The organism is Enterococcus sp. AZ109 (genome assembly GCF_051714625.1).
In the GTDB taxonomy this organism is placed as follows: Bacteria; Bacillota; Bacilli; order Lactobacillales; family Enterococcaceae; genus Enterococcus_A.
Genome location: NZ_JBIOSF010000001.1, coordinates 2,778,489 through 2,836,159, shown reverse-complemented (window position 1 = coordinate 2,836,159; position 57,671 = coordinate 2,778,489). Strand labels below are relative to the sequence as shown.

Below are 57,671 nucleotides of genomic sequence, written 5' to 3'. Positions count from 1 at the left end.
GTCTTACTCGTATTCCGATGTTCATGAGAAGCTACCTTCATAAAGTCTACATCGATTTGTAAAGGACTTTGACTAATTAACCGCAGTAATTGAATCTCAGTAGCAATTTTATTCGGCATCAAATTTAAGATTAATAATTTCAGCGGTCGAATATCCTGCTGGTTTGCCCGTTGATTATCAATCGCAAAGATATCTTCCCCTTCTAATACTTTTGTAGCTGGAAAATCTGGCTCTAAACGAATAGGCATAACTAACCCTCCAGTTGTTCAAACGCTTGTTTCAAGTCAGCAATAATGTCCGTTACGTTTTCGATTCCACAAGATAAACGAACTAATCCCGGTGAAATACCTGCTTGAGATAGCTCTTCATCACCCATTTGACGGTGAGTTGAAGATGCTGGATGTAAGGCACAGGTTCGGATATCTGCAACATGAACCTCTAATGATACCATTTGCAGTGCATCTAACCATTTAGCCGCAGCTTCTTTTCCTGCAGCAATCTCAAAAGAAATCACGCCACAAAGTCCATTTGGAACATATTTTTGTGCTAACTCATAGCTGTCATCTTGTTTCAGGCCTGGATAAGTTACTTTTTTTACTGCTGCTTGTTCCGTTAAAAACTCTGCAACGGTTAAAGCATTTCGAAAATGACGTTCCATCCGTACAGCTAATGTTTCAATTCCCAAATTTAATAGGAAGGAATTTTGTGGTGAAGGGGTCGCACCAAGATCGCGCATCAATTGTACACGAGCTTTAGTTATATAAGCTGCTGCTCCAAATGCTTCAGTATAAACAATTCCATGATAGGTTTCATCAGGTTCAGATAATTGCGGAAACTTCCCATTGTTCCAGTCAAAATTCCCACCATCAACGATCACGCCACCCGTCTGAACAGCATGTCCATCTAAATATTTTGTCGTACTATGAATGACAATGTTAGCACCAAAATCAATTGGATTGCAGTAATAAGGCGTCGCAAACGTATTGTCGATCAAAAATGGCACATCTAAAGCTTGAGCCAATTGTGCAAATTTTTCAATATCCAATACATGTAAGGCTGGATTTGCAATTGTTTCGGCAAAAATGGCTTTAGTATTTGGTTTTGCAGCCTTTTTCAATTCTTCCAATGATGCTTTTTGATCGACAAAGGTCACTTCAATTCCCATTTTACGTAAGGTATGAGCGAACAAGTTAAATGTACCGCCATAGATATAAGAAGAAGAGATAAAATGATCTCCAGACTCTAGAATGTTCAAAATTGCATAGAAAGTAGCTGCTTGTCCAGAGGCTGTGCATAGTGCACCGACCCCTTTTTCAAGCGCTGCTAATTTTTCTTCAACCGCTCCCGTAGTTGGGTTAGCTAAACGGGTGTAAAAATAGCCGCTTTTTTCTAAATCAAACAATTTACCAATTTCTTCAGTGGAATCATAAGTATAGGTGGTACTTTGTGTAATCGGCAAAACGCGTGGCTCACCATTTCCTGGGGTGTAACCTGCATGAAGACATTTTGTTTCAAATTCCATATTTATTTCCTCCTAAATTGTAGTTGGGTGACGCAAATCTATTTTGGTGATTTTTGTTTTCGAGCTTGATTAATCTAGAGATCTGGCAAAAGTGGTAAAACTGGCTGCTAGCTCCTTTTTAGGTAGTGAATTTTCGTGGAAAATTCATTTTATCTTCGTACGCTTACCATCCTACTAAACTGTTCTGAGCCGATATTAGTCCAAACTTGATTGTTCGAGCTACCTACTTTAATAAACTGCGAAGAGTAAGACTGACCAAAAAAACTTCCGTCCTTCGGTTGAGAAAGGACGAAAGTTTCGTGGTACCACCTTTTTTCATTGGTCTATAACCAATCTTAGTCAGTAATTCTTTTACTGAAAGGCTGTATCGGGCTCTCCCGCAATGATTACTCGCTTCATCATTTGATGCTCCAAGACCATTTTCCAAAAAATCAGGAATACTTCTTTTCAGCTGCCGAAGCTCTCTGGAAATCCTGATTCTTTTGTACTCTTCTTTTCACCGCATTGTATTTAGCTAATATACTTGTAACCCTTCTTGATCAATTGCTAAGATTTCTACCCGTGCATTACTGTCTAATTCTTTCAATCGTTCAGCTACCTGCTTTGATTTATCTGGTGACAGTAAGGTTAACACTGTTGGCCCAGCTCCACTCAAATAGCTGCCATAGCCGCCCATTTCTTGAGTGATGGATCGGATTTCAGTTAGGTGTGGGACCAAATGCTGGCGATGTTTTTCGTGAAATAGATCTTTTTCCATCATCTTACCAGCCAATGGTAAATTACCATTCAAAACAGCAGCAATCATTACATTAGCAATAGAGCTCGCCTTAACTGCTTCCTGATAAGAAAACTCACTTGGTAACACACCTCGGCTAGCGGATGTTAATAATTCCTCATTTGGAATAAAAGCTACCACATCGCATTCTGGGAAGTGGTGTTTGACATATTCCACTTGGTCATCCGCATAACTAGCTACCACAAAGCTACCACAAATTGCTGGGGCAACATTATCTGGATGCCCTTCAATTCCAGTAGCAATCTCTAATTTCTCACGTACAGACAAATTCAGATTGCCTAAGCGATTGGCTAATTCAATCCCTGCTACAATCACTGAAGAGCTGCTCCCGAGTCCTCGAGCTACTGGAATATCTGTTGACATTTTAATTCGATGAGGCATCAATTCTGGCGCAAGTTTTAGGGCGGTTTGAATCAGCAGATTCCTTTCATCTCGGGGGATAGCATCTGACAAATCATGCTCTACTACCCACTGAGTACTAGATGCCCCAATCTCAATCACTAAGTATTGTGAAAGCGCGATCCCGCAAGAGTCAAAGCCTGGACCTAGGTTGGCACTTGTGGCAGGAACGCGGATTTTCATAGCTTAGCCACTCCTTCTTTCAAGTGTTGACGCATATCTTCTAAATCACTCATTTTACTGATTTTCACATCTGTCGCATTGATAGCAGTATCCGGATCTTTCAATCCATTTCCAGTAAACACAGCTACTACTGTTTCGCCTTGTTTGATTTTTCCACTCTTTACGTGTTGGATAACACCGGCAAGTGAAGCGGCTGAACCTGGTTCAACAAAAACACCATCTTGTGCAGCAACTTTGCGGTAAGCGTTCAGAATTTCTTCATCAGTTACTGCATCGATATGTCCATCAGATTCATCTCTAGCAGCTTCGGCTAATTTCCAGCTAGCAGGATTACCAATTCGAATCGCTGTAGCAATTGTTTCAGGCTGTTCAATAACTTCACCGCGGACGATCGCCGCAGCTCCTTCAGCTTCAAAACCATGCATACGAGGTAAAGAAGTGCCTTTTACTTCATGCCATTCTTTGAATCCTTTCCAGTAAGCGGAGATATTCCCAGCATTGCCCACAGGAATTGCTAAAACATCGGGTGCTTTTTCCAATTGTTCACAAATTTCAAAAGCTGCTGTTTTTTGACCTTCTAAACGATAAGGATTTACTGAATTTACTAAGGCAACGGCTTCAGTTTCAGCAATATCTCTTACTGCCTTTAGTGCTTCGTCAAAGTTTCCAGGAATTGAGATAATATCTGCTCCATAGATGATTGCTTGAGCTAATTTACCCATAGCAATTTTTCCATCTGGAATAACTACATAAGCTTTAATACCTGCGCGCGTTGCATAAGCCGCCGCAGCTGCACTAGTATTCCCTGTGGACGCACAAATGATTGCTTTTGCTCCATCTTCAACGGCTTTAGCCACAGCCATTACCATGCCTCGATCTTTAAATGATCCAGTTGGGTTCAAGCCTTCATATTTACCATACAACGTAATACCTAATTCTTTAGATAAATTGTGTAACGGAATTAATGGCGTGTTTCCTTCAGCTAGCGATAACATCGGTGTTTTGTCTGTAATTGGTAAATACTCTTGGTATTGTTTTAATAATCCTTCATACATAGTGGCTATTCCCCCATCACTTTCATTGTTGATAACAACTCAAAGTTCGTTTTTTCTGCGATATCTTTTTGGATTTGATTCATGGTTGTTTCTGACATTTTATGAGTAATTACGACAACACGCGCATTTTCTACCTGAGCTTTTTCTTGAACGACCTGCTCAAGGCCAGCACCCGCATTTGCCATGATTTCAGCTAATTGTAAAAATTGACCTGTTTCATCTGGCATTTTTAATGATAAGAAGTATTTACTAACGATTTCTTCTGGTGGTGTCAACTGAGTCGGCTGTGTGTATTCACTGAAGCGATGACCAATTGTACCTAGTTGAATTTTATTCACGATTGTCATTAAATCGGCTACAATACTTGTTGCTGTAGGTCTTGAGCCTGCTCCTGGTCCGTAGTACATTGACTCACCGATACCAGAGCTTTTCACAAAAACAGCATTAAACTCGTTATGAATAGAAGCTAATGGATGATCGTTTGGTACTAAAACGGGGCCAACTTCGGCTGCAATGCTGCCATTTTTCTTCATGGTAGAACCAATTAACTTAACGGTATAGCCTAAGCGATCAGCTGCTGTTACATCTTTTCCGGATAAGCCACGGATTCCTTTAACTTTTACTTGGTCCATTGTAATGGTCATACCAAAAGCAAATTTACTTAAAATGACCATCTTGTACGCAGCATCGATCCCATCGACGTCATTAGTCGGATCACTTTCGGCAAAGCCTAATTCTTGTGCTTGCTTCAAGGCAGTGTCATAGTCCATCTGCTCAGTTACCATTTTAGTTAACATGTAATTAGTAGTTCCATTAACAATTCCAAGCACCTCTTGAATATCATCGGCGGCTAAACTATTGGCTATCGTACGTAAAATAGGAATACCACCAGCTACACTTGCTTCATAGTATAAATTGCGCTTTTGTTCATGAGCTAAAGATGCTAGTTCACTACCATGTTGTGCTAATAAGTCTTTATTCGCCGTGACTACGTGTTTGCCAGCTTTCAGAGATTCAGCAATAAACGTTTTTGCAGGTTCAATTCGTCCCATTACTTCCACTACAATGTCGATTTCAGGATCTTCAATAATATCTGTCAGTTCATGTACTAGTTGAAGATTATATTTTTTCGCTAAATCCTCTTTGTCTTCAGTAGGGCGAACCAACGCTTTTGCTACAGTTAACGGACACCCAATGCTTTTTTCAATTTTTTCCTGATGGTCTGCCAAAATTTCCAAAACGCCCGTACCTACGACACCTAAACCTAATAACCCTACTTTAACTGGTTTTTCCATAATTCGCCTCCAATGATTGCACAAAGATTAAACGTGTTTCATCATATTTTAATATAGTTTGTGTCTTAGTATAACTAAAATAGCTAAAAAAAACTAGTGATTTTCCAAGAAAAGTGGAAAATCACTAGTTGACTTAATGATGAGAGACGTGGCGGAAAGTTTGGTCCAAGATATCTAAGACATGATGGTCATCTAAACTATACAACATCGCTTTTCCATCTCGCCGTGCTTTGACTAAACGATTGTCCCGCAACAGCTTTAATTGATGCGAAACAGCAGATTGCTCCATCGCTAAATTTTCACTGATTGAAGAAACATTACGTTCTCCTTGTTTCAAATACAATAAAATTCGTAAACGAGTGGGCTCACTCAAAACTTTAAACAACTGACTCACTGCTTGAATTTCAGTTTCTTGTGTGGTCATTCTAAGGAAGTCTCCTACTCTGTAATTTGACGAATAGCTGCTTCAAAGGCTGCTAGTTTGTCTGCTGCTTCTTCTTGGGAGGCGGCTTTTACTCCAATGTAGAATTTGATTTTTGGTTCTGTACCAGAAGGACGGATAGCTAACCACGTCGCATCCTCTAATGTATATTTTAATACATTTGAAGAAGGCATATTAATTGGTCTACTTGTTCCATTATTATCAGTAGACTGTTGAGCTAAGAAGTCTTCAGTCAGTACAACGGGTACATCAGCAAATTCTGTTGGTGCTTGATTACGCAAGCCTTCTAAAATCTCTTTGATCTTAGCAGCACCTTCTGCTCCGCTTAAAGTGACAGAAATAGTCTTTTCAGCAAAGTAACCATATTCATCAAAGATTTCTTGTAAGCCATCATATAATGTTTTGTCCTGCTTCTTATAATAAGCAGCTACTTCAGCTAATAGAAGCAATGCTTGAATCGCATCTTTATCACGAACGAATGGTTTAATTAAGTAACCATAGCTTTCTTCAAAACCAAACATGAAGGTATGGGAACCATCTTCTTCGTACTGTTGAATTTTTTCAGCAATGAATTTGAAGCCAGTTAACACATCAACCATTTCGGTATTGTAAGCTTTAGCAATAGCTGTAGGCAGTTCACTAGAAACGATCGATTTCAACACTGCTGCGTTCTCTGGTAAACTACCCGCTTGTTTGTGGGCTTCTAAAATGTAACGAATCAAGATAGCACCAATTTGATTTCCAGTTAACACTTGGTATTCACCATTAGGCATCCGTACAGCAGCACCTAGACGGTCAGCGTCTGGATCAGTCGCAATCAATAAATCAGCGCCTTCTTCTTTACCTAGCTTGATCGCATACTCAAAGGCTGAGTGCTCTTCAGGGTTTGGTGATTTAACGGTAGAAAAATCAGGATCAGCGATTGCTTGCTCAGGCACTAGCATATATTGTTCAAAACCAGCTTGTTTCAATGCCTTTTCCCCTAGCATAGTTCCCGTACCATGCAATGGTGTATATACTAATTTAAGACTTTTACCCATTTCCGCTACTAACTCGTGGTCAATCGTTACTGCTTTGATTTCTTCTAAGTAAGCAGCATCTACCTCTTCACCAATAACAGTAATTAACTCACTGTTTTCATCCGCTAAAACTTCAACTTCTAGAGGATTTTCAACTGAACGCACAAATTCAGTCAATGCATCCGCATCTTCTGGCGGCATTTGTCCCCCATCTTCTCCATAAACTTTATAGCCATTATATTCAGCTGGGTTGTGAGAAGCCGTGATCATGATTCCAGTAAAGGCATTCAAATGACGAACGGCAAAAGAAAGCTCTGGTGTTGGTCGTAGACTTTCAAATACATAAGAAGGGATACCGTGAGCTGCCAATGTTCGAGCTGCTTCCATCGAAAATTCAGGAGACATGTGACGAGAATCGTAAGCAATCGCTACACCACGTTTTTTGGTTGCTTCGTCCTGAGTATCCATGAATCGAGCCAAGCCTTCAGTTGCCTGACGGATGGTGAAGATATTCATACGGTTGGTTCCTGGTCCTAATATACCACGCATACCAGCCGTACCAAACTCTAATGACGTATAAAAAGCATCTTGTTTTAATTCAGCGTTTTCATTAAGCGCTTTTAATTCCTGTTGCATTTTTTCATCCAGTTTATCGGAATTCTTCCATTGTTCATACACTTGTTCCCAAGACATGAAGGACACCTCTTTCATTTTTTCTTACCTTTTAAGTATACCATCCTTGTTATATTCAGCAAACAAAAAACGTGAAATTTGGGCAAAAAAAGAAGAGTGTCGTAAGCGACACTCATTATTTATTGCCTTCTATATACTTATAAACCTGTTGACCGGCAATACCACCCTCACCAACAGCTGTAGTGATCTGACGCAAATCCTTTTCACGGGCATCACCAATAGCGAAGACACCTGGAATAGACGTTTTCATTTCCTTATCAGTTTCAATCCAGCCAGCTTCATTAGTAATTCCACTATTTTTGAAAGGCTCAGTTAATGGTTCCAGTCCTACGTAAATGAACAAACCATTCGCCGGTTCTTCATGAACTTCGTCAGTTTTCATATTACGGATTTTAGCTCCGGTTACGACCATGTCATTACCAACAATTTCTTCTACTACACTATCCCAGATAAATGAAATTTTTTCGTTAGCAAACGCACGATCTTGGATGATCTTTTGCGCACGTAACTCATCACGACGATGGACAATGGCAACTTCTGAAGCAAAGCGAGTTAAGTAGATCGCTTCTTCTACCGCAGAGTCGCCTCCGCCAACAACTAATAACCGTTTATTTCGGAAAAAGGCACCATCACAAACTGCACAGTAAGAAACTCCGCGACCAGCAAATTGTTCTTCTCCAGCTACCCCTAATTTACGGTGCACACAACCTGTCGCAATAATAATTGTTTTTGCTTGATAACTTTTATCCTCAGTTATTACTTCTTTGTAATCACCATGGTCCTTAATCTCTTGTACAATGCCATACGCATTTTCTGTTCCGAATTTTTCTACATTCTCATACATTCTTTGAGCCAGTTCAGGTCCCATAATAGAATCAAAACCAGGATAATTCTCTACTTCAGCTGTATTGTTCATTTGTCCGCCTGGCGCACCGCGCTCAATCATTAAGACTGACAAATTCGAACGTGATGCATACAAGGCTGCTGTCATCCCAGCAGGACCAGCACCAATAATAATTACGTCGTACATTCAAATCCCCCCATTTTCTTCACTTTACTGCTACAACTAGATTCTGTCGAGTTATTTGCTTACAAAAGGTTTGTAAAAATCATTTATATAGCTGTTTTGATTTCAAAAAAGAAGGGCAACCATCAAAAGATAGTTGTCCTTAGCTTAATTAATTTTGATTTTTCATTTGCTGCATCATTTGACGAATTTTCTTCTCTGAAGGTTTTTGACCCATCGACATCATCATCTGACGCAACATATCCTCGTTAATTGGAGGGTTCTTTTTCAAGTAATCTTTCATCCAGTTTCTCGCTAAGAAGAAACCACCTACAGCGCCCAATATTGCGGCAATGACTGCAATCAACACAACAATTCCTGTTGATACCATTTTATCGCTCCTCTCTTTTGACATTCGCTACATATTTTACTAGAAGTTCTCCTAAAAGAAAAGGTATTTCCCGAAACTTGACAATCTCCTTAGAATATCGCTCTTTTTTATACACTGTTCCCATTGTTGGCAACAATCATTTGCTCAGCCAGTTTGCTGTTTTTATCGACTAACGCTTGATAAAGTTGATTATGTAATCGAGTATTATCTTGGTAATCGGCAACTTTAAGCATCTGTCCACTTAAATATAAGCGGATAGCTTCTTCTATTTCGTTATACCACTTCACCAGAAACGGATTACCCGCTAATTCGATAATTTTTTTATGGAATTTCATGTCTGCAAGGACATATTCAGAAAATTTGCCTGCTTCTACTAGTTGATTTCGTTGAAAAAGTATTTCTTTTAACTGCAACATCTCTTCAACCTTTGTATCTTGTCGAACGATTAAATGAACAGCTTGGATCTCAAGCATTTGACGAGCCGTCAATAACTCTTCAGTAGAATACTTGTTACTGAAGTTGGGATTTTTTATATAGGTTCCTGATCCTTGTCGCACATCTAATACGTCGGAAAAGGATAGTATTTTCACTGCCTCTCTCAAAGTTGATCGACCTACCCCTAATTGTTCAGCTAAATCGGCTTCTTTTGGCAATTTTTGTCCTATTTCATACTTTTCCCTTTGGATGTATGCCCGCAGTTCACTAATGGTCTGATTGACTAACCCTCTTTTATTTGACATCTTGCTTATCACCTTCTAATAAATTTCCCACCAATAACAGTAATCCTGCACCAATTAATAAGAACCAATAAAGACTTGTCATGCTATTGGTCAGGTCAATTATACTACCAATTAACATGGGACTAATTCCGCCGATAATATAGCCAAAAGCTTGCACTATACTAGCATACACACTAGCTTGCGATGCATTTTGACTTTCTTGAATCGGAAGCAGCATCGCAATTGGGAAAAATCCGCCTGTAGCAACAGCTGCCAATAAAATACTCACTATCAGCATAAAGAGTTTATCCGTGAAAAGCAACATCAAGGCAGAAATGAACAAACAAAAACAACAGCGAGTAATCCATTGTTTCGTTGAACCAGTCTTATCCATTAATGCTGGAATCAGAAAGCTACTGAGCATTTGTACGGCAGTAAAAGTTGTCAATAACGTAATACTTGTCACTTGAGAGATCCCTTTAGCTGCTAGTCCAGAAGTAATCCAAGTAGTAAATCCGTAAAAAACACCTGATTGGATACCGAAAAACATTGCCAACTTCCATAGCTTAAGATCCTTTAAATAGAAATGCTGCTGTTGGTTTACGGCTGGAACTCCTGATGGCTCGTTGATACTTAATTTCCAAATTACGCCACTAATTAATGCAATTCCTCCCCATATTGCTAAAGCATTCCACCATTGCCCATTAAAGAAACGTGTCAGCGGCAACATTAAACTAGATGCACTAACTGATCCTAAGCCCATACTTAATGAATACACACCAATTAATAAACCAGCTTTTGCTGGAAAAATTTCTTTAATAAACCCTGACAGCAATGGACCTATCAACGCAATCGAGCAGCCAATGAATAAAGTTGTAATGATTAATCCGACAAAATTATGAAGCAGCCCTCTACTCAAAGTGGCCAATCCTAAAAGAAGTAGAAAAACAAAGATCCCGTTGTTCCTACCAATCCTTCTTTGAACAAAGGAGACAAAAAAAGCCAATACTCCCATACAGATGACGGGAATACTTGTCAATAAACTAGCACTAAAGTTCGATAATCCCAACGTACCTTGGATAAAAGATAATATTGGCGGCACGCTAGAAATTCCTAGCCGCAAGTTAAAAGCGACTAAAAAGATTAAACATACCATTTTTTTCTGAGTCATAAAATCCCTCCTACTAATTCATCTGATGTATCCAAATTCATCATATCATTTACCGAAAGATTTGCCAATAGAAAAAGCAAATGCTGCATATGCAGCACTTGCTTTAATTTTTATTCTTCATTCAATTCAGGGAAAGCTTCACTATCAAATTTCTGGGCTTTAAACATAGCGATCTCTTTCCCATAAGGTGCATAAGCTGATTTCTTATCTTTACCAACATAAGGTGTTTCCAGTATTTTAGACACCGTTGCAAAGCGTTCATCGTGGACAATCTTATTTAACGCATCAAAACCGATCGTTCCATAGCCGATATTAGCATGGCGGTCTTTTCGTGCCCCCATAGGATTTTTGGAATCATTAATGTGTAGAACCTTCAATCGATCCAACCCGATGATTCGATCAAACTCTTCCATTACACCATCAAAATCATTCTTAACATCATAACCAGCATCATTGGTATGGCAAGTATCAAAGGTAACAGATAATTTATCATTTAAAGTTACACCGTCAATAATATAGGCTAGTTCCTCAAAAGTTTTTCCAACCTCAGTCCCTTTGCCTGCCATTGTTTCCAAAGCAATTTGGGCTTTTTGCTCTTTTGTTAGTACTTCATTTAACCCTTTAATGATTTGATTCATCGCAACTTCTTCACCGGCACCTACATGAGCGCCGGGATGAAGTGTAATTTGGGTGGCACCCAACGCCTCTGCGCGCATGATTTCTTCTCGTAAGAATTGTACCGCAAAACCAAACATTTCAGGTTTAGTCGTATTGCCTAAATTGATGATGTATGGAGCATGCATGACAATATTGGATAAACCATGTTCTCTCATAAACGCTTCCCCTGCCGGAATGTTCATTTCCTCGACTGGTTTACGTTTAGTATTTTGCGGTGCTCCGCTATAAATCATAAAAGTAGATGCGCCATAGCTAGCAGCTTCTTGCGCCGCCCCCAGCAACATCTCTTTGCCTTTCAAACTGACATGAGAGCCGATTAACATCATTTACTTCACTCCTAATTTCTAATGTTTAAACTACCAATAACAGAATTGCAGTCATTAACGGTAAGCTGATTAAAAAACTGATGGATGAGGTGAACCCCACCACTTCCGCACGAGCACCTGCTTTCACGCTGTTTACTACGCCAAACGTTGTCAACGGTCCTAACGAAACTAAGCACAATACAATCTTAATAGTAGAAGGTAAAGGTAACAAGGCGATGATCACTGCAATTATTCCGCCAAATATGTATTTGATCGCTAATGTTCGAACTACTATTACTAAATCACTTTTTGGCAGACGTAATTCTAAAAACAATCCAATCATAAACATGGATAAAAATGTGTTGGCATTTGCTATCGGCTGAATCATGTCTACCCAACGCATAGGAATTTCGATAGAAAAACTACGTATAACCAGCATAATTAAATAGCATAGAAACGGCACTGAACGTGACAGTCGTTTTCCAATTTTTAGAATACTGGGTCTTTCTTTACTCGCACCACTGATTGTTTCGATTACAACCGTCGAACCACCCGCTAGCATGATGCTATTGCCAATATCAAAAATAGACATTGCTGGAATCGCTTGCGGCAAAAAGCTTTGAAGAAATGGCAAGGCGAAATTACCAATGTTATACCCTGAAACACTATACATAGTAAGCTCACGTTCAACCGCTGGATGCTTTTTAGATAAAAAAGCGCCAATCCCAATCATCACAATATTCATGACAATTCCCGCTACTATTAACAATAGTAAGTTAGTGGCAATATCCAAGCGCGACAAATTAATAATAATCGCAGCTGGCAGCGTAATATTGATCACAATCATAGACAGCGTTGTTCCGTCTGCTTTGCTTAACAGGTTAACCCGTTTAGTTAAGAAGCCCAGAAACACAATCAAAAACAGTCCCAACGAATTCCATAAAATAGTTGTCATTTTTACTCCTTATAAAAGAGTTGGCTAAACCCGAAGATTTAGCCAACCATCTGCTTAAAACTGCAACATAAAATATTTTTTCTTCCCACGACGAATTACGACAAAGGCATCAGCCAATTTGTCCTCTTCAGTTAACACGTAAGCCAAATCTTGTACCCGATCACCATTTACGTAGATAGCGCCGTTAGTGATATCTTCTCTTGCTTGACGTTTAGAGTTTTCGATGCCGGCCGTAATCAAAATTTCCACCAAACTCAAATCATCTTCAGCTTTTACTTGGTAGCTTTTAACATCTTTAAAGCCTTGTTTGATTTCGTCAGCAGTTAATTTTTTTACATCTCCGCTAAACAATGCTTCGGAAATGCGAACCGCTTGTTCATACGCTTCTTCGCCATGAACTAACGTGGTTACTTCCTTAGCTAAGGTGCGTTGTGCTAAACGTTTTTCTGGTGCTTCGGCAAATTCTTTTTCAATCGCAGCAATTTCTTCCAATGATAAGAAGGTGAAGTATTTCAAGAATTTCACTGCATCACGGTCATCCGTATTAATCCAGAATTGATAAAACTCGTAAGGAGAAGTCTTTTCAGCATCAAGCCAAACCGCATTCCCTTCAGTTTTACCGAATTTTGTACCATCAGCTTTAGTGATCAACGGCATGGTTAAACCAAAAGCTTGTGCTTCTTTTTCTCGACGGATCAGTTCAATTCCTGAGGTAATATTGCCCCACTGATCACTGCCGCCTAGCTGCAGCTGGCAGCCGTAACGTTCAAATAATTGAAGGAAATCGTAGGCCTGCAGCAACTGATAAGCAAACTCAGTGTAAGAAATCCCCGTTTCAATTCGGCGTTTCACACTTTCTTTACTCATCATGTAGTTAATCGTGAAGTTTTTACCGACATCTCGTAAAAAATCGATCAAAGAAACTTCTCCCAACCATTCGTAGTTATTCGCTACAATTGCTGGGTTTTCTTTACTTTCAAAATCAATGATTCCTGAAAGCTGATCTTTAATACTTTGTGACCACGCTTTAACCGTATCTAATGTATTCAATTGACGCTCTGCATCTTTAAATGATGGGTCGCCAATCATACCAGTCCCACCGCCAACTAAAGCAATAGGCACATGACCATTTTGTTGGAATCTACGCAAAGTCAATACAGGCAACAAATGTCCAATATGCAGGCTGTCAGCAGTTGGATCAAATCCAATATATAATTTGACAGACTCTTCATTTAATTGTTTTTTTAAGGCTTCTTCGTCTGTGACCTGAAAGACCAAGCCACGGTCTTTTAGTTCCTGAAAAAAGTCTGAACTCATTTTTTTCTTCCTCCTCAAAGTTGTATACTTCCTCATATTAACTGAAAAAATGGTGAATTAAAAGATGTAAGATTCAAAATGACTACGATTATTTGAAGTTTTGATTACAATATCGTCAAGTGCTTGTTATGAGCGCTTAATCTTTGCTATAATTCAACAGAATTATATTGAGAATCGATGGGGTGAACTTCTTGGCTCACAAGAAAAAAATGAAAAAGAAAAAACCTGCAGCTGCAAAAAATTTGGCAGGCGCTTCTTTTTATATTAATGTCACATTAAGGGTAATAAAATCGTTATTCGTCGGCTTTATCCTTGTCCTATTTTTAGGAGGAATGCTGGCATTAGGTATCGGTGCAGGCTATTTTGCTTATTTAGTAGAAGGCACATCTACACCAACCAAAGAAGAAGTTAAACAGACAGTTGGGGATATCACTGAAGCTTCTAAACTGCTTTATGCTGACAATAAGGAAATTGCCACCATCAGTGCCGATCCTATTCGACAAAAAGTTGACACAGATGAAATTTCTCCTTGGGTCAAAAAAGCGATCGTTGCAACCGAAGATGAGTATTTTTACGAACATCATGGGGTCGTTCCTAAAGCCGTCTTGCGTGCATTGATTAGTGAAGTCAGCGGATTTGGCAGCGGATCTGGTGGGTCAACTTTGACACAGCAATTAATCAAGCAACAAGTACTAACTAGCGAAACATCGTTCAAACGAAAAGCCAATGAAATTGTATTGGCGTTAGACGTAGAAAAGTATTTAAGCAAAGATGAAATCTTAACTGCTTATCTGAACGTCTCACCATTTGGTCGTAATAACAAAGGTCAAAATATTGCTGGTGTAGAAGAGGCCGCAATGGGTATTTTTGGTGTTCATGCTCAGGAACTAAACTTGCCTCAAGCTGCATTTATTGCAGGGTTGCCACAAAGTCCTATCGTGTATAGTCCTTACACTAACACAGGTGATTTGAAAGAAGATTATTCAATTGGGTTAGATCGTAAAAACAACGTGCTTTTCAATATGTATCGTGAAAAAATAATTTCTCAACAAGAATATGAAGAAGCCTTAAATTATGATCTGGCACAAGACTTTCAACCTCGAGAAGAAATTGAAGATGAACAGCGTGGTTTTTTATACTACACTATTTACAATGAGGCTGTCAGTATTCTGGCTAAACAACAAGCAACTCAAGACGGAGTCAGCGAAAGCGATTATGAACAAGACGATGTTCGCAATCGTTATGTAGAACAAGCCAGAGTGAAAATTCAAAATCAAGGGTTAACTGTGCAATCAACGATTGATAAAAACATTTACGATGCTATGCAACTTTCAGCAGCTGAATATGGGCAATATCTTGACAATGGCTCTGGAACCCCAATTGAAACAGGAAATATTTTAATGGATAACCAAACAGGTCGAATTTACGGCTTTGTTGGTAGTCGCGATTACAGTACTAACCAAAACAACCATGCCTTTGACACATTAAGGCAACCGGGTTCTTCTATTAAACCTCTTTTGGTTTACGGACCAGCTATTGATCAAGGATTGATTGGAAGTGGTTCCCGAATTGCTGATTTCCCGATGAAGTACCAACGTGGTGAAAACGCTGGAAAAGAATTGAGAAATGCAACAGGCGAAGGTTCAAAGACTTTCCAAACGACACGAGAAGCTCTAGTTGAATCCACTAATATTCCAGCTTATCATGTATATCAAGAGTTGCTGACAGAAAAAGGCTCTGAGCAGTTTGTTTACGAGAACTATTTGAAGAAAATGAATTATCAAGCATCTAGTGATTGGGGAGTGGAATCTGCGCCGTTAGGTACAGTAATAACTAGTACCCTAACACAAGTCAATGGCTTCCAGGCACTAGCTAATGAAGGTGTGTATCAAGAAGGTTACTTAATCGAATCGATTACCGATAGTACTGGAAAAGAAATCTATAAGCATCAAGAAAATCCGGTACAAGTTTATTCCAAAGCTGCAGCAACAATCATGACTGACATGATGCGCAGTGTCGTCAATGAACAAGAAACTACACCATTTAAATCATTGCTCAGCGGCGTTAACTATACATTAAGTACCGCCGATTGGGTAGGTAAAACAGGGACAACAGATAATTATGCAGATAATTGGCTGATTGTTTCTACCCCTTCAGTTACATTAGGCAGTTGGACTGGACGAGATGACAATCAACCGATGGACAGCAATGCCGGAAACCGGACAGCCACTTATATGGCCTATCTAGCCGGGCGCATTTACAGTGTGAATCCAAGTGTATTTGGAGTCAATGAAGATTTCGAGTTATCTGATGACGTCAAGAAGGAAAAAGTATCAACCTTTACTGGACTAAAACCAGGTCGTGTCACACATGAAGGAACTACTTACCAAGTACCAAGTGGCGAATCTGACTCCTTGTGGGCGAAAGATGGACCAGCAGATAACACCTACAAATTTGGTATAGGTGGTACAGATAGTAACTACGAAGATTACTGGGATACACGTCGTTCTAGCCGTAACAATAATAATGCTACAACGAACAATAATACCACATACAACAATAATAATAATAACAACGATGATTGACCGAATAAACAAAGACCGAAAGCAAGCTTTCGGTCTTTTCTTTGCAAAAAAAAGAAAGCCCTCAAAAAGTGAGAGCTTTCCAGTTGCTTTATTTCGTTGAACCTTTTTCATCTACCCCATGTGGTAAAATGATCGTTTTTTGTTCAATTTCTTCTTTGTTCATCATTTTAGTTAACAAGCGCATTGCCACAGCACCGATGTCGTATAAAGGTTGAGTAACGGTCGTCAAGCGTGGACGAGCAACATCTGTTAACAATGAATCATTGCTAGTAATGATTTCAAAGTCTTCAGGAACCTTCATACCTTTATCAAGCAAACCATCCAATAGTCCAATAGCTAGTTCATCATCTGTCACATACGCTGCCGTTGCTCCACTGTTTAGTACACGATCTGTTAAAGCTAAACCTTCTTTAAAATTATAAGCTGCTTCGAAAACTAAGCCTTCGTTGTAAGAAAGTCCGTGATCAGCTAACGCTTCTTTATACCCCTTCATTCGTGCTTGACCATTAATCGGATCAATCAATGCCCCACTAATGAATGCAATTTTTTCATTGCCATGTTGTGCTAGAACTTCTACGGCATCTTTGGTTGCAGTACCGTAATCAATGTTCACACTACCAACTTGTTCATCCGGATCAATAGAACCAGCTAAAACGATTGGTGTCTTTGAACGAGAGAATTCAGCGCGGATTTCATCTGTGATATGATGCCCCATGAAGATTACGCCGTCTACTTGCTTAGCTAACAAGTTGTTTAACACGTTCACCTCTTTTAATGTTTCACCATCAGAGTTTGCTAAAATGATATTGTATTTGTACATTGTTGCAATATCATCAATTCCTCGTGCTAGTGATGCAAAGAACATGTTGCTCACGTCAGGAATGATCACTCCCACTGTTGTGGTTTTCTTACTTGCCAATCCACGTGCGACAGCATTCGGACGATAATCTAGACGATCGATAACCTCTAAGACTTTTTTTCGTGTGGTTGGTTTAACGTTAGGATTGCCATTAACTACTCGAGAAACGGTTGCCATTGAAACATTTGCTTCGCGAGCAACATCGTAAATTGTAATTGTTTGTTTTTCCATTTGATTTTTCTCCTATCTCTTTTCGTTTTCAGAAAATCTCATTTACATTTCCTAAAGATAATAGCACGTCTCTTGATCGATTGCAACCGTTTTACTCTAAATATTAAGACCTTAGTAAGCGTTTTCTAATTTTGTTTTGCAGAAATTCGGACAAGTGCTACAATAATTGTAAGCTTAAAACGAAAGAAGGATAACAATGAATCAAGAAAAAGTGTCAGAACTACGTAAATGGATGTCCGCAAATCAAGTCGACTTGGCTTATGTATCTGATCCTAGTCATATCGCCTATTTTTCTGGTTTTGACAGTAATCCAATGGAACGAATTTTAGCGCTTTTCATTCCTTTAGAAAAAGATCCCTTTTTATTTGCCCCTGGTTTAGAAGTTGAAGATGCCAAAGCTAGCGATTGGTCCTATGACGTTATCGGCTATTTAGATAGTGAAGATCCTTGGACAATCATTGTAGCAGAAATTAAGAAACGCTATGATATACCTAAAAAAATGGCGATTGAAAAAGGCCAATTAGTTTTAGATCGTTATCAACGTTTGGCAGAGACTTTCACCAGTACTGACTTCTCTGCTGACTTAACACCTTTAGTTCAGCAATTGCAATTGTATAAAACGCAAGAAGAGTGCCAACGCTTGGTTGAAGCTGGTGCTACGGCTGACTTAGCTTTTGAAATTGGCTTTAAACTAGTTAAAGCTGGCGCTACAGAAGAATCAATCGTAGCAGAAATTGAATACGAATTGAAAAAACAAGGTGTAAAAGAGATGTCTTTCCCAACTGAAGTCTTAGCTGGTCCTAATGCAGCTAGTCCACATGGATCACCAGGCAAAAACACAGTAAAAGAAAATGAGTTAGTTCTATTCGACCTCGGTACGATCGTTAATGGGTATTGCAGTGATGCTACTCGAACAGTTGCGTGCGGCAAACCAACTGATCACCAAAAGAAAATTTACGATATTGTTTTAGAGGCACAATTGAAAGCTCAAGAAGCTGTAAAACCAGGTATTACAGCAGCTGAATTAGATAAGATTGCTCGTGATGTCATCGATGGTTATGGATACGGCGAATACTTTAACCATCGACTAGGTCACGGAATTGGAACAACTATTCACGAATTCCCCTCAATTGTTGGCGGAAATGACATGGAGATTAAAGAAGGTATGTGTTTCTCAATCGAACCAGGAATCTATCTTCCAAATGACGTGGGTGTTCGAATTGAAGACTGTATCTTCGTCACAAAAGATGGTTGCATACCATTTACCAAAACGTCAAAAGAGTTAATCCTTCTATAATAAAAAAATGTCTTAACCCTATATAAAAAAGTTGCTCCTTTTAAAGGGGCAACTTTTTTTAAATCTATTGTTCAGGGTTGTTCTTTTCAACTTCTTCTTTAATTTCTTCTTTGATTTCTTCAAAAGTTTCAGGGTCTTTTAAATCCTCTGTTTGTATATTTATTTCCTGTGCACCTTCAGCTGCTGTATTTTGAGCATCCGCTTTAACCTCGTGAGCATCGATGACAATGTCTTCTGTTGTGTCTTCAACTACATCTTGAGCTTCATCAGCTGCTTTACGGAAGCGATCAGATAAATCTGAGCTTTGTTGCTTAAGATCATCAAACAGATCCGCATGAATATCGCCTAAATCTTCTACGGCATCTTCTGATTTCCCTTTGACTGAAGAAGCAAATTCAGTTGCCTGATTGGTTAAGTCAGCTGCTTTTTCTTTGACTACGGCACTCATTTCACTAGTTTTTTCGACGATATCTTCCGTATAATCAGAGGCTAGATCACGCCAATCGTCAGTTTTACTTGCTAATTCATTACGTAGTTCTTTTCCAGATTTAGGTGCTAATAGCAATGCAGTTGCTGCTGCAGCTGTTCCGCCAATTAAGACTCCTAATAAAAATCCGCCTTTTTTTCTTCCCATATTAATTCCTCCTATTATACGTTAGTTTGCTTACGATTCCTGAAAAACTTCATGGTTGATTCACCAACCTTGCCAGCAACTTTCACCTTAGCCGTATTTTTCCCAACAGTAGCTACTTTGCTGGTTAAATTACGACTGGCAAGATTCAAGTTTGAGACACTTTCACTTAAATCAGCTACGGCAGTAAACAATGGATCAATTGTTGCAACTTTCCCATTGACATCATTTAATAAATGATTGCTTTTGACTAACAATCCTTCCACTTGCTGCATTAGCAAGTCAACATCTTTTGTTAACACACTAATTGTTGTGTTAGCTTCTTTTACTGTGGTATCAACTTTTTCGACTGTTTTAGCCACTTGATTCAAGACTTTCACTAAAAAGATAACCAATACAACAAATGCTAAAGCTGCAATGAGGGCAGCAATACCTCCTAAGCTCATCCGAACACTCCCTTACTCATTTTCTGTCAAAAATCCTTTATTTTCTAACCTTTATTATACCATTCATCCTTCATTAAACAAAAGTTTATCCTTCAAAGATTATTGCTGATCCTTTACATTGATAAACAGTTATTTCAGTAAATTGAAAGGTATAGAAAAAACTTTGCAAACTTCCTCAACTTGAGGACACTAAATCTAAATTTCGACTAAACTGACTTTCAAGTTTTCCAAATCTTACTTATTGTCGACAAGGATGGGTTGATAAAGCAGATGCTGTTAACCTTATTGTAAAAGAAATATGTTTTTTACCAAAATAAAAACAGCAACTAAGATAAAGTGCCCCCTAAGTTAGATTTTTCGATCTAACGTAGAGAGCACTCAAAAGATTGCTGTTTTTACGAGTCTATTTCTTTGCTTCTTTTGGCTTGTTTCCTTCGATTTCTTTTCCAAGTTTGACAATGTAATCCGCTAGTTTGTCTTTGATCTCCGGATGAGTCAGCCCGTACTCAATACTAGTCGTCATGAAGCCAAATTTGTCTCCAACATCAGAACGCTTACCAGTAAATTCCTGAGCAAATACTCGCTGTGTCTTATTCAATGTATCAATCGCATCAGTCAATTGAATTTCGCCGCCAGCACCCGGTTTTTGCTTATCTAAGATAGAAAAAATTTCCGGTGTTAGCAAGTAGCGTCCAATAATCGCCAAGTCGCTAGGTGCTTCTTTGGGTGTTGGTTTCTCCACGAAGTTTTTGACATTGAACAAGCCTTTTTCAACTTCTTCACCTGGGTTGATAATACCATATTTGGATGTTTCCTCATGTGGAACACGCATCACAGCGATCGTAGAAGCATGCGTTTTTTCGTAGTCGTTCATCAATTGTTTCGTCAATGGAATCTTATCTTCCATTAAGTCGTCACCCAGCATAACCACAAAAGGCTCATTTCCGACAAAGGCCTTTGCTTGCAACACAGCATGACCTAACCCTTTCGGATGAGACTGACGAATAAAATGTAGGTTAACATCGGTTGTTTCTTCAACTAATGCTAATAAGTCCGTTTTCCCTTTTTCTTTTAAGTTCATTTCCAATTCAATATTCGCATCGAAATGATCTTCAATTGGTCGTTTGGCTTTTCCTGTAACAATTAAGATGTCTTCAATTCCAGATTTTAAAGCTTCTTCAACGATGAATTGTATCGTTGGCTTGTCCACGATTGGCAGCATTTCCTTTGCGATTGCTTTTGTAGCTGGTAAAAAACGAGTGCCTAAACCGGCTGCTGGTATCACAGCTTTTCTTACACGCATGTTACTTCCTCCAACTTCTTGATTATAATGTAAATTCATTTTCAAATGTCCCTGCCCGTAACATCAAATCAGTACAAGCTTGACGAACGTCCTTTCCTTCATAGAGTACCGAGTAAATCGTTTCAGTAATCGGCATCGGAACAGCCATTTTTACAGACAATTCTTTCGCCGCTTTGGTTGTTGCTACTCCTTCAACAATCATACCCATATTTTCTAATACTTCGTCTAAATTATGACCTTTGCCTAGTAAATTACCCGCCCGCCAATTTCGTGAATGAACCGAGGTACAAGTAACAATTAAATCACCAACGCCGCTCAAACCAATAAAGGTCAACGGATTGGCACCCATTGCCACACCTAAACGACTGATTTCAGCCAATCCTCGCGTCATAATGGCTGCTTTAGCATCATCTCCGTAAGAAAGTCCATGTAAAGCACCCGCACCGATCGCAATAATGTTTTTCAGGGCTGCCCCCATTTCTACACCTACTACGTCAGTGTTTGTATAAATACGCAGATATTCATTCATGAACAATTGCTGTACATATTTTGCTAAACCTTCATTGTCACTAGCTGCGGTGATCGTCGTAATATCATGTACCGCAACCTCTTCGGCATGGCTTGGTCCAGACAAGACAGCAATTCCTTGACGATTTTCTACCGAGATCTCTTCGGCTAAAATTTCTGAAATCCGTTTGTGACTTTCTTGCTCTAACCCTTTACTTGCGTGGATAATTACGGGTTTGCCTGTAACTAATTCATTGAATTCCTTAGCAACAATTCGTATTGCTTTAGTTGGTACTACGAAGAGAACCGCATCTACCCCATCAATCGCTTCTTTTAACTCTTTACATCCTTGAATACTATCAGGAATTTTTAAATCTGGCAGATAATGCCGATTGGTATGATAGGTATTGATCTCGTCAATTTGTGCTGGGTTATTTCCCCAGATTTTCACGTCATGACCATTTTCTGCCAATACTTTAGCTAAGGCGGTTCCCCAAGAACCCGGCCCTAGAACGGCAACTTTTTGTTTCACGGCTCGTTCCTCCTGTCTTTAATCCTAACATAAATTTAATTAATTGTCGTAAATTATACGATATATTGATTATTTCCTTGATTGCGTTTGTAGATTGGGACAGCTGGCTGCTTTTTCCGTCGTAAGAAAATAGCAATCAAAGCGCCCACAAACAACACCAAGGATAAGGCTTGTGAGACTCGCAAATTACCAAATAGATACAAGCTGTCGGTTCGCATTCCTTCAATAAAAAAACGAGCAAAGCTGTACCAGCCAACGTAGCTTAAGAAGATTTCACCTTGTTTAAAAATTGCCGTTTTCTTTCTCAAAAGCAGCAACAACACAAAACCTAACAAACACCACAGTGACTCATATAAAAAAGTGGGCTGGCGATAAGCACCCTCGATGTACATGTTATCAATGATAAACGCTGGAATATGCAATCCTTCCAAAAAACTGCGGGTCGTCTCCCCACCAAAAGCCTCATGGTTCATAAAATTCCCCCAGCGTCCCATTCCTTGAGCCAAGATTACACCTGGAGCACAGACATCCAGAAATAACCACGGATCAATAAAGTGGTAACGCGTGTAAAAGAATAAAACAATTACCGCAGCAATTAAGCCGCCGTAAATTGCCAAACCGCCGCTACGTGTGTTAAAAATTTGGATAGGATCAGCTAGGTAAGGCTCTAAATCAAATAAAACATAATACAAACGAGCACCGATAATTGCAATCGGTAATGCCCAAAGTAAATAATTAGTCATATCGTCTTCTTTTAACCCAACTCGAACCGCTTCTCGGGACGCTAACCATAAAGCAATTGCTATTCCTGAAACAATGATGATCGCGTACCAATAAATTTCCAACCCAAACACTTCAAAGGCAACCCGATTAACTTGGGCAATCATTCGTTTTGACCCGAGTTTTCATCAATTAACGCCGTTAAACGATTCTCAAACGTCTTAGTCGCATCGTAGCCCATGCTTTTCGCTCGGAAGTTCATCGCCGCTACTTCAATAATGATTGCGACGTTTCGTCCGGTTTTTACTGGGATTTTGATTTGAGGTACGTTTACTTCGGCAATTTCTACAGATGTATTGTCGCTACCCAAACGATCATACTTTTTATCTTTCGCCCAGTTTTCCAAATAGACAACTAATTGAACAGGCATTGAACCTCGAACTGCACTAGCTCCAAATAAGTCCATGACATCGATAATTCCGACACCGCGGATTTCGATTAAATGTTGTAAAATTTTCGGAGGTTCACCTACTAAAGTTAACTCATCTTGTTGGTAAACATCTACTCGATCATCCGCAATCAATCGATGGCCTCGCTTGACTAGTTCCAAAGCCGTTTCACTTTTCCCGATACCGCTATCACCTTGAATTAAGACACCTAACCCATATACATCAACCAAAACGCCGTGTACGCTGGTTCTTGGTGCCAAACTACCATTTAAGAAACTAGATATTTCACCTAATAATCGTGAAGTCGCAATTGGTGATCGCAAGACGGCAATCCCGTGTTCTTTCGCGGCTTGAATCATTTCTTCTGGTGGAGTTAGTCCTCGTGATACGATAAAGCCTGGTGTATCTTCGCTACACATTCTCCGCATAACCATTAAACGTTCTTCTGGTATCATGCGTTCTGCAAAGGTAATTTCTTTATTTCCAAATAGTTGCAAACGATCATGAGAATAGTAATTAAAATAGCCTGTCAATTCTAGACCTGGCCGTGAGATATCGCCAGTTACAATTAAACGTTCTAAGCTGGCTTCATCACCAGTTACTACTTCTAATGAAAGTGCTTCAACTAATTCTTTCACTTTAACTGTTTCAGACATTTGAGCCCCTCTTTCTTTCAGTTTCCGTTCTATTTTATCATTTATTGAAGAGGGTTACTAGGTTATGCCCTCTTTCTGAGACAAAAATAAAAAACCAGAAGATTAAGAAATCTTCTGGTTAGCGATCTGTATATTTATCAAGATAATGTTCGGAAACAATCACATTGACTACTGCCATTACAACAGCAACCAAGATAGCTGTCCCAAAGCTTGCAAAGCCGAAGCGGTAACTTCCCACAATGCTGGAAGTCAATTGTAACATACCAGCGCTGATCACAAAGCTGAATAGTCCAAAGGTCAATAAATTTAACGGTAAAGACAATAGTGTTAAGATTGGTTTTACCAAAGTATTGAGAATAGACAAGATAAAGCTTGCGAGAATAGCTACCCAAATATTTGCTACAAAAACATGTGCAGGAAATATCACGGACAATGAAATGAAAATCAATGTGTTAGCTACTACGCGCTGTAAGTAAGTCATTAGAAATCGCTCCAGTCATCATCGTCAACAGGTTCTGCTTGCTTGCGTTCTTTTGTTGTCTTCTTTTGGCTAGTATTGCGGCCGTAATAAGGATTGTTGTGCCCGTAAGAATTGGTCTTTGATCCAGCTGGAATTAACAAAGCTAAAACAATGTATAAAAGAACCGGTGATCCAAACAAGACAAAACTCAAGAAGACATAAAGGACACGAACAATGGTAGGATCAATGCCGAAGAATTCTGCGATTCCGGCTAAGGTACCTGTTAGTACCACGTTGCTCCTTGATTTTGTTAGTCTCTTTTGCATAGATAATCTTCCTTCCTATTATTCCTTATTTGTCAAAATCTTTCAAGAAAATGCTTCCAGTTGTTGTAGAAACATCAATTTGCGCCATCTCGTCATTGGTTCTTCTGAATTGCAGCAAGCGGTTGGTTTTTTCTTTTTTCTCACGAACCACTTCGTAGTCTGACAAGCGATGGTTAATATTTCCCAAGCTTGTTTTGGCAATTCCTTCCAAACCTAATTCTTTAGGCAAGGACACTTTAACATTTCCATTAACTGAACTTGCTTTAATTTTTTTCAAGGTAGTATGTCCAACAGTTAATTTCACATCTCCGTTGATTAATGATACACCATAGTTTTGAACAGTTGCTCTTGAAGAAATCGTACCGTTCACAGTTTCAATAATTGAATCCAAGATTTTTCCATCGCGGATTTCAATGTTTCCGTTAACACCTTGAATTTCCAACATAGTCGCATTAATTTGTTTGAATACAATGTTACCATTAGTTGACTTAGCATAAACATCTTTTGCATCCATTTCTTCGATCACCAAATTACCATTTAGTAATTTAACTGCTACGTGATCGTAGGTGCGTTTTGGTAAGTAGAAAACTAATTCTGCATTCACTCGTTTGTTCGGTACTTGGAATGTGATATGTTCGTCATCCACTTCAATTTGGCTACGTTCCATAAAGGACTGTAACGGTGTAGCTTCACTCATCTTGCCATAAAGCTTGATTTTGGCATCTACTTTAATGTCTTCTTCGTCCCAAGACTTAAAGGTCACTTTCCCATTGGCTAATTTTACATCAATTAGCGTTGGTTGAACACCACTATATAAAAATTGATGCTCGAATTTAGTCGTCGCAACTCCAGGAACTTTAACATTAATGTCTTTCCAGTCAACATTTTCTTCTACAGTTTCAGAAACTGTTTTAATCGCTTTTTTCATAAACTTGCCAAACTGCATACCAGCTTCGCCTAACTTCTCACCAACTTGATTGAAGGTTTCAGAAGCTTGTTCTTTCAAATCGTCAGGAATTTCAAAATTCACGTAAGGCCGTTTAGTTCTGCTTTCTTGATCTTCACGAATCGAATCTAACGCATCTTTTTGTTCCATTTCTTGATTTTCTAAACGGATAAGCTGTTCTTCCCAAACTTTAATTTCAGCCTCTACTCGTTCACGAATTGCTTCGTCTTCTTCAGATAATGCGTCCAACTCTTCTTTGGTATTCAATTCCATCAATACTTCTTTTTTCTCACGAATATCTGCTTTGACTTCTTGCTTTTCACGATTAATTGCGTCGATTTTAGCAGAAATCTGGTTCGCTTCAGTTGCTAATTCATCAAAGTAAGCTTCCAAATCCTCTAAGTCTTCCAGCTCATCATCTGCATCTGACTTTTCGTGTGTATCATTTTCCCAGTCGTCTGTTGAGTTCGCTGCTTGATCCCGATGGTACGAATTAACCTTATCGGCATCTTGTTCAATTTGTGCTTCATCTTTGGCTTTTGCCATGCTTTCCAATAAATCTAAACCTTCTTCAGTTGAGATGATTCCTTTTTTCACTAATTCTAAAACTCTTTGTCTTTCATTCATAAAAAATTGCCTCCTTCAGCAATCAAACGTTTTTGGTTACTTATCTTATGTACCTATTATGCAATGTTTTTTGTGATTTGTCATAGGACTAAAGGCTTATCTTTTTCTCCAACTAAAGAGACCTTTTCAAAAAAATAGCCGCAAATCCGCTACAACTACTGAAAGTGTAACGAATTCGAGGCTATTTGTCATGATAGACGGTCATTTAAAAATAATTATTTAGCAAAAAGTCATAAAATATTCTTGCTTTTTTTAACTTACTTCACTGGTAGCAACCTCATCAGCATCCTTCATACTTAGCACACGATCACGTTTAGCTAAACGCTTAAAGAACGCAATAGATACTAAAGCAGCAATTGTTTCTGCAATAATGAAGGAGATCCAAATACCATTTAATCCCCAAATTTTACTTAAGACCCAAGCCAATGGCATCGTAATACAGAATTGGCGTAATAAAAAGACAACCAGCGATTCTTTCCCTTTGCCCATTGACTGGAACAAGGTTGGCAGAATAAAACCAAAAGTAGCAGGAATAAAACTGATTGAAATAATCCGCATTGCCGGAACACCAATTACCAGCATATCCTCGGAAGCATTAAACAACTGAAGCAGTTGAACTGGGAAAATTTGAAAAAGAAGTACACCCGCTATCAAAATACCCATTGCTGCAACAACGCACATCCTCAGGCAATGCAATAATCGTGCAGGATCTTTTCTTCCATAATTATACCCCATGATTGGCATAGCACCTTGGGTTAGCCCACTGACAGGCATGAAGACAAACGTCTGCAGCTTGTAGTAAACACCGTATAGCGAAACGGCAGTTGTTGAAAAAGAGATCAAAATTGCATTCAAGCCCATTACTAAAAATGAACCTAATGCATTCATACAAGTATTGGGAATGCCAATAAATAGAATCTGCTTAATAGTTTCGAAATTGTATTTAAATTCTCGCAGCTTTAGGGTCACTTCCTGGTTCTTCTTTAATAGGAAATAAAACGATAATAACATGCAGATAAATTGAGCAGTTACTGTCGCAATCGCTGCTCCAGCTACCCCTAATGCTGGAAAGCCGAACCAACCGAAAATCATAATTGGGTCTAACACAATGTTGGTAACCGCACCAACTACTTGAATCATCATCGGTATATTCATTTGTCCAGTAGACTGGAAAATCTTTTCTATTAATATATAGTAAAAACTCGTGAAACTGAAATAAACCACAATATACATATAGCTGGCTGCATCAGCCAATATCGCTGTATCATTAGTGAACATTTGCAAGAATCGTTGTGTCCCAACTAAACCAAATAGACAAAAAACAGCTGAAGCTAATGTTGCTAACAGCATTCCGTGAGCAACTGTGCTATTGGCTTCTTGATGGTTCTGTTCGCCAAGTTTTCGTGAAATGTAAGAATTCACTCCAACTCCTATCCCTACAGAAACGGATATAATTAGACTTTGGATAGGGAAGACAATGGATACTGCTGTTAATGCTCCCTCACTTATTTGCGCCACATACATACTATCAACAATATTATAAAGTGATTGAATCAGCATAGAGACCATTGGCGGCAGTGCCATCCCGAATAACAGCGACGGCATTGGCTTTTCAGCCATTTTGTTCATTTTCATTTTTTACCTCTTTCTGGCAGAAAAAGCCCGCTCTTACTATTTTAAGTCGTGAAAATAGCAAAAGACGGGCTTTAATAAGCATTATTCTATTATCGTTATTCTACAAAATCATTCTCTTTTTTTCAAGCAAAATCGGGATATTTTAATCACAAACCAATAAAAAAATTGATAAATAAGAAAATTTAATTTGAACTGTTTTGCCACATTGAGCATAAACTTGGGATGAACTGATCCTCGAATTTCACCAAATTTTCGTATGTCTGAGTTAGTTTTTGAAGTCCGACATCGGTAGTAACTGTAAACTTTTGGACGTTTCCTATAAAAAAACACGACCTGAGCCGTGTTTTCACATTAAAATTGTTCGTCGCGATTACTATTCAATTCAGTAATTTTGCCGGAAGCTAGATAAACAATCCATTCGCAAATATTAGTAACATAGTCGCCAATCCGTTCTAGATAGCTAGCCACATTTAAGTAGTCCGTTCCACTAATAATGGTTTCCGATTGTTTTTCCATTGTATCAGTCGTCATTTTGTAGATTTGCTTAAAATACTCATTTACTCGCTCATCCATTTTTGCGATCATCCGAGCATCTTTTTCATCAGTTTTTACGTAAGCAATTAATACGTTATCTACCATTTTTTTCACGTAATCAGACATTTCTGAGATTACTTCTTCTACTTCTAAAATGCGCGGCATTCCTTTTAAACGAATTGTTGATTTTGCTACAGAAACAGCATGGTCTCCCATCCGTTCCAAGTCAGAGCTAGCTTTCATGATCGTAATAATTGTACGTAGATCCGTCGTTACTGGCTGCTGTAAAGCAATCATTTCAAAGCTTTTCTTTTCTAGTCTTACTTCCATATCATTGATCAAGATGTCCTTGTCAATAACTTCTTGCGCTAGATTTTTATCGTGGTCAATATATGAACGGACGGATTTGTGGACAGCACTGGAAACAGCCATCCCCATTTCATAAAACTGGTTATGCAAATTCAACAAATCTTCTTCAAATTGTGTACGTAGCATTATTTCCCTCCTTAATTGTATTTTTAACCAAATTTACCAGAGATATAGTCCTCAGTCTCTTTTTTGGCAGGATCTAAAAAGATTTTCTTCGTCTTATCAAACTCGATCAGTTCTCCCTGCAAGAAGAAAGCCGTCTTGTCTGAAATTCGTGAAGCTTGCGACATATTATGCGTTACAATAATAATAGTATATCGTTCTTTTAACTCTAATAACATATTCTCAATTTTACCAGTTGAAACTGGATCAAGCGCACTCGTTGGTTCATCCATTAAAATAATTTCTGGATTAACTGCTAAAACCCGAGCAATACATACCCGCTGTTGCTGACCACCTGATAAAGACAAGGCACTTTGATGCAGTTTATCCTTCACATCATTCCAAACAGAGGCCGCTTTTAAACTTTCTTCTACAACCTGATCCAATTTTGCTTTATCTTTTTCACCTTTTAATTTTAACCCATAAACAATGTTTTCGTAAATGGAAAAAGGAAACGGATTTGGTTGCTGAAATACCATTCCGATTTGTTTACGCAATTCGACAGTATCTGTTTTTGGACTATAAATATCTCGATCTTTGTAAACGACACTGCCGGTAATAGTAACATCAGGAATCAAATCATTCATACGGTTCAAACAACGTAAGTAAGTTGATTTCCCACAACCAGAAGGTCCGATCATCGCTGTAATTTCATTTTCATTAAAAGATAAATCAATTCCCTTTAAGGCCTCTTTTTTCCCGTAATAAAGGTGAAGGTCTTTGGAAGTAATAATCTTCGACATTTGTTTTCCTCCGTCTCTTAACCAAAGTGCCCAGAAACATAATCTTCGGTGGCTTGGATTTTTGGTCGGGTGAAGATTTTGCGTGTTTCATCATACTCAATCACATGACCTAAATAGAAGAATGCAGTGTAATCACTAATACGCGCAGCTTGTTGCATATTATGAGTAACAATAATGATCGTATAGTCATCTTTTAGCTGCGTTAAAGTTTCTTCTACCGTACCAGTCGAAATAGGATCTAACGCACTAGCTGGTTCATCCAGCAGCAAGATATCAGGTTTCATTGCGATGGCGCGAGCAATGCACAAACGTTGCTGCTGACCTCCAGATAAAGCCAAAGCACTCTTATCCAAGTTATCTTTCACTTGGTCCCATAGAGCAGCTTGTTTTAAACTGGTCTCAACCATTTCTTCTAATTTATGCTTGTCTTTCTCCCCGTGCTGCTTTAGGGCAAAGGTAATATTCTCACGAATTGATTTACTAAAAGGGTTTGGCCGTTGAAACACCATACCAATTCGTTTGCGCATTTCATATACATCGATGTTAGCAGCATTAATATCTACGCCTTTGTACATAATTTTCCCGGTAACGCTAGCACTGCTGATGCCATCGTTCATACGGTTTAAAGAACGTAAGTAAGTCGACTTTCCACAGCCAGAAGGTCCAATTAAAGCTGTAATTTTATTCTTTTCAAATTCTAAGTTGACACCTTTGATTGCTTCGTTTTCACCATAGAAAACGTGCATGTCCTCTGTATGAAGAATAACATCTCCAGGCATATGGATAATGTTGCGTTCTTCCCAATTATATTCTTTCATCGAATTCTCCTTATGCTGAAGTCATCTTTTTGTGCAGACGCTTGCCAATCGCTCGTGCGCCAAAGTTAAACAATAATACTGCAATAATTAAGACCGCTGATGCTCCTGCAGAAACACTGGCGCCGTCTGGCATAGTACCTTCAGTGTTGATTTTCCAAATATGAACCGCCAATGTTTCTGCTTGGCGGAAAATACTGATGGGACTAGAAACACTTAGCGGATTCCAATTAGTAAAGTCTAAAGCTGGTGCACTTTGGCCAGCTGTGTATATCAAGGCAGCTGCTTCACCGAAAATACGCCCCGAACTCAAAATAATCCCTGTTAAAATTCCTGGTGAAGCATCAGGAACAACAATTTTTGTTACAGTTTCCCATCTGGATAAGCCTAAAGCTAGTCCAGCTTCACGCTGTGTATAATGAATTGCTCGCAGTGACTCTTCAATATTTCGCGTCAGCAATGGAAGATTGAACAATGTCAGTGCCAAAGCCCCGGACAAAATCGAAAAGCCATAGCCAAACTGAATAACAAAAACTAAGAAACCAAACAAACCAACTACCACAGATGGTAACGAACTCAAAATTTCAATAGATGTACGAATTACACCAGTTACCCAATTGTCTTTAGCATATTCAGATAAGTAAATACCTGCTCCTAAAGAAATTGGAAAGCTAATCAGCATCGTGATAAACAGCAGGAAAATTGAGTTAAACAGTTGGATTCCAATTCCGCCGCCTTCTTGATAAGCTTTAGAAGGTGAGGTTAAAAATTCCAATGAGATATGCGGTAAGCCACGAATCAAAATATATAATAATAGAAAAGCTAAAATACAAACAATTAAACCAGAGATTACATATAAGACAGCTGTAGCAATCTTATCCGCACGTTTTGCTTTATCCATTCTTCATCTCTCCTTTTTTACCAATGTAACGAATCAGGATATTAAAGACTAACGACATGAACAACAGAATCAAGGCTAGTGACCACAGAACATTATTCTCGACAGTTCCCATGATTGTGTTCCCAATTCCCATTGTTAAAATCGATGTTAAAGTTGAAGCTGGTGTGGTCAAGCTAGTTGGCATCAAAGCTGCGTTACCAATAACCATTTGAATCGCTAAAGCTTCACCAAATGCCCGTGCCATACCAAATACGACAGCAGTTAAGATTCCTGGAATCGCAGCCCGCAGTACCACTTTGTAAATTGTTTGCCAGCGTGTACCGCCTAATGCCAAGGATGCTTCACGATAATAACGTGGAACAGATTTTAATGTATCCACCGTCATAGTCGTTACAGTAGGTAAAATCATAACAAATAGTACAAATGTTCCAGATAAAATACCAAACCCAGTTCCGCCAAATACGGAACGGACCATCGGAACAATGACTGACAGACCAATGAATCCGTAGACGACTGACGGAATACCTACTAGTAATTCGATTACTGGCTGTAAAAATTTTTGTCCTTTATTCGGCGATATTTCAGTCATAAAGACTGCCGCCCCGATAGCAAATGGCGTCGCCACAATCGCTGATAGAAAAGTTACAATAAATGACCCAACGATCAGCGGTAACGCACCTACCATTGGCTGACCATCTGGCCCAACAGCACTAGGATTCCAAGTTGTTCCAAATAAAAAATCTAACACATTAATTTTATCTACAAAAAATGTAGCCAACCCTTTGCTGGCAACAAAATAGAAAATAGCACCTACTACAAATACAATCAACGCAATACAGATAAAACTGATTAAGCGTCCTCGTTGTTCAATGCGCGCTCTTTTTGATTTAGTGGTGAGCGCCTTTTTCACTTCTTCATTTTCCAAGGATATTCCTCCTATACGTTAATCTAACGAATTCATTTTACAAGTTGAACGTCAATTTCTGTTGAACCTTGTGTGAAGCTTAGATGACAATTGTAAAGATTGTGTAAATACGAATGAAAATTATGCTTTCACATAATTTTAGCCTACTTTTTTGGATACTTGAAGTAATTACGCTTGTGACTGTCAAACCCTAATTATCAACTATTTTTCAAAAATAGTGCCCTCGGATTTATTATTGTATAAATAATAGCAAGATTTTCAGCAAATAAAAAACTGAGGCAGAGTGCCTCAGTTTATGATATTGCCTTGCCAGTCTCGCTCGACTTTCATGGAAGAAATCGGAATATAGCCTAATTGAGGAACTACGCGTTCTTGAATTGCTGCTGACTGAATATATTCTAAAAATTCAGCACTTAATTCACTTGGTGTTCCTTTCGTATACATATGCTCATAAGCCCAGATCTGCCATTTATTTTCAGTAACATTCTCATCTGTTGGTTCAATCCCATCAATCTTCAATGTCTGCACATCATCACTCACATAAGAAAATGCTGTGTAACTAATTGCGCCGGGAGTATCCGCAACAATTTGCCGAACCATGCCGCTGGAATCTTGCTCCTGTGCTCGAATAGCTGTTTGTCCGTCTAAAACCCATTTTTCAAAAGTAGCACGCGTACCACTACCTGATGCTCGGTTCAAAATAACAATATCTTCATTCGTTCCACCAACTTCTTGCCAATTAGTAATCTCACCTAAAAATATTTTACGAAGATTTTCTAACGAAATATCAGTAACCCCAACATCTTTGTTTACAATAGGTGTAATTCCAACTACTGCAACCTTATGATCAGTTAGATTGGCAGCATCAATCCCACTTTTTTCTTCAGCAAAAACATCTGAATTACCAATTTCTACTGCACCAGATTGAACTTGACTCAAGCCAGTTCCACTACCGCCACCTTGAACATTAACAAACTTTCCAGGGTTTTCGCTTTGGTATTCTTCAGCAACCGTTTCGACTAATGGCTGTAGTGCTGAAGAGCCTACCGCTGTAATTGATTCTCCACGATCAATCCATTTTGAACAGCCAGATAATAAAAGTACAGTCCCTAAGAGGGGCAGTAACCATTTTTTCATGAGGATTCTCCTTTTAATAAAAATAAGCTTGTTTATTGTACCATTTTCTTTTTAAAGAGCAAGAGGTATTTTTTATAACAGTGGTGAAATTAATCGGGCGATTCCTTCCTTAAATTTAATTATCAAACCACGTTGAGCATAACGTTCTTGGGTTAATACTTCAGATAATTCAGAATCTCTAAAAAAAGCATCTCGGACTTTTTTTGCAATTTGACTATCATAAATAACTGTATTCACTTCAAAATCTAACTGGAATGATCGTACATCTATATTAGCAGAGCCAATAGAAACGATCCCTTCATCAATAATCATAGTTTTCGCATGGATAAAGCCATTCTCGTACGTTTCAATAATTGCACCATATTCCAGTAGTTCTGCCGCAAAGGAATAGGTTGCCCAATAAACTAAAATATGATCAGGCTTATTAGGTATCTGTATTCGCACCTTTACTCCTGAAAGCAATGCTGATTTTAACGCCTCGTGAATAGAATCATCAGGAATATAGTACGGTGTTTGAATCAAGATTTCTTTCTTGGCCAAGTTGATCATCTTCAAATAGGTCATTTTAATTTGCTCATGTTCACTATCAGGACCACTAGTAACAATTTGTAAAGCACAACGACCCTCAGACTCAATTTCTGGAAAGTAGATCGGTTCATACAGCACTTCATTTTTATGCTGGGAATTCCAATCCATCAAGAAACGGTTTTGCAAGGAATAAACAATATCTCCATAGACACGGATATGATTGTCTCGCCAGTAACCAAATTTTTCTACTAAACCTAAATATTCATCACCAACATTAAAACCACCCGTATAACCAATTTTACCATCAATTACAACAATTTTACGGTGATTGCGGTAGTTCATGCGTGGATTTAGATAAGGAACAAACAATGGGAAGAAAAATTCTACCTCACCACCTGCTTCTAGCAAGGGTGCAAAAAATTTGCGATTGACTTGAGTAGATCCCCAAGCGTCAAGCAGTAAACGAACTTTAACTCCCCGTTTAGCTGCCTCAGTCAGTGCATCACGAACTTCGATCCCTAACGCATCACTTCTATATATATAATACTCCATATGGACATGTAATGTCGCTTGCTGGATATCTTCTAATAAAGCATCAAATTTCTCCCTACCATCAGTATATAATGTAACCTCATTATTCGTCGTGTAAAGTGAACTTTCAAACATTGTCAGCATGTAAATTAATTGCTTCGGATCAACTTGATTGGTCGATGGTTTGGGAAAAAGACCCCGAGCTAGTGCTCGCTGTTGCTGCTCAATTTCAACATTCATACCAATTTTTGTTTGCATTTTTAAATCAAAAATTCGCTCTTTTGAGATTCCTTTGCCTAGAAAAATGTACATGACAAAACCAACCACAGGAAGGAAAGTTAGGATCAACAACCATGCCCAAGTAGTTACTGTATCTTTACGTTCCCGAAAAACAATGATCAGTGATAAAATTGTATTCACAATTAGAAAAATAAGTCCCATATTTCCTAGAAAAAAGCTCACTACTTCCAACTCCTTCCTTTAAAGGATAGCGAAGAAGGTACCGAATGTAAATAAAAAAAATTCAGTTTGTTTGTACATTCTTCGCTAAAAATGAATAAAAGAAAAGTGTTGGCGTAGAGAAACGCCAACACTTTTACTAGTTTAAATTTTTAAGAAACGACGCATTGAGATGATCGAACCTAATGAACCGATCAAATACCCGCCAACAGCCATCAAGATATCCAACTTCCAAACAATACTATTTGGTGTTAGTAAATTCAAATTAGACTGTAGCAAATATGGCGCAGCTAATTCATAAACTTGCTGGTAACCATAAGTCAAAATTAGAATTGGGATGATTGAACCAATAAGACCGATCCAGCCGCCTTCTAAAAAGAATGGCCAACGAATGTATCCATTTTTAGCTCCCACTAAGCGCATAATTTGAATTTCCCGCTTACGAGAAATGATGGTAATTCGAATCGTATTGGAGATTAAAAAGATTGCTACAAAGATAAGCAAAGCCGCCGCAGCCAATCCCCAAGTTCTAACTACACCTGCCATAGTAATAATCCGATCCGCCGAATTCCCACCATAATCTGCTCGGTTGACATTGGACAGTTCGCTAGCTTGATCGGCTACCTGTGAAATATACTGAGAATCTGTTGCACTCACAACGTAGACATCGTACAGTGGATTATTATCACCTTCAAATAGGTCCCAAGCATCTCCTAAAGCAGTTTGTATCTTTTTCAACTGCTCTTCTTTACTGGAAAATTGTACTTTCTCTACATGATTGATATCAGCCAATTCTGTTTTCAATTCTTTTAAATCATCTTCTGTAGTACCTATATCCACAAATACAGTCACATCAACGTTGCCTTCAACATCTTGTGCTAATTTCGTTGCATTCATAATAATTGCCAGAAAGATACCAGCTAGCGTTAAAGTGATGGTAACCGCACTTACAGAGGCTAAAGTCATCCAGCCATTACGCTTTAAGCTTTTCATACTTTCCAACAAATGTCGGAAGAAATTTCTAATCATCGAATTCGTATTCTCCTCCCGCTTCGTCTCGAACAATCAAACCATTTTCAATTGCAATTAAACGATGTCGCATTGTGTCTACAATAGTTTTGTTATGTGTAGCCATCACAATCGTAGTTCCTTGTGCATTTATACGTTCCAATAGCTTCATGATATCCCAAGAAGTCTCTGGATCAAGGTTTCCTGTTGGTTCATCAGCAATCAGAACTTTAGGCGTATTTACAATTGCTCGCGCAATCGATACTCGCTGTTGTTCCCCGCCTGATAATTCATTTGGAAAAACCCGTACCTTATGTTTCAAACCGACTAAGTCTAAAACTTCCATTACACGTTTTTTGATATCTCTTGGTTTGCGTCCAATAACTTGCATAGCATAAGCAACATTTTCATAAACAGTTTTACGTGGCAGCAATTTGAAATCCTGAAACACTACACCCACATCCCGACGTAAATAAGGAACATCTCGATTCTTAATTTTTAGTAAATTATGCCCAGCAACCTCTAACTTCTTACCGGATGTTGCTTTTTCTTCTCGATACATCAGTTTTATAAAGGTTGATTTTCCACTCCCAGAGGGGCCAACAACGTAAACAAACTCCCCTTGATCAATATTGACCGTAAGACCACGAACCGCCGTCGTCTTATTGGGATACTTTTTCACCACATCTTGCATTTCAATCATGGGTAATCTCTCCATATCCTCTTAAATTCTTAGCTATTATAGCACGGAAACATTGCAACAGGCTTTCAGTAGTTTACAATTAGATTTCATTTGACTTAGTTGCTTTGACCTAGATGCCACTTTAGATAAGCGTCGATAAACGGATCTAGATCTCCATCCATAACTGCTTGCACGTTACCAGTTTCATAATTTGTTCGATGATCCTTAACCATTGAGTAAGGATGGAAAACATATGAACGAATTTGCGAGCCCCAGCTAATATCCATCTGTTCCCCTCGCAATGCCAATGCTTCTTGTTCCTTTTTATCCATTTCCAGTTGATAAAGTTTAGCTTTTAACATTGTCATGGCTGTTTCACGGTTATGAAATTGGGAACGCTGCGCTTGACTGGCTACAACTGTTCCAGTAGGCAAGTGAGTGATCCGGACTGCTGAAGAAGTTTTATTAATATGCTGACCACCTGCACCACTAGCTCGATAAACATCTACCTTTAAATCATCCGGATTGATATCTACTTCTATCGTACCATCTAATTCAGGCATAACATCTACCGAACAAAAAGAAGTGTGTCGGCGATTAGCAGAATCAAAAGGCGAAATCCGCACTAAGCGGTGAACCCCTTTTTCCGATTTTAAGTAACCGTAAGCATTGAGCCCTTTGATCATTAACGAAACGCTTTTAATTCCAGCTTCATCTCCTGCTTGGTAATCTAGCGTTTCGACATTAAACCCATGTTGCTCAGCCCAACGAGTATACATCCTTAACAACATTGAGCCCCAATCCTGCGACTCAGTACCACCTGCACCAGGATGAAGTTCCAGAATTACATTATTTTTATCGTAAGGTGCATCCAGTAGCATGGATAGTTCGAAGCTTGCTACTTGGTCCTTTAATTGGAGCAATCGACTTTCTAACTCTGTCTGTAATTCTGGATCGTATTCTTCTTGTTGCATTTCTACCATTAAATTTAATTCTTCTGCTTCATCTTCCATGCTATTAAATTTAGTAAATGTCTCTTTTTCTAAATTATTCTTGTTAATTAGTTCTTGCGCTTTCTCAGAATCATCCCAAAAAGATGGATCTGCCATTTGATGCTCAGCTTCAGCAATATCTTCTTCTAACCGATCTAGGTCAAAGAGACCCCCTAAAGCTGTTTACTTGTTCATGGATTGTATCCAATAGATTTCTGATCTCTGCGTTTTCCAAAATTATTCCTTCTTTCTTTTTGGATCACTTAACATAGAAAGACGAGACATAGCTTTTTAGCTACTATGTCCCGTCCGATAGTTAGGATTTAAAATTATTCTCCCTTACCGTGGCAGTTTTTATATTTTTTCCCGCTACCGCATGGACATGGGTCATTTCTTCCGACTTTAGTAACTTTTGCCGGCATTTTCTTCACGCTGGTTAAATTTTTTGGATCGCCGTCTACTTCGACAGGATGGGTTTCCTGTGGTTCAGCAACTTGTTCTCGTTGAACATTTTGACGGATTTCGGCTTTCATGAACAAACGAGTAACTTCATATTCAATCGCTCCAACCATATCTTCAAACATGGTATATCCTTCAGTTTGGTATTCAACTAACGGATTGTTTTGACCATAAGCTCGTAGTCCAATGGATTGACGCAACTGATCCATTGCATCAATGTGATCTGTCCACTTAGTATCTACCACACGTAGAATAACAACTTTTTCAAACTCTAGTAACTGTTCAGGACTATGCAACTGCGACGCCTTCGCTTCAAAAACTTCTTTTGCACGTGCGAACAATAAGTCCTTCATTTCTTCTGGTGTTTTCTCTGTTAAGTCTGCCATAGAAATTGAGTCCTCATGAACTAAAGCATTTCCAGCAAAATCAACAATACTTTCTAGATTCCAATTGTCTTTTTCTAATTGAGTATGACCATCAACCACTCGTGAAATTGTTCGACGTACCATATTTAATAATTGTGGTGAAAGGTCTTTATCCTCCATAATTACGTCTTGGCGTTGTTTATAGATAACTTCCCTCTGCTCACGCATTACATCATCGTACTGTAAGACATTTTTACGTGTATCATAGTTGTTTCCTTCAACCCGTTTCTGGGCAGACTCTACTTGTTTAGTGAACATTTTACTTTGGATCACAGCATCTTCATCTTCAACTTTCATACGATCTAAGAAAGCTTTGATTCGTTCAGAGCCAAAACGTTTCATTAAATCATCTTCCAGAGACAAGTAAAATTGTGAAACCCCGGGATCTCCTTGACGCCCCGAACGTCCTCGGAGCTGATTATCAATACGACGTGATTCGTGACGTTCAGTACCAATAACAGCAAGTCCACCTAATTCAACAACACCTAGCCCTAACTTGATATCTGTCCCTCGACCGGCCATATTGGTTGCGATTGTCACTGCTCCCTTTTGCCCAGCGTTCATAATAATCTCAGCTTCTTTGAAGTGATTTTTGGCATTTAGCACTTCGTGAGGAATTTTTTCTTTATTTAGCATGTTTGACAATAATTCAGAAGTTTCTACCGCTACTGTACCAACAAGAATTGGCTGACCTTTCCGGTGGCGTTCTTTGATATCTTGGACAACTGCTTTAAACTTACTTTCTAAAGTCGGGTATAATAAATCAGCATGGTCTTCTCGAATAACTGGCTGATTCGTTGGGATTTGAATAACTTCAATATTGTAGATTTCACGAAATTCTTCTTCTTCAGTTTTAGCCGTACCTGTCATTCCAGAAAGTTTTTTATACATCCGGAAATAGTTCTGGAATGTAATAGTCGCCATTGTTTTAGTTTCGTCTTCAATTTCAACGCCTTCTTTGGCTTCAATCGCCTGATGCAAGCCATCAGAATAGCGACGCCCATCCATAATTCGTCCAGTAAATTGGTCAACAATTAATACTTTACCTTCTTGAACTACGTAGTCAATGTCACGAAGCATAATATAATTAGCGCGCAATGCTTGATCTAAATGGTGAGTCAAGGCTGTATTTTCTAAATCATATAAGTTCTCCAAGCCAAAGTTCGCTTCTGCTTTTTCGATTCCTTGTTCGGTTAAACCAATCGTTTTTGATTGGATATCGATCTTGTAATCCTCATCTTCTTGCAGGCGTTTAATAAAATTGTCTGTACGAGTGTATAGAGCAGTTGATTTCTCAGCAGCTCCAGAAATTATCAATGGTGTTCTAGCTTCATCGATTAAAATAGAGTCAACTTCATCAACAATCGCATAGTTTAATGGTCGTTGAACCATTTGGCTGCGATAAACAACCATGTTATCTCTTAAATAGTCAAATCCTAGCTCATTATTAGTACTATAAGTGATATCACAAGCGTATGCTTCCCGTTTTTCGTCAGCAGTTTTTGAATTGACATTTAAGCCAACGCTTAAACCTAAGAAATTATAAAGGTCTCCCATCTCAGTGGAGTCCCGAGTCGCTAGATATTCATTAACGGTAACTACGTGAACACCTTCGCCAGTTAGAGCATTCAAATAGACTGGCATCGTAGCTGTTAGTGTTTTTCCTTCACCTGTCTTCATTTCAGGTATGTTTCCATCATGAAGAACAACTCCACCCATTAATTGGACATGATACGGGTATAATCCTAGTACTCGCTTTGCAGCTTCACGAACTACTGCGAAAGCCTCTGGTAATAATTCATCTAGAGTTTCACCATTTTTATAGCGTACTTTAAACTCATCTGTTTTTGCTCGAAGCTCTTCATCAGAAAGTTTTGCCATAGCTTCGGCATGACTTTCGACTTGGTTTGCGATGCCAGCTAATCGCTTCAGTTCTTTTTTATCATTCTCGATCATCTTTCTTAGAAAGTTTGCCATTCGTTTTTCTTACTCCTTTGTGCTCTCATTGATTTGTCTATAAATCTGCTAGTCTATTTTATCATTAGTACCTTAGAAAAGAAACTTCTCCCAGAAATAAAAAGAATAACTTTACAAAAAATAATACTTACTTTCGGAATTTTAGCACAAAAACAGCATTCTAAACGGCTTCCCGTAGAATTTTTAGTCTAAAAAAACTGCTCATGATATTAAATTTTCTCAAAATAAAGGACCCTTAGCTTAAGCTAAGGGCCCATTTTTTTAATTAGTCAGTTTCAATTAAACCATATTTACCATCTTTCCGACGGTAAACAATGCTAGTACCATTCGTTTCAGCATCTTCAAAGATGAAGAAGTTGTGTCCTAACATATTCATTTGTAATACGGCTTCTTCGCTGCCCATTGGTTTTAAAGAAAGACGTTTTGTACGCACGATTTCTAATTCTGAAGTTTCTTCCGCTTCATCCTCATTCAACTCTACTACCACTTCACGGGTTGGTAAAGAAGTTTCACGTGCTTTACGGTTGATTTTTGTTTTAAATTTACGGATTTGACGTTCTAATTTATCCACAACCAAATCAATACTTGCATACAAATCTGGTGAAGTTTCTTCCGCACGTAGCACCAAGTAAGGAAGTGGAATCGTTACTTCAACTTTTGCAGTTTTTTCAGTGTAAACTTTTAGATTCACGTGTGCAGTTGCATCGGGCACATCTGTGAAGTAGCGTTCTAATTTCCCCACTTTCTTCTCTACATAATCACGAATTGCTTCAGTAACTTCGATGTTTTCTCCTCGAACGTTATATCTAAACATACAAATTGCCCCTTTCGTCTACCAACTGAAGATACGGGGAAGGACCACTCTTCGCCCCACTTCTTATCTCTATTATAACCAACTCTAATCCTTTTGCAAAGTAAATCGCTATCATTTTTTTGTCTAAAATAAGATTGTTTCATCTAGCAAAAGTCAAGCTTTTCACTGTTTCAGCGCCTTTTTCATATAAAATTTCTGCCGCGTGAAACAAAGTTCGACCAGTTGTATAAACATCATCAATAAGTAGGACTTTTCTACCTCTAATTTTACTATCATCAACTTTTAATTTATAAGGCTGTGGCATTTTCAATCGCTCTACTCGTGACTTCATTGATTGTGGTTGTCCATCTATCTTCCTTTGCAATAAACAATTATAACTTTTTCCCGTAACTTCGAGACAGCCAATAACTTGATTAAAACCTCGTTGAGCAAACCGTTCATTTGACAGCGGAATCGGACTTATTAAGTAATCAGGATATTTTCGTATCTCTTTTTTTAATTCTCTAGCAATCACTGACCGTAAACGATAATCTCCTTTAAACTTGTATGCTTCAATCCATTCCTGAAAACCCTCATTATAGGAAAATAATGCCGTATTTTTTAGTGTATATCCCTGACTTTCCTGCCATTGCTGACAGTCTTGACAAAGCTCTCCTGTATTTTCTCTTCCGCAACCGGGACAAGTCTTTGCTTTATTTAGCCGATGAAATTTTTTTTGACAACGAAAACATAAAACAGTGGGTGTAATGAACCACTCAATCAACGATAATGTTTCAATAATTTCACTGTGACAAATACTACATTTCATCCAGCAACCCCGCCTTCATTGCTAATTGGTTATTTTCTTTAATTTCCTTAACTGCTTGTTTGATTATTTTCGTCCATTCACTAGTTACAAAGCAAACCTCTGCTTTGCGAAATGGTCCCTTTCGGTCTGCTCTTCCTGCTATTTGAACCAAAGCTGCCTTGTTAAATACGCGATGTGAAGCATCTAAAATCATGACTGATACACCTTCAAAAGTAACGCCTCGTTCCAAAATAGTGGTAGTAATCAGCACTTGATATTTACTGTCACGCATATTTTCAACCTTTACTAAGCGTTCTTCATCGTTAGCAAACACAGTGGTTAGTTTGAGCTGCGGATATTTAGCCAGTAGTTGTTGAGCAATGACTTCTAAAAGGTGAATACTAGGACAAAATACTAACACATTATTTAGCTCTAAAAGACGAACTACTTCCTTGATAATTTTGCTGGGCAACTTATTCTGTCGTAACTTCTTTTTTAACGATAAGTTCAGCACAACTCTAGGCACTGGGAGCGGGCGGCGATGGTAGCGAGCTGGTAAACGATAGCTGCGATCCACTGACCGTTGAAGTTTTTTTGAAGGAGTTGCACTTAAATAAACGATTGTTCCATGTGGTTGCTTAGCACGCACAATCGCTTGTTCTAAAAAAGGATTGTTGGCATAAGGAAATGCATCTACTTCATCCAAAATAATTAAGTCAAATGTTTGATAGTATCTATATAACTGATGAATTGTACAAACAATCCATTGGTTTCCTATATCCAAACGTTTACTGCCATGGTACAAACTTATTTTTTCTTGCTGAAAGGATTGGGTAAAGCGCAGATGTAATTCATTACAAACATCTACTCGTGGTGATGTGACCGCAATTCGCTTTCCTTGAGATAAACAGTGCTGAATTAACGGATAAAGAATCTCCGTTTTTCCTGCACCAGTAACTGCCCAAATCAAAAATGTTTCAGCTTGTGGCTGTCCCAAAACTAGTTGATCTGCAATTTCTTTTTGAGCAGGTGACAAGTTTCCCTTCCACTGACAAGAGACACTGCGTTTGGATAATCGTGTCAAAGGAAACGTATATAAGTACTGGCTGCTAGTAATTCGACCTAAACTAATGCATTCTGGACAGTAATAGAAACCAGCCGGTACCTGTTCTTGGGACTTGCTACCACAACGCTCACAAATAACAATCGCATCTTCTTTGATCATTGCTGGAATTTTTTTAGCTTTAGTCAAATTAACCATTGGGTAAAAAGCTTCCCATTCACTTTTTAATAATCGTTGACCTTCGTATTCTTTCATTAGCCTCACCTCTGATAAAAGATACGTAAAAAAAAGCGAACGAATTTTATTTTCGCTCACTTTTAAATAGCCAATTTGATTTCACTAGCCGATTAAAGACCACATATTCTTTTGCGAGATTCACATGAACGGCTTCGTAACCCGCATTTAACCAGCCGTAGGCACCTTTTTCGGGATGACGATAATCATTTGCCCACCAATCTAAATCCTCTCTGGCAGTCTTAGGAAGTCCACTGCTGGGAAACAACAACTCATCATATTGAGTAAAGGTTAAAGTGACTTGGGAACCACCATTATTTTTCAAGTAATGAGTGATTCCATCGTATTTCTTGGTTCGAGCCATTATTTATCCCTCCTTATTGGTGATCCATTTCTTTTTTTCAGGGTTTCCCCTATACTATACGTTGAGGTGATAAAATGTTACAAAGTTATCGAACGATTCAACAAGACAGTATTCATGAAACCGAAATCAAAAAATCGCAGTTCATTTGTTCTTTAAAACGGGTAACTTCTGAAGACGAAGCAAAGACTTTCATCCAACTGGTTAAAAAAGAGCACTGGAAAGCTAATCATAATTGTAGCGCCTATGTGTTAGGTGACCGTCAAGAAATTCAGCGAACTAGTGACGATGGCGAGCCTAGTGGAACAGCCGGTGTGCCTATGCTGGAAGTATTGAAGAAAAATGAATTAATCAACGTTGCCGCAGTTGTTACCCGCTACTTTGGCGGTATTAAGCTAGGTGCTGGAGGGCTAATCCGCGCTTATTCTGGTGCCGTCGCCCACGGGATTCGAGAAACAGGAATCGTTGAAGGTCGACTGCAGCAAGAAATTATAGTCACCCTCAGTTATGGGAATTGGGGCAAAATGGAAAACTTCATTGAAAACCAACAGATAGCTGTCAAAGACACTCAATTTACTGATCAAGTGATCGTAACATGCATGATTGATGAGCCTAAAAAAGCAGAATTCGAAGCCCAGATCACTGATTTGCTAAACGGACAGGTCAACTTTGATAGTGGTAAAATCGCTTATTTTGAACAACCGGTAAAGAGATTATAACAGCAGTGTTCAGCTCCGAGAAATAAGCCGACTACTCCGAAGATAGCTGCTTTCAGTTAAACCGATTATGCGGTTTTCAGTGGCTGTGACAGTTTATGTCACAGCCACTTATTTTTCCAAATAAAATTCAAAACGATTGCCGACATATTGAGTTCGCACATACTCAAACGGACGACCATCAGCTAAGTAAGAAATTTGTCGTAAACGTAAAACAGCGTCTCCACGTTTGACTTCCAAGTACTCAGCAATCTGTTCAGATGCTAAAATGGCAGACACTGTTTGATTCGCTCGACCAATCTCCATGCCTTTTTGTTTCAATGTATGGTAAAAAGAATCAGTAATTTCTTCTTTACTAAACCCTTTGACGATCTTTGCTGGAATACTGGCTACTTCAAAACAGATTGGAATATTGTCCGCGTAACGAATCCGTTCCATTCGCAGAATTTGATCGCCCTTTGCTAATCCTAGATTTTCTGCTTCGCTGGAGCTCGCTGGCGAATAGAAAAAGGAAATCGTTTTACTAGAGGGTTTGCGGTTTTGTGATTCCATAATATCAGTAAAACTAGTCGTCCCACTCATTTTCTCTTGTACTTTTTCATTGGCTACATAAGTACCGGACCCGATTTTCCGTTCCAATATCCCTTCATCTGCCAAGGTTTGAATGGCTTGTCGCAAGGTCATTCGACTGACCCCAAATTTTACTGATAATTCTCGTTCAGACGGCAAACGATCGCCAATTTTCCAAACACCTTTTTCAATTTCATCTTTTAATTGATCATGTATTTGAATATAAACGGGTATTTGACTAGCCATTTTGATCGCTCCTCTTTTTTTCTCTATTATAACTGGTATATACCTCATTCACAATAAAAAAAGGTAGACCATTTTGCGAAAAAATGATCTACCTTCTTAAACGCTGCTATTTCTATAGTTTTACCTTTTCTTCGTTCAACATTTTATTGGCAGTTGCCATCATTAAACGAATCCGATTTAACTGGTTAACGATGGATACACCTGGGTCATAATCAATTGCTGCGATATTTGATTTTGGATATTGATGCCGCAACTCTTTAATTACTCCTTTACCAACTACGTGGTTAGGTAAACATCCAAAAGGCTGCATGCAGACAATATTATTCACACCATTTTTCAATAAATCAATCATCTCACCAGTTAAGAACCAGCCTTCACCTGTGTGGTTACCAATGGAAAGAATTTTGCTGGCATCTTCAGCCAACTGATAAATAGAGTGAATGCCGGTAAAACGCTTAGACCCACGCAATGCTTTGTCCATCGGCTTTTCAACCACTTCAATCAGTTTAATAACAAATTCAGCCATATTCTTGTTTTTCTTCGGCATACCCATATTATCGTACTTCCAAATTTGGTTATACAAGGAATAGTTCATGAAACCGACTAAATCTGGGACAACTGCTTCAGCTCCCTCTTCTTCTAACAAACGAACGATATCATTGTTAGCAGTCGGTGAATATTTCACTAAGATTTCGCCAACGACACCGACTTTAGGTTTCACTTCATCAGAAATAGGAATCGTATCGAAATCTTTGATGATCTTTTTCATATTCCGATTGAATTGAGTCAAAGAACCGTTGCGGACATTCCCTTCCACTTTCTTCAACCATTCTTCATGGAGTGCATCAATTTGACCTTTTTCCAATTCATAAGGACGCGTACGATAAACTACCCGCTCGAATAGATCACCATATAGAATCGCTACAACTGCTCGTTTAATCATTGGCAATGTGAATTTGAATCCTGGATTAGATTCAACGCCTTTATTTCCTAACGAAACAGAGACTACTGGTACGTGTCCAAATCCTGCATCTGCTAGTGCTTTACGCAACAGCGGAATGTAGTTAGTTGCTCGACAACCACCACCCGTTTGGCTCATCATTACACTCACGTTGTTTAAATCGTATTCGCCACTTTGTAATGCTTCTACTAATTGACCAATTGAAATAATGGCTGGATAACAGGCATCATTATTTACGTATTTCAACCCAACATTTACTGCTTCACGATCCATTGCTGGCAGACAGACAACGTTGTAGCCAGAAGCTTCTAAAGCAACATCGAACAATCCACTTTGATGAATAGGACTTAGCATTGGTAACAGTAACGTATGCTTTTTACGCATATCCTTGGTAAACATAATTTTAGCCGGTTCTTCAAAACGTTGGACAGGCTCATAGTTTGATTTAACTCGTTCATTCACTGCTGCCTTCAACGAACGTAGGCGAATGCGGATCGCTCCTAAGTTAGAACCTTCATCAATTTTTAATACCGTGTAAATTTTACCATACTGATCCATGATTTCTTCCACTTGATCTGTCGTCACTGCATCTAGACCGCAGCCAAAGGAGTTCAGTTGTACTAATTCTAGATTTTTACTCTTAGCAACAACCCGAGCAGCCGCATACAAGCGAGAGTGATACACCCACTGGTTTACTACCCGTAAGTTACCGACATCGCTTAAGTGAGACACACTGTCCTCTGTCAACACATGGAAACCTTCTTGCGTAATAACGTCAGCAATTCCATGATTGATTTCAGGATCCAAGTGATACGGGCGGCCTGACAGTACAACACCGCGTTGTCCTGTTTGATTCAGCATCATTAAGGTTTCTTCACCTTTTGTCCGAATATCTTGTTTGAACGCTTCTAATTCTTCATAGCCATGATGCAAAGCTTCCGTAATTTCTGATTCGCTGATTCCTAAATCTTTGAACGTACGACTCAATACTTTAGCAACTGAAGCTTCGTTAGCCAAGTTTAGATAAGGATTACGATAGTCTACTTTGCCTTCACGGATATCATCCACATTATTGCGAATAACATCTGGATAGCTCTGAACAATTGGGCAATTGAAATGATTGTCCGCATTCTTTGATTCTTCTCGTTCAAAAACGACACCAGGATAGAAGATCATTGGAGTTCCTTGATTAATCAAGGCTTGAATGTGTCCATGAGCGATTTTAGCCGGATAGCAGGCGGTGTCACTAGGAATAGTTTCCATCCCTTGTTCATACAATTCTTTGTTGGAACGAGGAGACAATTCGACCCGGAAACCTAAATCAGTAAAGAAAGTATGCCATAACGGATAATTTTCATACATGTTCAAGACTCTTGGAATTCCAACTGTCCCTCTTGTGACATCTTTTTTTCGTAGAGGGCGATACTTGAACAATCGTCGATATTTGTAATCAATTAGGTTCACTTTCCGGTCTTCGCGCTTAATTTTAATTCGCGCACCGCGTTCACAGCGATTCCCTGTAATAAACTCACGACCATCAGAGAAAATTGTCACCGTCATCATGCAGTTGTTTTCGCACAATCCGCAATGAGTAAATTCTTTTTCCGCAGTAAAGCTGTCTAATTCAGCTAAAGAGAGGGTTTTACTTATCTCACCGACTTCGTAGTTTTCTAATGCGATTAAAGCAGCTCCATAAGCGCCCATTAGACCAGCAATCGATGGACGGACTACTTCACGCCCTGTGACTACTTCGAAAGCCCGTAATACAGCTTCGTTGTAGAAAGTACCACCCTGACAAACAATTTTTGCTCCCAGCTCTTCTGGCCGACGAACTTTGATTACTTTATAAATAGCATTTTTAATAACTGAGTAAGAAAGTCCTGCAGAAATGTCGCCTACAGAAGCACCTTCTTTTTGAACTTGTTTTACTTTTGAGTTCATGAAGACGGTACAACGAGACCCTAAATCAACTGGTGCATGTGATTTTACAGCTGCTTGAGCAAAATCTTCTACTTTATAGTTCAATGACTTAGCAAAGGTTTCAATAAATGAACCACAACCGGAAGAGCACGCTTCATTTAATTGGATTGAAGACAAAGCGCCATCTTTTATAGTCATCGCTTTCATGTCTTGACCACCAATGTCTAAAATAAAATCAACGCCTGGTTGGAAATGGTTGGCCGCTTTGTAATGTGCCATCGTCTCTACTTCACCAATATCCACCTTCAAAGCATTTTGAATCAATTGTTCTCCATAACCGGTCACGGCTGCTTTTCCAATGAAAACACCCTCAGGTAGTTTTTGATACAAGTCTTTCAAAACAGTCATAGTTGTTTCTAATGGCTGTCCTTGATTATTTCCATAAAAAGAATACATTAAACGGCCACTATCATCAATTAACGTTACTTTTGTTGTAGTAGAGCCAGCATCAATTCCTAAAAAGGCTGCCCCTTTATGTTGCTGTAAATCCTTTTCCTCAGCTTGTGCTTGATTATGTCGCTTTCGAAAAGCTTTCAAATCCGCTTCCTCTTTAAATAAAGGTTCTAGTGTATCTGATGGTGCCAGATGCCCTTCCTCAGCCGTAGTTAAATAATCAATCAACACTTCCAGTGTCGTTGCTTCAGCATCTTCTGAATAAAATGCTGCTCCCATTGCAACAAATAACTGTGGATTTTCCGGAAAAACGACATTTTCTGGTGCGATGTCCAATGTTTCAATGAATCTCTTACGAAGCTCTGACATAAAATATAAAGGACCACCTAAAAAAGCAATATTTCCTTTAATTTTTCGTCCCGCAGCTAATCCAGCAATTGTCTGATTGACAACAGCTTGAAAAATACTAGCTGCTATATCTTCCTTAGCTGCACCTTCGTTAATTAGAGGCTGAACATCCGTCTTAGCAAATACACCACAACGAGAAGCAATTGGATAAAGCGTCTTGTAGTTTTTGGCTAATTCATTTACTCCGTTTGCATCAGTCTTCAATAAAGAAGCCATCTGATCAATAAAAGCTCCTGTTCCGCCAGCACAACTTCCATTCATCCGTTGTTCCAAGGCACCTTCAAAAAACGTGATTTTTGCGTCTTCTCCGCCTAGTTCAATTGCTACATCGGTTTGTGGGATCACTTCTTCAACTGTGCGTGTACAAGCTATTACTTCCTGTACAAAGGGTATCCTCAACACATCAGCCAAACCCATACCACCAGAACCAGTAATGTTCATTGTAAGTGGGCGCTGCTTCACAATTGATTGTGCTTCCCGTAGCACACGTTCTGTCGCAGTTTTCACATCGGAAAAATGACGCTCATATTTTGAAAACAAGCTCCGATTCTCTTCATCTAGGACGACCAGCTTAACTGTTGTTGAGCCAACATCGATCCCGGCGCGTAATGTCATTCTTATTTCCTACCTTCTTTATTTTACGACACATGTTGATTATCTTACATCGTGTTTGTTATACTACTCACGTATATTCTAAAAAGATTTTCATGAGAAAGCAACAACCAAAACTTACAGATTCGTGAGTTAAGCAACAATTAACTGTAACATGTCGTTAAAAATGAAAGGAAATTCCATGGCGAAAAAATTAGATTTACGAGTAAAGCGCACTCATAAGATGATTGTTGAAGCTTTTGTCCACTTAGTCGAACAAAAAGGGTATGAACACATCACAGTTCAGGAGATTGCTGATGAAGCAATGATTAATCGAGCAACCTTTTATGCACACTTCAAAGACAAACAAGATTTATACGATTTTATATTCCGCAATGCAGTTGAAGCATTTGCTTCTGTACTGGATCCAGATCAAATTGTTCAAGGAAATCGTCTGAAAGTTAAACAAATCGAAATCGTATTGACAAATATCTACAAACGAATTCAAGAAAATCGAAAATTCTTTTTAACCATTATGGACGGTTCAGCCAACGAAATGCTGCGCAAACAAATCGAGGAAATCCTAGACGAAAAGTATGCTCATATTTTCAACCGTTTGAAGATTACTGAAAATGATATTGAAGTTCCAATGGATTTTATTTTAGAATACATGACTTCTATTTTTGTCGGTACTTTGCATTGGTGGATCACCAGCGATACGCAAATGCCTGCCGATCATTTAGCAAAATTAGTTGTGAAATTAGTTGGCAACGGACATTTGACGATTTTAGGAATTGAAATCGAACATTAATAAAAAGTGTCGAACGCCGTAATCGGTATTCGACACTTTTTATTAATGATTTTTAGCTTTCCATTTGATTGTGTGCTGGGTTGGACGCATTTTACGTACCTTTACCCCTTTTTTATCTTTAGTATCGACAGAAACTTCCACTTGATTATCTTTAAGCAAGTCGTATACTCGTTCAGCAGTTTCGGTCACCATTTCTTTAACCCGTTTCGCTCTTTCCATATAATCGCCTCCTATAACATTTGAAGAATAATTGTACGAGATATACTCTCTATGATTATTCTACTATATTTTTGCGATTAAAGCCTGGAGATTGATTGAAATTTAGAAAGACTGAGGAAGAATTCAGAGTCTATGATAATCTGCAGTTAGAACAACTGCGAGAAGTATGAGTGTCAGCTGGCTCCTTTTTGGGGAATTGATTTTTCTAAACCCGCCAAAAATCAAGTTCATTCTCTTACGCATACCATTATGCTAAACATTACGATCTCTATCTAGGTGGCACATTAGGGAAATGCCTGCGCTTCTGACAAACTGCGAAAAGTAGGAGTGACAAAAAAATAGCCAGACACAATTGTCTGACTAAAAATACTGGGGTAGCTGGATTCGAACCAACGCATGAGGGAGTCAAAGTCCCTTGCCTTACCGCTTGGCTATACCCCAATGGTGGAGGAGAGTGGATTCGAACCACTGAACCCTAAGGAACGGATTTACAGTCCGTCGCGTTTAGCCACTTCGCTACTCCTCCATATTTAATACAACTTCAAATAATAGAACTTGCATTCTTCGAAAGGTTTCTTAAAAACCCGACTCAGTTATAATACCGAATTTTAAAAAAAAATGCAAGTACTTTTCTTCATTTTTTTAATCGTGAAGATTCCAATTACGAATAACTGCCTCAATCCCGTCATCTAGGGATCTTGCAGCACCTAAAGAATTACCATCAGCGAACATTTGAAAGTTTTTTCCATCAGGAATTAACTCACCAATTGTTTTTTTACCGATAATCACTTGAACGACTTCGATATTTTTTCCGTTCACTAGTTTTTGAGCTTCTTGAATTTGTACTTGAATGTCTTTGTTCTTTTTAGCCATTATTTTCACCTCGCGAAATCCATTGTAGCATATCCTAATCATGAAAACAAAGGGACTGAACCAGCAGTCGTTCAACAATAAACTTCTGGTGGTTTAGCCCTAGGTGATTTATGGATTCGTTAAAACAGCTGCCGTCACATTAAACCCAGCTTGTTCCAACAAAGCTTTAATTTTTTCTGGTTCCTTCGCTTGCATTTGCAGTTCGACGATTGCAGCACCATCTACATGGTCAATAATCACAGTCAGAATGCTGTAGTCATTATCTGCCAAGACTTTAGCAATTTCTGCTAATACACCCTTCTTATCCTGCTGAATGCGAACCTGAATGCGGCTGCCTCCATCATGATAGCCTGCTAACTTCAAGAAGGCATCGAAAATATCATTATTCGTAATAATTCCTACGATTTGGTCATTGTCCAACACCGGCAATACCGCAATATTGTTTTCACGCATCGCATAGACCGCATCTTCTAGCTGAGCCTCTGGATGGATCGTTTTAACATCCTTGATCATTACATCAGCGACCACGGTTTTATTCAACAAGTAGTTTGCTTCATAAACACTTAAAGAAGTAGCTTTTGACGGCAACGCTTCTTGGATGGTTCCTTCAGTGATCAAGCCTACCAATTTGTTGTTTTCTACGACTGGCAGACGATGAATATCGTGCTGCTTCATTAAATCCACTGCATCAAAAATCTTGGTTTTTGGATCAACCACAACTAAATTAGCGGACATAAAATCTTTTACGCTCATTTTTATCCTCCTAAGTATGCTTTCTTCACTTCGTCACTAGCCAAGAGTTCTTCACCCGTACCTTGTAAAACGACTTTACCTGTTTCCAGCACATAACCGCGATTAGCAATCGACAAAGCCATTTTGGCGTTTTGCTCAATCAATAAGACGGTGGTGCCTTGTTGTTGAATTTCACGGATGATGTTAAAGATCTCTTTAATAAAGATTGGTGCTAACCCCATAGAAGGCTCGTCCAGCAACAGCAAGCGCGGTTTAGACATTAAAGCCCGGCCCATTGCCAGCATTTGCTGTTCGCCGCCAGACAGCGTAGCTGCATCTTGTCCGCGACGTTCCTTCAAGATTGGGAATTTTTGGAAGATCGCTTCATATTCTTCACTTAGGTTGCCGTCTTTGCGCAAGAAAGCGCCCATTTCCAAGTTTTCTTGCACGGTTAAACCAGGAAAAACATGGCGGCCTTCCGGAACTTGAGAGATTCCTTTAGCAACGATTTTTTGCGGTTGACGCTTTTGAATTTCTTCACCTTCAAAAGTAATTTTACCACCAGAAGGCTGGATTAATCCAGAAATTGTCCGCAGGATTGTTGTTTTTCCAGCACCATTGGCTCCGATTAAGGAAACAATTTCGCCTTCGTTTACTTCAAAATTAACATCACGGACGGCTTGAATCACGCCATAATGCACAGATAGATTTTCGATTTTCAGCATTATAGGTCACCTCCAAGATACGCTTTGATTACCTCTGGATTGGATTTGATTTCCTCAGGTGTACCTTCTGCTAGTACCCGGCCGTACTCTAGTACATAGATACGTTCGCATACTTCCATAACTAAGTTCATATCATGTTCAATCAAAAGAATCGTAATTTGGAATTCTTTTTGGACTTTACGAATTAATTCAGTCAGTTCAGCCGTTTCCTGCGGGTTCATCCCCGCTGCTGGTTCATCTAAGAATAAAATCTTCGGATGAGTAGCTAAGGCGCGAACGATTTCTAAGCGACGCTGTTCCCCGTAAGGCAAATTGCGGGCTAAATTGTCAGCTTTACCTTGCAGGTCGAAAATTGCTAATAGCTCCATCGCTTCTTTTCTTAATTCTTCTTCCTTTTTGTAAAAACTAGGTAGGCGTAAAACACTTGAGAAGAAGTTCTCGCTATTTTTGCTATTCATAGCAATTAGCACATTATCTAAGACCGTTAAATCTTTGAATAAACGAATATTTTGAAAAGTTCGTCCCAAACCTAAATCAGCAATCTTATACGGTTTTTTTCCATTTAAAAGAACCGCTTGTCCATTATCTTCCAACAGCACTTCACCTTCGCTAGGTTCATATACACCAGTGATTAAGTTAAAGAGAGTCGTTTTACCCGCACCATTAGGACCGATTAAGCCAATTAGCTGATTGTCGTCCAGCTGCATATTTACATTAGAGACAGCCGCCAGCCCACCGAAATTTTTGGTTAAATCTTTAATTTCCAATAGAGGCATTTTGGTCATCTCCTTTTTTAAACTTATTGAAGAGTTTCTTCACAGACAATTCTTTCGTGCCCAATAAACCGCCTGGCTTGAAGATCATCAAAATAATCAAGGCCAAAGCATAAATAATCATTCGTAGGGCACCAAAGTCCTGCAAATACATATTGATAATCCCTAAAAGAATAGCCGCAATGAAACTTCCTGTCACGCTGCCGATACCGCCTAGAACTACCATAATCAAAATATCAATTGATTTAGTGAAGGCGAAATCTTTTGGCGCGATGGTTTGCAAGTAACCAGCGTAAAGCGCACCCGCTACACTAGCTGTCATGGCACCAATTGCAAAAGCAATTACTTTATATTTTGTAGTATTTACACCCATTGATTCAGCAGCAATTTCATCTTCGCGAATCGCAGTTGTCGCACGACCAGCTCCTGAATGAATGTAGTTTACAACAATTAATGTTGTTACTGCTACAAAACCGTAAACCATCTGCCAATCAACAAATGGCAAGATACCAAACAATCCAGTCGGTCCGTTAGTAATGTCTCGCATGTTAATGATTAAAATCCGAATAATCTCAGCAACACCTAAAGTTGCAATCGCCAAATAATCGCCGCTTAAGCGTAGAGTTGGAATTCCGACAATAACTGCTACTACACCCGCCATCACAACACCTACTGCCATACCTAAGAAAAATCCAGCATAGGTGGGATTGCTCATAGAAATCAAGGCTGCCGCATAGGCACCGATCGCCATAAATCCTGCGTGCCCTAATGAGAACTGCCCAGCAAAACCAATAATCAAATTCAAGCCAACAGCTAAAATAATGTTGATACCGATTTGGATGATGATATTATCCAAAAATAGATTGACCATTCCAGCTGAATAACTAATGTACAAAGCCAGATAGCCGATAATAATCAAAGCGAGCCAAATCAAATTGTATTTCAAATTCTTCTTCATTTGATTCACCTACACTTTCTCTTTGATGTTCTTGCCTAAAATTCCGGCCGGACGAACTAATAAAATAAGAATCAGGACAGCATATACAACCGCATCCTTGAAATCTGAGAATCCCAATGCTGTGGTTAAAGTCTCAATTAAACCAATAACAAAACCACCGATTGCCGCACCTGGAATCAAACCGATCCCACCTAATACGGCCGCAATAAATGATTTAAGACCTGGAATGTACCCCATCATCGGTTCAATCGAGTTATAGTAAAGCCCGATCATCATCCCGCCAGCAGCAGCCAAAGCTGAGCCTAGTGCAAAGGTGAAGGAAATTGTACGATTCACATTAATTCCCATCAATTGTGCCGCATCAGCATCTACACTTACTGCCCGCATTGCTTTTCCCATTTTGGTCTTTTGTACAATTAAATTCAATAAGATCATTAATAATAAAGATACACCTAAAATCAGCAATTGAATATTGGATACTTGCAAGAAACCGATTCGATACGTTTGCAAGGGAATAACTTGCGGAAACGGTCTTGTTGTGGAGCTGAAGAAGTAGATCATTGTGTTTTGCAATAAATACGATACCCCAATTGCGGTAATTAAGGCTGCAATCCGAGTAGAATTTCTTAATGGCCGGTACGCTAGAAATTCAATAACAACTCCTAAAATCGCACTGCCGATCATCGATAAAAGCAAAGCCGGGAAGAAGCCCATGTTAAATTGGTTAATCAAAAAATAGCCGATGAACGACCCGATCATATAAATATCACCGTGGGCAAAGTTGATCAATTTGATAATCCCGTAAACCATGGTATATCCCAAAGCCATCAATGCATAAATACTGCCTAGAAACAGGCCGTTTACCAATTGCTGGATGAATATTTCCATCTAATCACTCTCTTTTCAAATAATAAAGGCAAGACAAGCATGCTTGTCTTGCCTTGCCTGCTTAAACGCTTAAGGATTTACAGTTTCAGCAGAAGATTCTTTTCCATCAGTAAGACCAAGAACTACAGCTGATTTCACTGGGTTATGTTCTTCATCCATCGTAATTTTACCTGTAACGCCTTCGAAGTCTTTCAAGTTAGCCAAACCTTCAGTAATTGCAGCTGGAGTTGCTTCACCTTGATCTTCAATTGCTTGTTTGATCATGTAAATAGCATCATAGCCTAGTGCATTAAATGAAGATGGTTGACGACCATATTTTTCTTGGAATGCATCGATAAATGGTTGAACTTTATCAGTTGCTGGTGCTTTAGTTGAGAAGTGACCAGTGTAGTAAACGTTGGACACATTGCTAGCGCCTGCTGTTTCAACTAGTTTTTCATCACCAAAACCGTCAGCTCCAACGATTGGTTGTTCAATACCCATTTCACGTGCTTGTTTGATAATCAAACCAGCTTCTGTGTAGTAACCAGGAATGAAGATTACGTCAAAATCTTGATCTTTTACTTTTGTTAACATTGCTTGGAAATCTTTGTCTCCAGCAGTGAATTTTTCTTCTGCAACGATTTCGCCTTTGTAAGTACTCTTGAAGGCTTTAGTCAAGCCGTCTGCGTAGTCGCTAGCGCTATCGCCAAAGATAACTGCTTTATCGGCATCCATGTTGTCTTGTGCGTATTTCGCTAAAACAATTCCTTGGAAGCTGTCTTGGAAGCAAGCCCGGAAAATATAAGGCTGAACGTTGTCCCCTTGAACAGTGATACCATCATCTGTTCCGGATGGTGTTACACCTGGAACCTGTGATTTCGTCAAGTTTGGCAAGGTTGCTTTAACTGCTCCAGAAGTTGCAGGTCCAACAACAGCTACTACATTATCGTTAGTTGTTAAGTTCGCTGCTACTGAAGAAGCTTCATTGTTGTCTGATTTATTGTCTTTAGCAACAAATTCAACTTGTTTGCCTAAAATACCACCATCGGCATTGATTTCCTCAACTGCCAAGTCAGCTGCTTCTTTTTCTGCTTCCCCATATGCTGCAGTTGCTCCAGATAATTCGAAGTTTCCGCCGATCTTGATTGTATCGCTGTCAGCGCTGTTGCCGCCACCGCTGTCTCCGTTAGAATTTGCTGAAGGCGAACCGCATGCGCCAAACAAGAACAAACCCGCTGCTAGCGCAACAAATACACTTTTTTTCATCCTATTTCCCCCTAATAAAATAATGATAGTACGCTAAGATAAGTATCAATATAGCCGATTTCTTTCTCACTGTCAATTAAATTTTCTGAATATTTTAATAATTCGCTGATATTGAATATTTCATAACGCTTACATCATTTTTGCAATAAAAAAACCTTTGATTAGTAGTATGATACAAAGGTTCCTTCTTAAGGATTGAGTATTCTCAATTGCTAAGAATTGTAGAAAATGGTTCTGCTAGGCTTTTGGAAAAATATATTATCCACAACGTCAGTATAAATCGAATTTTATAAATACCATTTAAGATTTAGGCATGCATTTTCACTAACAGTCTAGAAATGCAACACTCTATATTCCTTCACTTACTTCTATAGTAGTATTGATGCCATTTAAAGCATAAACTAATATCCTATGAACAACATTTTTAGAAAGCTTGAAACTTAAATTTATCATTATAATCTCTTTCGTGACTGACAATCACTGCACCTGAATTCAAAAGTCTAATCATGATCGATAC

General features: G+C 38.9%; 55 protein-coding genes, 2 tRNA genes and 1 other annotated feature (2 of these 58 cut by a window edge). Of the genes, 4 read left to right on the top strand and 53 right to left on the bottom strand.

Annotation, left to right across the window (positions count from 1 at the left end; all coding sequences use genetic code 11):
* The 14 genes from IGI42_RS13950 to tyrS form a co-directional block, all read right to left on the bottom strand.
* On the bottom strand, positions 1-248 hold the start of the coding sequence (locus IGI42_RS13950) for a homoserine O-succinyltransferase (RefSeq protein ID WP_438716468.1). It extends 670 nt beyond the left edge of the window; 248 of the gene's 918 nt are visible here — the first part of the coding sequence; the start codon lies at positions 246-248; the stop codon falls past the left edge of the window.
* Between the two features lie 2 nt (positions 249-250).
* Entirely contained in the window at positions 251-1,522 is a 1,272-nt protein-coding gene (locus IGI42_RS13945) for an O-acetylhomoserine aminocarboxypropyltransferase/cysteine synthase family protein (protein ID WP_438716467.1), read from the bottom strand.
* Positions 1,523-1,803: 281 nt separating this feature from the next.
* Positions 1,804-2,031 (bottom strand) — a binding site (T-box leader).
* A gap of 5 nt (positions 2,032-2,036) precedes the next feature.
* Entirely contained in the window at positions 2,037-2,900 is an 864-nt protein-coding gene (thrB, locus tag IGI42_RS13940; RefSeq protein ID WP_438716466.1) for a homoserine kinase, read from the bottom strand.
* The gene (thrC, locus tag IGI42_RS13935; RefSeq protein WP_438716465.1) at positions 2,897-3,955 is read right to left on the bottom strand and encodes a threonine synthase; all 1,059 of its coding nucleotides are present in this window, start codon (positions 3,953-3,955) and stop codon (positions 2,897-2,899) included. The genes thrB and thrC overlap by 4 nt, the downstream gene beginning before the upstream one ends.
* A 5-nt stretch (positions 3,956-3,960) precedes the next feature.
* Complete coding sequence (locus IGI42_RS13930; protein WP_438716464.1) at positions 3,961-5,250, bottom strand: homoserine dehydrogenase; 1,290 nt, start codon at positions 5,248-5,250, stop codon at positions 3,961-3,963.
* Between the two features lie 133 nt (positions 5,251-5,383).
* A complete protein-coding gene (locus IGI42_RS13925) occupies positions 5,384-5,674 on the bottom strand; it encodes an ArsR/SmtB family transcription factor (protein WP_438716463.1) in 291 nt (96 codons plus the stop codon).
* A gap of 14 nt (positions 5,675-5,688) precedes the next feature.
* Complete coding sequence (locus tag IGI42_RS13920) at positions 5,689-7,404, bottom strand: phospho-sugar mutase (RefSeq protein ID WP_438716462.1); 1,716 nt, start codon at positions 7,402-7,404, stop codon at positions 5,689-5,691.
* Positions 7,405-7,519: 115 nt separating this feature from the next.
* Positions 7,520-8,434, bottom strand: a complete 915-nt coding sequence (gene trxB / locus IGI42_RS13915; protein ID WP_438716461.1) for a thioredoxin-disulfide reductase — start codon at positions 8,432-8,434, stop codon at positions 7,520-7,522.
* Between the two features lie 148 nt (positions 8,435-8,582).
* Positions 8,583-8,801 carry a YneF family protein gene (locus IGI42_RS13910; RefSeq protein WP_438716460.1) on the bottom strand — a complete coding sequence of 73 codons (219 nt, stop codon included), beginning with the start codon at positions 8,799-8,801 and terminating at the stop codon, positions 8,583-8,585.
* 107 nt (positions 8,802-8,908) lie between these two features.
* On the bottom strand, positions 8,909-9,541 hold the full coding sequence (locus IGI42_RS13905) for a FadR/GntR family transcriptional regulator (RefSeq protein ID WP_438716459.1): 633 nt from the start codon (positions 9,539-9,541) through the stop codon (positions 8,909-8,911).
* Complete coding sequence (locus IGI42_RS13900; protein ID WP_438716458.1) at positions 9,531-10,691, bottom strand: MFS transporter; 1,161 nt, start codon at positions 10,689-10,691, stop codon at positions 9,531-9,533. The genes IGI42_RS13905 and IGI42_RS13900 overlap by 11 nt, the downstream gene beginning before the upstream one ends.
* Before the next feature lie 110 nt (positions 10,692-10,801).
* Positions 10,802-11,692, bottom strand: coding sequence for a deoxyribonuclease IV (locus tag IGI42_RS13895; protein ID WP_438717051.1), 891 nt, complete (start codon positions 11,690-11,692; stop codon positions 10,802-10,804).
* 28 nt (positions 11,693-11,720) lie between these two features.
* Positions 11,721-12,629, bottom strand: a complete 909-nt coding sequence (locus IGI42_RS13890; protein WP_438716457.1) for an AEC family transporter — start codon at positions 12,627-12,629, stop codon at positions 11,721-11,723.
* A 54-nt stretch (positions 12,630-12,683) separates the two neighbouring features.
* Positions 12,684-13,946, bottom strand: coding sequence for a tyrosine--tRNA ligase (gene tyrS / locus IGI42_RS13885; protein ID WP_438716456.1), 1,263 nt, complete (start codon positions 13,944-13,946; stop codon positions 12,684-12,686).
* A gap of 209 nt (positions 13,947-14,155) precedes the next feature.
* Here tyrS and IGI42_RS13880 point away from each other — a divergent pair, with 209 nt between their 5' ends.
* Positions 14,156-16,531, top strand: coding sequence for a transglycosylase domain-containing protein (locus tag IGI42_RS13880; protein WP_438716455.1), 2,376 nt, complete (start codon positions 14,156-14,158; stop codon positions 16,529-16,531).
* Positions 16,532-16,619: 88 nt separating this feature from the next.
* Here IGI42_RS13880 and ccpA read toward each other — a convergent pair whose 3' ends face one another.
* Positions 16,620-17,621: a catabolite control protein A gene (gene ccpA, locus IGI42_RS13875; protein WP_438716454.1), complete on the bottom strand. Its 1,002-nt coding sequence runs from the start codon at positions 17,619-17,621 to the stop codon at positions 16,620-16,622.
* 196 nt (positions 17,622-17,817) lie between these two features.
* Between ccpA and IGI42_RS13870 the strand changes: the two genes are divergently transcribed.
* Entirely contained in the window at positions 17,818-18,918 is a 1,101-nt protein-coding gene (locus IGI42_RS13870; protein WP_438716453.1) for a M24 family metallopeptidase, read from the top strand.
* A gap of 64 nt (positions 18,919-18,982) precedes the next feature.
* On the opposite strand, the gene IGI42_RS13865 is transcribed toward IGI42_RS13870, so the two are convergent.
* The 25 genes from IGI42_RS13865 to IGI42_RS13745 all read right to left on the bottom strand — a co-directional run bounded on the left by IGI42_RS13865 (position 18,983) and on the right by IGI42_RS13745 (position 44,065).
* Complete coding sequence (locus IGI42_RS13865; RefSeq protein WP_438716452.1) at positions 18,983-19,552, bottom strand: YtxH domain-containing protein; 570 nt, start codon at positions 19,550-19,552, stop codon at positions 18,983-18,985.
* Positions 19,553-19,566: 14 nt separating this feature from the next.
* Complete coding sequence (locus tag IGI42_RS13860) at positions 19,567-19,995, bottom strand: DUF948 domain-containing protein (protein WP_438716451.1); 429 nt, start codon at positions 19,993-19,995, stop codon at positions 19,567-19,569.
* Positions 19,996-20,398: 403 nt separating this feature from the next.
* Entirely contained in the window at positions 20,399-21,298 is a 900-nt protein-coding gene (gene galU / locus IGI42_RS13855; protein WP_438716450.1) for a UTP--glucose-1-phosphate uridylyltransferase GalU, read from the bottom strand.
* A 22-nt stretch (positions 21,299-21,320) separates the two neighbouring features.
* Entirely contained in the window at positions 21,321-22,337 is a 1,017-nt protein-coding gene (locus tag IGI42_RS13850; RefSeq protein ID WP_438716449.1) for an NAD(P)H-dependent glycerol-3-phosphate dehydrogenase, read from the bottom strand.
* A gap of 53 nt (positions 22,338-22,390) precedes the next feature.
* The gene (gene lgt / locus IGI42_RS13845) at positions 22,391-23,224 is read right to left on the bottom strand and encodes a prolipoprotein diacylglyceryl transferase (RefSeq protein WP_438716448.1); all 834 of its coding nucleotides are present in this window, start codon (positions 23,222-23,224) and stop codon (positions 22,391-22,393) included.
* Positions 23,221-24,162 carry an HPr(Ser) kinase/phosphatase gene (hprK, locus tag IGI42_RS13840; RefSeq protein WP_438716447.1) on the bottom strand — a complete coding sequence of 314 codons (942 nt, stop codon included), beginning with the start codon at positions 24,160-24,162 and terminating at the stop codon, positions 23,221-23,223. Before hprK ends, lgt begins: the two co-directional genes overlap by 4 nt.
* Before the next feature lie 118 nt (positions 24,163-24,280).
* Complete coding sequence (locus tag IGI42_RS13835; RefSeq protein ID WP_438716446.1) at positions 24,281-24,643, bottom strand: phage holin family protein; 363 nt, start codon at positions 24,641-24,643, stop codon at positions 24,281-24,283.
* Entirely contained in the window at positions 24,643-24,948 is a 306-nt protein-coding gene (locus IGI42_RS13830) for a PspC domain-containing protein (RefSeq protein ID WP_438716445.1), read from the bottom strand. The genes IGI42_RS13835 and IGI42_RS13830 overlap by 1 nt, the downstream gene beginning before the upstream one ends.
* Positions 24,949-24,973: 25 nt before the next feature.
* Entirely contained in the window at positions 24,974-26,521 is a 1,548-nt protein-coding gene (gene liaX / locus IGI42_RS13825) for a daptomycin-sensing surface protein LiaX (protein ID WP_438716444.1), read from the bottom strand.
* Positions 26,522-26,773: 252 nt separating this feature from the next.
* Complete coding sequence (locus IGI42_RS13820; RefSeq protein WP_438716443.1) at positions 26,774-28,156, bottom strand: MATE family efflux transporter; 1,383 nt, start codon at positions 28,154-28,156, stop codon at positions 26,774-26,776.
* Positions 28,157-28,507: 351 nt separating this feature from the next.
* Positions 28,508-29,185 (bottom strand): phosphate signaling complex protein PhoU, encoded by a 678-nt coding sequence (gene phoU / locus IGI42_RS13815; protein ID WP_438716442.1) that lies wholly within the window; start codon positions 29,183-29,185, stop codon positions 28,508-28,510.
* Between the two features lie 23 nt (positions 29,186-29,208).
* Positions 29,209-29,964, bottom strand: coding sequence for a phosphate ABC transporter ATP-binding protein PstB (gene pstB, locus IGI42_RS13810; protein WP_438716441.1), 756 nt, complete (start codon positions 29,962-29,964; stop codon positions 29,209-29,211).
* Positions 29,965-29,981: 17 nt separating this feature from the next.
* Positions 29,982-30,782 (bottom strand): phosphate ABC transporter ATP-binding protein PstB, encoded by an 801-nt coding sequence (gene pstB, locus IGI42_RS13805; protein WP_438716440.1) that lies wholly within the window; start codon positions 30,780-30,782, stop codon positions 29,982-29,984.
* Between the two features lie 10 nt (positions 30,783-30,792).
* Positions 30,793-31,680, bottom strand: coding sequence for a phosphate ABC transporter permease PstA (pstA, locus tag IGI42_RS13800; RefSeq protein ID WP_438716439.1), 888 nt, complete (start codon positions 31,678-31,680; stop codon positions 30,793-30,795).
* The gene (gene pstC, locus IGI42_RS13795; protein ID WP_438716438.1) at positions 31,673-32,605 is read right to left on the bottom strand and encodes a phosphate ABC transporter permease subunit PstC; all 933 of its coding nucleotides are present in this window, start codon (positions 32,603-32,605) and stop codon (positions 31,673-31,675) included. The genes pstA and pstC overlap by 8 nt, the downstream gene beginning before the upstream one ends.
* Before the next feature lie 288 nt (positions 32,606-32,893).
* Entirely contained in the window at positions 32,894-33,742 is an 849-nt protein-coding gene (locus tag IGI42_RS13790; protein WP_438716437.1) for a phosphate ABC transporter substrate-binding protein PstS, read from the bottom strand.
* A 72-nt stretch (positions 33,743-33,814) separates the two neighbouring features.
* Entirely contained in the window at positions 33,815-35,242 is a 1,428-nt protein-coding gene (gene cls, locus IGI42_RS13785; RefSeq protein WP_438717050.1) for a cardiolipin synthase, read from the bottom strand.
* A 162-nt stretch (positions 35,243-35,404) separates the two neighbouring features.
* Positions 35,405-36,289: a permease-like cell division protein FtsX gene (gene ftsX, locus IGI42_RS13780; RefSeq protein WP_438716436.1), complete on the bottom strand. Its 885-nt coding sequence runs from the start codon at positions 36,287-36,289 to the stop codon at positions 35,405-35,407.
* Positions 36,282-36,971, bottom strand: a complete 690-nt coding sequence (gene ftsE, locus IGI42_RS13775; RefSeq protein WP_438716435.1) for a cell division ATP-binding protein FtsE — start codon at positions 36,969-36,971, stop codon at positions 36,282-36,284. The genes ftsX and ftsE overlap by 8 nt, the downstream gene beginning before the upstream one ends.
* 95 nt (positions 36,972-37,066) lie before the next feature.
* A protein-coding gene (gene prfB / locus IGI42_RS13770; RefSeq protein ID WP_438716434.1) for a peptide chain release factor 2 occupies positions 37,067-38,177 on the bottom strand; the annotation gives its coding sequence in 2 pieces (ribosomal slippage) (positions 37,067-38,104 and positions 38,106-38,177; 1,110 coding nt in all).
* Positions 38,178-38,271: 94 nt separating this feature from the next.
* Positions 38,272-40,803, bottom strand: coding sequence for a preprotein translocase subunit SecA (secA, locus tag IGI42_RS13765; RefSeq protein WP_438716433.1), 2,532 nt, complete (start codon positions 40,801-40,803; stop codon positions 38,272-38,274).
* A gap of 265 nt (positions 40,804-41,068) precedes the next feature.
* Positions 41,069-41,617 (bottom strand): ribosome hibernation-promoting factor, HPF/YfiA family, encoded by a 549-nt coding sequence (gene hpf, locus IGI42_RS13760; RefSeq protein ID WP_438716432.1) that lies wholly within the window; start codon positions 41,615-41,617, stop codon positions 41,069-41,071.
* Between the two features lie 139 nt (positions 41,618-41,756).
* Positions 41,757-42,425: a ComF family protein gene (locus tag IGI42_RS13755; protein ID WP_438716431.1), complete on the bottom strand. Its 669-nt coding sequence runs from the start codon at positions 42,423-42,425 to the stop codon at positions 41,757-41,759.
* Entirely contained in the window at positions 42,415-43,722 is a 1,308-nt protein-coding gene (locus IGI42_RS13750; RefSeq protein ID WP_438716430.1) for a DEAD/DEAH box helicase, read from the bottom strand. Before IGI42_RS13750 ends, IGI42_RS13755 begins: the two co-directional genes overlap by 11 nt.
* A gap of 46 nt (positions 43,723-43,768) precedes the next feature.
* Positions 43,769-44,065, bottom strand: a complete 297-nt coding sequence (locus IGI42_RS13745; protein WP_438716429.1) for a DUF7662 domain-containing protein — start codon at positions 44,063-44,065, stop codon at positions 43,769-43,771.
* A 74-nt stretch (positions 44,066-44,139) separates the two neighbouring features.
* Here IGI42_RS13745 and IGI42_RS13740 point away from each other — a divergent pair, with 74 nt between their 5' ends.
* Positions 44,140-44,781 carry a YigZ family protein gene (locus tag IGI42_RS13740; RefSeq protein ID WP_438716428.1) on the top strand — a complete coding sequence of 214 codons (642 nt, stop codon included), beginning with the start codon at positions 44,140-44,142 and terminating at the stop codon, positions 44,779-44,781.
* A gap of 108 nt (positions 44,782-44,889) precedes the next feature.
* Here IGI42_RS13740 and phnF read toward each other — a convergent pair whose 3' ends face one another.
* Positions 44,890-45,594, bottom strand: coding sequence for a phosphonate metabolism transcriptional regulator PhnF (phnF, locus tag IGI42_RS13735; protein ID WP_438716427.1), 705 nt, complete (start codon positions 45,592-45,594; stop codon positions 44,890-44,892).
* Between the two features lie 112 nt (positions 45,595-45,706).
* Positions 45,707-49,951 (bottom strand): acyl-CoA dehydratase activase-related protein, encoded by a 4,245-nt coding sequence (locus IGI42_RS13730; RefSeq protein ID WP_438716426.1) that lies wholly within the window; start codon positions 49,949-49,951, stop codon positions 45,707-45,709.
* Between the two features lie 178 nt (positions 49,952-50,129).
* Here IGI42_RS13730 and IGI42_RS13725 point away from each other — a divergent pair, with 178 nt between their 5' ends.
* Positions 50,130-50,738, top strand: coding sequence for a TetR/AcrR family transcriptional regulator (locus tag IGI42_RS13725; protein WP_438716424.1), 609 nt, complete (start codon positions 50,130-50,132; stop codon positions 50,736-50,738).
* 42 nt (positions 50,739-50,780) lie between these two features.
* Here the strand turns inward: IGI42_RS13725 and IGI42_RS13720 are convergent, their stop codons facing one another.
* The 11 genes from IGI42_RS13720 to yidD all read right to left on the bottom strand — a co-directional run.
* The gene (locus IGI42_RS13720) at positions 50,781-50,957 is read right to left on the bottom strand and encodes a hypothetical protein (RefSeq protein WP_438716423.1); all 177 of its coding nucleotides are present in this window, start codon (positions 50,955-50,957) and stop codon (positions 50,781-50,783) included.
* Positions 50,958-51,326: 369 nt separating this feature from the next.
* Positions 51,327-51,398: transfer RNA gene (locus IGI42_RS13715), tRNA-Gln, on the bottom strand.
* 1 nt (position 51,399) lies between these two features.
* Positions 51,400-51,483, bottom strand: a tRNA-Tyr gene (locus tag IGI42_RS13710).
* A gap of 116 nt (positions 51,484-51,599) precedes the next feature.
* Positions 51,600-51,830 (bottom strand): DUF2969 domain-containing protein, encoded by a 231-nt coding sequence (locus tag IGI42_RS13705; protein ID WP_438716422.1) that lies wholly within the window; start codon positions 51,828-51,830, stop codon positions 51,600-51,602.
* Positions 51,831-51,938: 108 nt separating this feature from the next.
* Positions 51,939-52,583 (bottom strand): CBS and ACT domain-containing protein, encoded by a 645-nt coding sequence (locus IGI42_RS13700; RefSeq protein ID WP_438716421.1) that lies wholly within the window; start codon positions 52,581-52,583, stop codon positions 51,939-51,941.
* A gap of 2 nt (positions 52,584-52,585) precedes the next feature.
* Positions 52,586-53,287 carry an ABC transporter ATP-binding protein gene (locus tag IGI42_RS13695; RefSeq protein WP_207674499.1) on the bottom strand — a complete coding sequence of 234 codons (702 nt, stop codon included), beginning with the start codon at positions 53,285-53,287 and terminating at the stop codon, positions 52,586-52,588.
* On the bottom strand, positions 53,287-54,063 hold the full coding sequence (locus IGI42_RS13690) for an ABC transporter ATP-binding protein (RefSeq protein ID WP_438716419.1): 777 nt from the start codon (positions 54,061-54,063) through the stop codon (positions 53,287-53,289). Before IGI42_RS13690 ends, IGI42_RS13695 begins: the two co-directional genes overlap by 1 nt.
* Complete coding sequence (locus tag IGI42_RS13685) at positions 54,044-55,018, bottom strand: branched-chain amino acid ABC transporter permease (protein ID WP_207674497.1); 975 nt, start codon at positions 55,016-55,018, stop codon at positions 54,044-54,046. Before IGI42_RS13685 ends, IGI42_RS13690 begins: the two co-directional genes overlap by 20 nt.
* A 9-nt stretch (positions 55,019-55,027) precedes the next feature.
* Positions 55,028-55,906, bottom strand: coding sequence for a branched-chain amino acid ABC transporter permease (locus IGI42_RS13680; RefSeq protein ID WP_438716418.1), 879 nt, complete (start codon positions 55,904-55,906; stop codon positions 55,028-55,030).
* A 69-nt stretch (positions 55,907-55,975) separates the two neighbouring features.
* Positions 55,976-57,154, bottom strand: a complete 1,179-nt coding sequence (locus tag IGI42_RS13675; RefSeq protein WP_438716417.1) for an ABC transporter substrate-binding protein — start codon at positions 57,152-57,154, stop codon at positions 55,976-55,978.
* A gap of 504 nt (positions 57,155-57,658) precedes the next feature.
* Positions 57,659-57,671: the final stretch of a membrane protein insertion efficiency factor YidD gene (gene yidD / locus IGI42_RS13670; RefSeq protein ID WP_438716416.1), read on the bottom strand. Its footprint extends 266 nt past the window's final position; the window shows 13 of its 279 coding nt (coding positions 267-279); the start codon falls outside the window, past its right edge; it ends in the stop codon at positions 57,659-57,661.

Excerpts from the sequence above, each read along its gene's own strand:
- pstB (WP_438716441.1), bottom strand. The coding sequence starts at position 29,964 with ATGTCGAAGATTATTACTTCCAAAGACCTTCACCTTTATTACGGGAAA.
- thrC (WP_438716465.1), bottom strand. The coding sequence starts at position 3,955 with ATGTATGAAGGATTATTAAAACAATACCAAGAGTATTTACCAATTACA.
- IGI42_RS13820 (WP_438716443.1), bottom strand. The coding sequence starts at position 28,156 with ATGAAAATGAACAAAATGGCTGAAAAGCCAATGCCGTCGCTGTTATTC.
- hpf (WP_438716432.1), bottom strand. The coding sequence starts at position 41,617 with ATGTTTAGATATAACGTTCGAGGAGAAAACATCGAAGTTACTGAAGCA.
- IGI42_RS13685 (WP_207674497.1), bottom strand. The coding sequence starts at position 55,018 with ATGAAGAAGAATTTGAAATACAATTTGATTTGGCTCGCTTTGATTATT.
- pstB (WP_438716440.1), bottom strand. The coding sequence starts at position 30,782 with ATGAAAGAATATAATTGGGAAGAACGCAACATTATCCATATGCCTGGA.
- phoU (WP_438716442.1), bottom strand. The coding sequence starts at position 29,185 with ATGCTACGTACACAATTTGAAGAAGATTTGTTGAATTTGCATAACCAG.
- IGI42_RS13930 (WP_438716464.1), bottom strand. The coding sequence starts at position 5,250 with ATGGAAAAACCAGTTAAAGTAGGGTTATTAGGTTTAGGTGTCGTAGGT.
- IGI42_RS13910 (WP_438716460.1), bottom strand. The coding sequence starts at position 8,801 with ATGGTATCAACAGGAATTGTTGTGTTGATTGCAGTCATTGCCGCAATA.
- hprK (WP_438716447.1), bottom strand. The coding sequence starts at position 24,162 with ATGTCTGAAACAGTTAAAGTGAAAGAATTAGTTGAAGCACTTTCATTA.
- IGI42_RS13720 (WP_438716423.1), bottom strand. The coding sequence starts at position 50,957 with ATGGAAAGAGCGAAACGGGTTAAAGAAATGGTGACCGAAACTGCTGAA.
- IGI42_RS13860 (WP_438716451.1), bottom strand. The coding sequence starts at position 19,995 with ATGAGCTTAGGAGGTATTGCTGCCCTCATTGCAGCTTTAGCATTTGTT.
- IGI42_RS13890 (WP_438716457.1), bottom strand. The coding sequence starts at position 12,629 with ATGACAACTATTTTATGGAATTCGTTGGGACTGTTTTTGATTGTGTTT.
- ftsX (WP_438716436.1), bottom strand. The coding sequence starts at position 36,289 with ATGATTAGAAATTTCTTCCGACATTTGTTGGAAAGTATGAAAAGCTTA.
- IGI42_RS13725 (WP_438716424.1), top strand. The coding sequence starts at position 50,130 with ATGGCGAAAAAATTAGATTTACGAGTAAAGCGCACTCATAAGATGATT.
- IGI42_RS13745 (WP_438716429.1), bottom strand. The coding sequence starts at position 44,065 with ATGGCTCGAACCAAGAAATACGATGGAATCACTCATTACTTGAAAAAT.
- IGI42_RS13900 (WP_438716458.1), bottom strand. The coding sequence starts at position 10,691 with ATGACTCAGAAAAAAATGGTATGTTTAATCTTTTTAGTCGCTTTTAAC.
- IGI42_RS13740 (WP_438716428.1), top strand. The coding sequence starts at position 44,140 with ATGTTACAAAGTTATCGAACGATTCAACAAGACAGTATTCATGAAACC.
- lgt (WP_438716448.1), bottom strand. The coding sequence starts at position 23,224 with ATGATTGCCCAAGTTAATCGGGTTGCCTTTGAAGTGTTTGGGTTGGAA.
- IGI42_RS13680 (WP_438716418.1), bottom strand. The coding sequence starts at position 55,906 with ATGGAAATATTCATCCAGCAATTGGTAAACGGCCTGTTTCTAGGCAGT.
- trxB (WP_438716461.1), bottom strand. The coding sequence starts at position 8,434 with ATGTACGACGTAATTATTATTGGTGCTGGTCCTGCTGGGATGACAGCA.
- IGI42_RS13695 (WP_207674499.1), bottom strand. The coding sequence starts at position 53,287 with ATGCTGAAAATCGAAAATCTATCTGTGCATTATGGCGTGATTCAAGCC.
- IGI42_RS13705 (WP_438716422.1), bottom strand. The coding sequence starts at position 51,830 with ATGGCTAAAAAGAACAAAGACATTCAAGTACAAATTCAAGAAGCTCAA.
- IGI42_RS13945 (WP_438716467.1), bottom strand. The coding sequence starts at position 1,522 with ATGGAATTTGAAACAAAATGTCTTCATGCAGGTTACACCCCAGGAAAT.
- IGI42_RS13690 (WP_438716419.1), bottom strand. The coding sequence starts at position 54,063 with ATGCCTCTATTGGAAATTAAAGATTTAACCAAAAATTTCGGTGGGCTG.
- IGI42_RS13870 (WP_438716453.1), top strand. The coding sequence starts at position 17,818 with ATGAATCAAGAAAAAGTGTCAGAACTACGTAAATGGATGTCCGCAAAT.
- IGI42_RS13905 (WP_438716459.1), bottom strand. The coding sequence starts at position 9,541 with ATGTCAAATAAAAGAGGGTTAGTCAATCAGACCATTAGTGAACTGCGG.
- IGI42_RS13830 (WP_438716445.1), bottom strand. The coding sequence starts at position 24,948 with ATGCAAAAGAGACTAACAAAATCAAGGAGCAACGTGGTACTAACAGGT.
- IGI42_RS13880 (WP_438716455.1), top strand. The coding sequence starts at position 14,156 with ATGAAAAAGAAAAAACCTGCAGCTGCAAAAAATTTGGCAGGCGCTTCT.
- IGI42_RS13700 (WP_438716421.1), bottom strand. The coding sequence starts at position 52,583 with ATGAGCGTAAAAGATTTTATGTCCGCTAATTTAGTTGTGGTTGATCCA.
- ftsE (WP_438716435.1), bottom strand. The coding sequence starts at position 36,971 with ATGATTGAAATGCAAGATGTGGTGAAAAAGTATCCCAATAAGACGACG.
- IGI42_RS13925 (WP_438716463.1), bottom strand. The coding sequence starts at position 5,674 with ATGACCACACAAGAAACTGAAATTCAAGCAGTGAGTCAGTTGTTTAAA.
- IGI42_RS13920 (WP_438716462.1), bottom strand. The coding sequence starts at position 7,404 with ATGTCTTGGGAACAAGTGTATGAACAATGGAAGAATTCCGATAAACTG.
- cls (WP_438717050.1), bottom strand. The coding sequence starts at position 35,242 with ATGGGACTTATTTTTCTAATTGTGAATACAATTTTATCACTGATCATT.
- galU (WP_438716450.1), bottom strand. The coding sequence starts at position 21,298 with ATGCGTGTAAGAAAAGCTGTGATACCAGCAGCCGGTTTAGGCACTCGT.
- IGI42_RS13790 (WP_438716437.1), bottom strand. The coding sequence starts at position 33,742 with ATGAAAAAATGGTTACTGCCCCTCTTAGGGACTGTACTTTTATTATCT.
- IGI42_RS13865 (WP_438716452.1), bottom strand. The coding sequence starts at position 19,552 with ATGGGAAGAAAAAAAGGCGGATTTTTATTAGGAGTCTTAATTGGCGGA.
- IGI42_RS13895 (WP_438717051.1), bottom strand. The coding sequence starts at position 11,692 with ATGTTAATCGGCTCTCATGTCAGTTTGAAAGGCAAAGAGATGTTGCTG.
- IGI42_RS13835 (WP_438716446.1), bottom strand. The coding sequence starts at position 24,643 with ATGACTTACTTACAGCGCGTAGTAGCTAACACATTGATTTTCATTTCA.
- IGI42_RS13755 (WP_438716431.1), bottom strand. The coding sequence starts at position 42,425 with ATGAAATGTAGTATTTGTCACAGTGAAATTATTGAAACATTATCGTTG.
- liaX (WP_438716444.1), bottom strand. The coding sequence starts at position 26,521 with ATGAATGAAAGACAAAGAGTTTTAGAATTAGTGAAAAAAGGAATCATC.
- IGI42_RS13675 (WP_438716417.1), bottom strand. The coding sequence starts at position 57,154 with ATGAAAAAAAGTGTATTTGTTGCGCTAGCAGCGGGTTTGTTCTTGTTT.
- tyrS (WP_438716456.1), bottom strand. The coding sequence starts at position 13,946 with ATGAGTTCAGACTTTTTTCAGGAACTAAAAGACCGTGGCTTGGTCTTT.
- phnF (WP_438716427.1), bottom strand. The coding sequence starts at position 45,594 with ATGGCTAGTCAAATACCCGTTTATATTCAAATACATGATCAATTAAAA.
- ccpA (WP_438716454.1), bottom strand. The coding sequence starts at position 17,621 with ATGGAAAAACAAACAATTACAATTTACGATGTTGCTCGCGAAGCAAAT.
- pstA (WP_438716439.1), bottom strand. The coding sequence starts at position 31,680 with ATGGATAAAGCAAAACGTGCGGATAAGATTGCTACAGCTGTCTTATAT.
- IGI42_RS13750 (WP_438716430.1), bottom strand. The coding sequence starts at position 43,722 with ATGAAAGAATACGAAGGTCAACGATTATTAAAAAGTGAATGGGAAGCT.
- IGI42_RS13730 (WP_438716426.1), bottom strand. The coding sequence starts at position 49,951 with ATGACATTACGCGCCGGGATCGATGTTGGCTCAACAACAGTTAAGCTG.
- thrB (WP_438716466.1), bottom strand. The coding sequence starts at position 2,900 with ATGAAAATCCGCGTTCCTGCCACAAGTGCCAACCTAGGTCCAGGCTTT.
- secA (WP_438716433.1), bottom strand. The coding sequence starts at position 40,803 with ATGGCAAACTTTCTAAGAAAGATGATCGAGAATGATAAAAAAGAACTG.